Raw genomic sequence first — 57,671 nt, 5'->3', positions numbered from 1 at the left:
CCCGAGACGGCCTATGTTGATCTGACCTATAAACAGACACTGGCGCTGTCGACGGCTTATCAGGGTGGCGTTGTCGCCTGGGTCGCTTTCTGGGCGTTCTTTGGTCAGGGTTTTGCTGCACCCAACATTGCTGCTGTCACTGCCTTTGGTGCAAGCTACATGCTGGTCATTCTGATCGAGCCGCTGATTGATCTTGCGGTTCTGGCGACGGCCAAGGCAATGCGCGGACTGGACGGATCGGGCCTGGTAGCGCAACGGCTGTATCACAGAGCGGTTTGACGTTCTTTTCTTCAACCAAATTAGAATGTCACATGGCCTGCCGCATAAATCGACAGGCCATTTTCTGTTGTAGCATCCGGCAAATGTGAAATTGTTATTAGCCGCTATACACCGAAATATGTTGCTGCGCCGTATTCGCCCAGCTATAGCGCGCGGCCAATTCAGGGCCGTTGGTGGCCAGCCGTTCGGCGGTGTGCGGTTCATCCAGCAGGCGGGCCATGCCGGATGCCAGCGAGTCCACATCCGCTGTTCTGGTCAGAATGGCATCCTGATCATGCCTCAGAAAATCGTGGAACACATCGATATCTGACGCCACGACCGGCAAGGAGGCACTGGCCGCCTCCAGAATGACCAGCCCCCAGCCTTCGTTGACCGACGGGAACACAAAGCCATCGGCGGCTGCGAACCACTGCGGAAACTCATCGTCATCGATGGTGCCCAGCAGGACCACATCCTTGTCCAGTTCCAACCCCAGATCGGGCAGTGAGCCCAGCACATCCTCGCGGTAGGCGCGGTAATCCTGGAAAGAATGCCCGCCGATCACCGCCAGAACCGGTGCGTCGTCGCGCTCGGCCTTCAGTTTGGCCAGCGCGTCGATCAGATGGCGGCTGCCTTTGCGCGGCTCGATCCCGCCGACGGTCAGATACATGAACCGGTCTGCTGACCCGTTCGCCAGACCGGCACGCGATCGCAGGTCCAAGCGTTTCTGCGCGCTGATTTCTTGCGCGAACCGGTCCGCACGGACGCCATTGGTGACAATTTTGGCCTCGACACCATAGTCTTTGCGCAAAATGTCCTGCCACAGCTTGCTGACCACCAGTACTTCGTCCGGTTCAAGGATCGCCTGTATTTGACAATTGATCAGCGCCTCTGTCGTGAAGTCATCGACATGATGCACCGTCCGGATCAGCTTGAACCCGCCCCCCGCATCGCGCACCCGCGCGGCCGCCCGGGCCGAGATACAATCCTGACTGTGGACAATGTCGAACCGGTCGCCCATGGCGGCCAGCCCGGCCTCCATCGCGTCGATCCAGCTGAAGACGCGATCTTCCAGTGCATCACGCCACTCGGGCGTCGGGACAATCTCGTAGTGGACGGACAGGTCGCGAAAGAAGCCTGCGTCAGGCTCGCCCATCGCGATGACCGTTACATCCACCCCGGCCTGCTGCAGGGCTTCTGCCAGTTCCAGTGTATGGACAACCCCGCCACGAGGTTTGATCGAATAGGTCGTCAGAGCGACCCGAGGAAACGACCGTTTCATATCACACCGTTTTCAACATGATTTAGTGCGATGCCCCAAGATTGGCAAAAGCGGCATGATCGGTTGCTGTGGTCTGCAATGGCGTCGAGAGATCTTCAGCCACAATCGATGCATCCCGCTTGACCAACGCACAGGCGGCCAAGGCCGCGCGTGCGGCGGTTTCGGTCACGATACAACCGACATCCTCAAAGGCTTTGCGTTGTTTTTCAAATCCTTGCGGATCGCTTTCAGTACCCAAAACATACGTAATGACCGGCACACCAGAGGCGACGATTTCGCCTGCGACGGGGGCAAGCACACTGGCCGGATCCTCATGTGCGCCGTCTCCGATCACCACATCCAGCAGAACGGCAGCAAGCGAGGGATCACCGATTTGTTGCCGCATGAACTCGATTCGGGCTTCGGTATCGATCATCGGATGCGGGCGGCCATCGGTGTATTCTTCTTCGCCAAGATCCAGGAAGATATGAGCATCCGGTGGTGCCGCTTCCAAGGTCCAGCTTTTGTCCAGCGGGATGTTCGAATGAATTGGCCCGATCCGTCGGGTCGCGATGGTCATGGCTTCGTAACACAGGGTGCCGCCGCTATAGAGGCCAGACAGGCGGGCACGCGTTGGTTCCAGCCCATCAATGATCTTCTCCAAACGGTCAGGCAAGTCGCCAACAATCTCAGGCACTTTGACGCCGTGGAAAGGCAGGGTATCGCGTACCCCCTGTTCAAGCGTGTTACACACCTTGATGTGTAAGGCTGCCGGAATCTTGTCCTGCAGGCCGATATACGCCGCGACCATTGCTTTCTTGGGCAGGTTGACCAGCATTTCCGCCACATCTTTCGATGGCGGCTTGGATACCAGCAGAATGGTTTTGGTCTCGGGGTCTGCATCCAAGGCTTTGATCGCCGATTGCGCCATCAGCCCGCCGACTTCTGGTGACAGATCGCGGCCACCTAGGCCGATCACATGCGAGACGCCAACGCCCCAGCGGTCGAGCAGGCTCATGACCTCTTGCGCGCCGGTGCCTGCCGCCGACAACACCCCAACTGACCCTTTGTTGACACGGTTTGCAAAGGCCAGACCGGTTCCGCCCAGCATAGCTGTACCCGCGCCAGGGCCCATCACCAGCAGACCCAACTCTTGCGCGCGTTTCTTCAGCGCGACTTCGTCTTCGAGTGGCACGTTATCGCTGAACAGCAGAACGTTCAGGCCTGCCGTCAGGGCCTTGTGAGCTTCGAGCGCCGCATAGGCTCCGGGAACAGAAACGATTGCCAAGTTGGATTCGGGCTGCTCTTTCACGGCAGAGGCAAGATCGGGGGCGATCTTTTCTTCTTCGCCATCCGCAGAGCTCGCTGCGTCAAAGAGGACGCCCGACGCGGTTTCAAGCGCCGCTTTTGCCGCGCTCTCATCATCTGCCCGCACGGCCAGAACCAGATCGTTGGCACCCGCGCTGTCCAAACCTTCTGATGCTCCGGCCTGAACCGCAATCTTGATGTTTGCGGGGGTGGCCATGAACGCCCAGCCCCACTGGGACCCTTCGGCACTCAGCAGAGCACGAGTTGCCTCCAGAAGCTTGACGCTGTCTTTATACGCGTTTTGGTGAACGGAAATGAGGCTGGTGGTCATTAGGCGACTTCCTTGTTCGAGCGATCGGTCGATACGGCATCCGCGGTGATGCAGGTCCCGGTTCCGCCATCGACCACACCGCCCGAGGTTTCCGAAAGTGTTCCATAGACAAGCTCGGGCGTGGTGATCGCGGCCAAACGGTCCGGGTTTGATCCGCCGTTTACGAATTTCATTGCGGCCTCCATCTTGGGACCCATGCTGCCGGGCGGGAATTGTCCGTCTTCAAGGTGCTGTTTGGCCTCGGACACCGACAGATGTTCCACCGCGCGCTGCGTCGGTTTGCCGAAATCCAGCATCACCGTGGGCACCCCGGTTACCATCACCAGAGCGTCGGCATTGGCCGCATCGGCAATGCGTTCGGCGGCAAAATCCTTGTCAACAACCGCGTCCACGCCCCTGTACACGCCGTTCTCCTGCATGACGGGAATTCCGCCGCCGCCCGCAGCGACAACAATATTGCCCGCCTCTGTCAGTTGGGCGATGGCGGCGGCCTCCAGCGTGGCCCGGGGCTCGGGCGAGGGGACCACACGGCGGTAACCGCGCCCCGAATCCTGAACCATCGTCCACCCGCGACTTTCCGCGAAGGCCTCGGAGTCGGCTTCGGAAAAGAAAGGTCCGATGGGCTTGGTCGGGTTTTCGAACGCCGGATCATCGGGATCGACAACCACATGTGTAATGACCGAAACGATGCCCGAGCATTCGTCGCCGCAGATCTCATGCAGCGCCAGTGAAATCAGACTGCCCAATGCGCCTTGCGTCATGGCCCCCAGTGCAAAAAGCGGCTGGGCCGGGACCAGCTTGGCCCCTTCCTCATGCTGGATGGCCAGATTTCCGACCTGCGGTCCGTTGCCATGCACGATGATAATCTTCCAGCCCTGCCGCAACAGTGAGCGCACGGATTTGGCCATGGCGATTGCGTTGGCATACTGTTCTTCCTGGGTGCCATCCTGACCTTCCTGAGTCAGGGCATTGCCCCCCAGCGCGACGACTGCTGTTTTGTGCACGACGTTCCTCCCATCGTTTATTCACCTTTTCCGGGCCGAAACTGCACTGACAACTGGCGTCGGTTTTCGGAGTGTAGTAAAGTGAATTAGCCTTTCGGATAATTAACATCGTATCCTATCCGACACAAGACAAATGTGATCCGCCCGGGTCCCGCTCTCGGGTGGCGGATCAAAAACAAGAGGTTCAACCGTATGAACGTTTCCGCAACCGGACACCCAAGGCAATTCTGGGTCGAGTGTGAACAGCAACTGTTTTCCATGTCGGCCATGGACCCTGAGCAATACAAACAAATCGTGACTGCGATCCGGGCCGTGTCGGATGTTCTGGTCGAGTTTGAAACGCCCGAGGCATTGCATGCAGCCTGGCCAGACGCCAAGACGCTTTATGTCAGGGCCGCTCATGTGGCTGGTTTTGATCCGAACTCTCTGCCGCATGCCAAAATATCGGGTGCGGCCTTTGCGATGCGGGAAAGGAAAATTACCGAGGAAAAGCAAGCTTCTAAGTTTGCAGCCGCGATAGCTGAGGCGCGCGAGGCCGGTCAGAATTGGGCCACCCTCAGCGAGACCGGCGATCTGGCGCACGGGTTGCTGGACCCGTATAGCTGCACCGAGATGGACCTTGCCTCGGGCCTGGCCATCGTGACAATCACCCAACCTGAACCATCCGGTGCGGGCATCTTGTATGCGCTTTCCGTTGTCCGGCTGGATCGCGACACCGGCCAGTTGGAGGATGCCGAACCCGGGTTTGCGGACTGGAAGGATTACTCCACGGTCCAGGAACTGATTGCGGCGCGGGATGCCTTGCGGACACAAATACGCGAGCACGGGGAGTGATGCGCGATTGTTTACTATTGTAGACGGAACAGCCGCGCTGTGATATGGTCGCAACACGGGTCAGGGCGGTACCGTCCGTCGTGACCCGGGCAGCCACGATTGTATGGGGTGATCCCTCGTGTCTGCGGGAATCAAATGAAAGGTGGCCAGCATGCAAGAGGAACAGATTCCGGTATGGGCCGCCCAACGGGGCGACGATCTGGCTGCCCATTATGCGATCCGTCATCGTGTGTTTGTGGTTGAACAAGGGGTTCTGACCCTGACCGATGTCGATGAAAACGACGACAATCCCCAAGTGGTCCATGCCCTCGCCGCGCGCCATGGCGAATGCGCGGGGGCGGTGCGGCTGTATCCGCTGGATGACGCGGGCCGTTGGAAAGGCGATCGTCTGGCGGTGCGCAAACGCCACCGCATGCGGGTCGGCGGTCATCTCGTCCGCTTTGCAACCGCCACCGCCGCCGCGCGCGGCGGGCTGGTGATGGAGGCAAGCGTTCAGGTGCCCAACGTCAATTTCTTTCTGCGGCTGGGCTGGACCTGCGACGGGGCCGAGACGCTGTCATACGGAATCCCGCATCAGCCCATGCTGTTCGACCTGACGACTGCCCCGCCGCTGGAGTGGCCCGGGCGCCCGGGGGAGCTGGCGATGGAATGGGTGGCACAGCAGCAGCAGACCCCGCTGTGCCCTGCGGTCTAGGGGTTAATCCCACAAGCCGGTGATGCTTTCACGGCTCAGATCGAACAGGGTCAGGCTTTTGTCGGGCGTGTTCAGAACAATCTGCGGGCTGGCTGTGGTGTCACCCACATGGGCGCAGGCCAGGTCATGGGCTTCGAACAGATCGACGCATTCCGCGATCCGGTCATGCTCGACCGCCAGCCAGAACGCATAGGTCGGAAAAGAGATCAGCCAGCGCGCCGGGTCTACCCCGTCGGGCATCGGATGTTTTGTCATATCCAGCTCTGCGCCGCAGCGCGAATATTCCAGCAGCATCGCCAGCGACCCCAGCGACCCGGCCATCGACACATCTTTGGCCGCCAGCGCCGCACCCGATGCTGCAACCTGCGCCAGCAGGCGCACATCCCGCGCCAACGTCGGACCCTGCGTGTCCAGCGACGTGAAGAACGGAAAATCCTCGCGCATATGCCCGTTCAGGCAGCCCACAAACAACAGCGCCATACCAGGCTGCACATGCGCCATCGACAGGACCTTTTCAGCATGCCCCATGGCAAAAGCCGACAACGCATAGGTGTCGGCATTCTGCGTCAGGTGCCCTCCGATAATGGGCACATCATACATGTCCGCCGCATCCTGAAGACCCTGCATGGCGATATCCGTAGTCTCTTTCGGGCCAACGACCGTATTGACGATGCCTTTGGGAACGCCGCCCATGGCGGCAACATCGTTCACATTGGCCAGAACGGCCGCCACGCCTGCGCCATAGGGGTCCATCTGGTAAAAGGCGGGCAGGATGGCCTCGCCGCAGCCAATGACATGCTTGCCGTCGATATCGACCACGGCCCCGTCATCGCCGGGGCCATGAATCGGATCATCCGACCGGACAAAGCGACTGGCCCCGTTGATCGCCTTTTTTCCCGTGACCCCGGCATAGGCCCGAACGGTCTCGGCAATGGCGTCCAGTTGGTCGATTGGGCTTTTGGTTTCATGTGTCATGCTGTATCTCGGAAACTGAGGGTTATGTTACGTATAGTGATCGGTGCGGCGATCAGGGCTGGAACGTGGGTATCGCGTGTGGTCCGCGGTCCGGACCGGCTGAAAAGAATTGACCGAATTCGGAGATTTGGGTGCAGAAAAACAAAAAGAACGGGGCGAGCGACAAGGCGCGCCCAGCCACGAATACAAACGATGTGGAAAAGATCGTAAGCCGCGTGGGTCAGAAACTGCTGGCCCTGCGCAGCGAGCAGGGCATGTCGCTGCAACAGCTTTCGGCCAAAAGCGATGTGTCCGGACCCGCCATCCACAAGATCGAGCGCAGCGACATGGTTCCGACCATCACCACGTTGCTCAAGCTCAGCAATGCGTTGGGCGTTTCGGTGAATTATTTTATCGAAGACAGCGACGATCTGCCGGAACCGGTTCTGTGCACCAAGGGCGATGACCGCAGCATCGTGTTCACCCCGCATAAAGGGCTTCATCTCGAGGGGATTACCGGCCCCTATCAGCAGTTTCGCGCGGCTGCAGCGGTTGCGGTGATGAAACCCGAGGCCAACAGCGGCCGCAAGCTTCTGCGCCACTCGGGCGAAGAGCTTGTGCATGTGCTGTCGGGCGAGGTCGAGTTTCAGGTGGGCAAGACCGAATACCGTCTGTCCGCAGGGGATTCCCTGCATTTCAGCGGTGAGCTTCCGCACAAATGGAAGAACATCAGTGACACCGATGCCGAGCTGGTGTGGGTGGCGTTGCGCGGCGAATAGGGTCTGGGCCGAGCCGGGCGTCATAGAAAGGCCGAGGTCAAAGCCGGAGATTCCGTCAGCGCATGGGCAGCAAAGCCCAGTGCGGCCTCTATCTGTCCGCGCGTTGCGGGGCCGCCCAGACACATTCTGACAGCTTCGGGCGCGGCGCGATCCACCACAAACGCATCACTGGCCACGACCCCGATATTCTTTGACCGCATATGTTCGACAAAGGCGGTCCGCGTCCAGGGCTGCGGCAGTTCAAGCCAAATGCTGAAACACAGCGGGTCGCTGCGGAACGTGCCCTCGGGCAGGATCGCTTTGGCCAGCTTGTTGCGTTCGATGGTCTCGTTCCGGATGGCGCGCAGCATACTGGTGGCGGTTCCGTCCTCGATCCATCTGGTTGCCATGGCGACGGTCAGCGGCGATGCCATGACGGTCGAGGCGCGGATGGCTGACAGGAACGGCCAGGCTTTGCGCACGTCGGGGGCCAGGACATAAGCTGCCCGCAACCCGGCACCAATGCACTTTGACAGGCCGGCGATATGCCAGGTCATCTCCGGCGCGATCGAGGCAATCGGGGCGGGCTGCTGGCCCCGTGCCGGAATGAATCCATAGGCGTCATCCTCAAGAATCGGCACGTTATAGTGCCGCGCTATGGCGGCCAGCTCGCGGCGTCGTTCAAGTGGGATGGTCAGTGTGGTGGGGTTCTGCAGCGTCGGGTTCAGATACAAGGCTTTTGGCGCAAGGGTTTCGCAGGCATCCTGAAACGCCTGCGGATCGATCCCGTCCCGATCCATCTTCAACCCGGTCAGGTTCAGGCGATGCTGCGCCGCCAGCGACCGGATGCCGGGATAGGTGATCTCTTCGCACAAAATAGTCTCGCCGGGTTTGGTCAGCACCCGCAGGATACCGTCCAGAGCGGCCTGCGCGCCGGGCACGATCAAAAGACGATCCTGCTTGGGCGACATCGACCTGCGGCTGAGCCATGTCAGAGCGGCCTGTTTGTCGGCCTCGCCCCCGCCGACGCCCTGATATCGCAGCAAAGATACAACATCGGCCACCACATGTTCCGCGCCCAGACGCATCTTGCGCGACAGATCCTGATCCAGCGGCTCAGGCGGCAGGTTCATCGACAGATCGGCGGGCCGGTCGGGAAAAATGTGATCCTCGCCCCGGGTTTGCTTGCTGACGAAAGTCCCCCGTCCGACCTTCGATTCGATCAGACCTCTGGCGTTGGCCTCGACATAGCCGCGCGCCACGGTCGTAAAGTGCAATGACAGCCGCTCGGCAAGTTCGCGCTGCGGCGGAAGCCGCTCGCCGATCGAAAGACGCCCGGTACGCACATCCTCGGCGATGGCATCCGCCAGAGCCATATAGCGCGGAATTCCATTGTCGCTCAGCGTCGGGACCCAGTTTTCCATATATGCGTCATTCCATCAGTTGTTTGCAAATTGACTGTAGATTGTATCGCGCTTTGACGTCAATGCACTGCGGTCAAGTTTTTTAGTTTTCGGCTACAATTTCACACTATCGCTCAATTATTTAGCAAATAAACTGATATCTATCCGAAATATATTTAACGATGATAGTCAATTGACAGGTCTAATTGATTGGTCTAGCGTCCGTGCAAGCAGCGGCCAATGGCCGCAATCAATGTGGCGGCGGGGCGAAGAACCCCGCGAGCTGCCAAGGGTGGATACAGTTGATCTTAGTAGGTGTTTTGAGCGCCTGTGACGGATTGACGACGTGCTCGGTCTGCCCTGTGTCGAAGCGGGAGGAACCAAGAATGAGCGTCGCACCAAGCTATGATCAATCACAGGTGGCAGCGCCAGCAAGGCCATTGTCCGGCGAAGAGCTGATCAATGAGCTGCAGTCAAACGGCGTGCGCCTTGTCGATCCCCAAAACAGCGGTGAAAGCCGCCGGGGCGGGGCAGGGCCCTCGGATCACACGGCGCTGACGATCAACAACAAGACGGTCATGATCCCCGTTCACACCGCTCCGGCCTTCAGCAGCCCCTATGTGATCGGTGCGCCGGATGCACAAGGCAACAGCCGGGTGCGCCGCGACGGGATCGATGTGGGCCGGGTCCAGTTCCCGTTCCGCCCGAAATTCTATGACCTCAGCACGGAAGACGGCATTCCCTATTCCCACATTGCCGCTCTGCACAGCAGGGACGTTCTGGCCACCACTGTTCTGCAAACCTGCATCCGCTACCAAAGCCGCACCAAGACCTGCAAATTCTGCTCGATCGGTCAGTCGCTTGCCGCAGGCCGGACCATCGAACGCAAGACCCCGGAACAGCTGGGTGAGGTGGCAAAAGCCGCTGTTGAACTGGATGGCGTGACCCAGATGATCCTGACCACAGGCACCCCGCCGACAAAGGACCGGGGCGCCAGCATTCTGTGCGAAAGCGCCGAAGGGATCAAAGCCCGCGTCGACTTGCCGATTCAAGGCCAGTGCGAACCACCGGACACGGACGCCTGGTTCCAGCGCATGAAAGACGCGGGCATCGACTCGTTGGGGATGCATCTGGAAGCCGTCAGCGAAGAGGTGCGCGCCGAGGTTATGCCGGGCAAGGCGCAAGTGTCGCTGGAACGCTATTTTGATGCCTTTGAAGCGGCAGTCGAGGTCTTTGGAAGGGGCGAAGTCTCAACCTATATTCTGGCCGGTCTGGGGGACACTCAGGACCAGATCATCGACATGAGCGAACGCCTGATCAAGATCGGCGTGTATCCCTTTGTGGTGCCTTTTATTCCGATCTCGGGCACACCGATGGAAAGTCATCCATCCCCGTCCGCCGGATTCATGCACGAGATTCTGATGCCCATCGGTCGCATGCTGCGCGAAAGCGGCATTCGGTCCGAAGATATGGCCGCAGGCTGCGCCAAATGCGGCGCCTGTTCCGCCCTGTCTCTGTATGAAAAGCTCAAGGTCTCGAAGGCGGGATAACACAAGACGGGGATGTGTCAGGATGCTTGCAAGTCACGACAGTTTCGCCGCCGGGATGCCGCATCTTGACATGTTTGGCCTGTCCGAGCATTTCTGCCTGACCCATGCGGGAAATCTGCACTGGAACTGGATTGCGACACTGACGGCCAAGCGCCCCTCGGAATGGGTTTCGGCCCAGGGGCATCGCATCTACGCCAGTTTCATTTATACAGCCCTGACCTATAACAGGGAAATTTCTGTTTCCGAGGATGACGAGATTTCCGTTGTCTGTCATCCATGCGCATTAAAGCCGCCCTTTTTCATTACCGAAACCACCTATTCCAAAGCCGGCTCCGGGCTGGTTGCCACTGCCCGGATGATGTCGACCCTCTCCACGGTTCTGGGGCGCAGCAACGCACGGTTCGGAAAGACGTCGATGACGTTCCAATCCAAACCTTTTGGCGAGGCACAGCTTGAAGATACGCGGTCGCGGTTTCGCCAGTTGCGCGCCCATGATGACCGTGATCTGATCAGCACTCACCGGCATCTGGTGAATCCGGCGGTCGACTTCAACGCGGCCAGATTTTTGTATTTCGCCAATTTCTCGCAGTTGTTCAGGCGGTACGAATATCCCGAAGTCACGGCAAATATCCCACTCGCCAGCCGCGAGATCGCCTATTTCGGGAATGTCGATCCTTTCGAGTGGACCTGTATCGCATCCGGTCGGAACGCAGGAACGGTGACTTCGGCAATGACGCGGTCAAGCGACCAAAAGTGCATTGCCCGCAGTCTCAGCACCATGTCAAACCAGCACAAGGCCGCGCCTGTGCAGCGCGCCCTTGCTCAAGCGGATACCCCGGGCGTGATTTGACGATTCCGATTGTCGATCGGAAACCGCGTTAGGCCGATGCCAGTGCGTCGGCTTTGGCCGCGGCACGGTCAGCCCCGCTGGCATCGCCCAGACCTTTCAGGGCCCGTGCCACCGCACGCCAATTCTGGACCGAAGTGGGTTTCAATCCGGTACGCTCGTTGGCCAGACCCAACGCTAGGTCATAGCGTTTTGAGCGCAACGCGGCCTCAAGCAGAGTCCAGCCGATGATGTCCCGCTGGGCGAAGCTTCCACCCAGACGATGGGTCATATAACGCACCGGCAGCAGACGCTCGACGCATGTGTCATAGTCTTCGCGCTTGAAATCCTGGATCGCCATGCAGAACGGCATCCCGATCTCGCGGCTCATCGCGGCGTTCGCGTCGGATGCACTTTCCAGATACCGCTTGTTCGCGTTGATCAGCAGTTTTTGCGCGTCCACCCGATCATCCGACGCAAAGGTCATCATCGCATGCACATCGTTGAACGCGTACAGAGTATCCTGCGCTGCTGGTTCCCATTTGTTTGCCAGATGCACCCAGCGGTCGCCGGATTCCTGGCCTGCAAGATTCATCCTCCACAGCAGAGCCGCTGCGTCGAGTTCTTCGTATTTGTTGCCATCCTTGCGTCGCGAATCCAGATGGTTGTCGAAGATGTCATAAACCGCGTCATATTGCTCAAGATCGAGGTGGTAGAGCGAGGTGTGCCACCAAAGATGGTTGGCGAAGTTTGACGTACCCCACACACCTGCGCGGTCTTTCATAAAGCGGATGCCCGCGTCTTGCTGCCCACGCATTTCCATCACGTGACTGACTGCATGAACCGCGTAAGGGTTGTCAGGGCGTATTTCCAATGCCTGCCGTGCCATATCTTCGGCCCGGGAAAAATCCCGGTTTTCCTCCAGGCCAAAAGAGTAGAACCCTAAAACAAACTCGTACCCGGGAATGTCGTCGGTCCACAGATTAAAGACCCGCGCAACCACATCACGCTGTCCCGGGACGTCGCCCAGCAAAACCATGGTGTAGTGAATCAGGCCAAGGGCAAACAGATCTTTGGGATACTGGGTCAGAACGTCCTCCCAAATCTGAACTGCACCAAAGAAATCGCCGGCGGCCCAGGCTTTGACAGCTGACAAATGACCCTTTTCGCGGGAATTGGCCTTACCAGACAAACGCTCGGCCCGGGTGATGGCTTCGATGAATTGAGGGTAGATACGGGTTTCCATCGATTGGGTTAGCCAGCCTGCCTTAAACAGCCAGCCCATTATGAAATTAGGGTGTTCGGCAAGCACATCATCAATGGTTTTGATCGGATCGCCGCGAAAGGACAAAGATAACTCGATTGCCTTTTCCAGACCCTCTGCAGCCGCAGCATCCGGGTATGAAACCGGGACACCACGGATGTCTTTCATGAAAAACGATGCGCCTTTCGAGTGATCTAGAGCCATGACTTATCCTTGTCTGCTAGCTTTGCCGTTCATTTTCAATTCGACCGACGATGGGATGTAGTATTCACTGGCATGACAACCGGTCACATCCAGTGCACCCACACCCCGCGTTATGAGTGCCCGTACGCTCGATTTAGGTCTGTATGCCATAGGCTGAACGTCGCTGAGTACAGTCTTTTCCAAAACGTGAACGAACGTGTTAGATGACTGCTCATTTTCTGTATTTTGCACGGCAAATATTACAATTTTCGGGCGAAAACCCCATTCGCCTGTGCGTATCAAACATGTATATTTGAATCCGAAATATTGCTGTAAAAGTACGGGCTTGAAGATCACTGTAGTAAATCGGGTCTTGTGCTGAGTACGCGTCTCCGTTCAGATTCGTATAATTAACTCAGCCAATATTGAGCCGGGTTAACACTAGCGCAGGAAGATGAATGGTAGATCACCCCGAGTTGTTCGTATTGCGCCACGGCGAAACTGTGTGGAATCGCGAAGGCCGCTTGCAAGGCCGCAAGGATTCCCCGCTAACCGAAAAGGGGAAGGAGCAGGCCAGGAACCAGAGAAAACTCCTGACCGGGTTCAGTCACCTGCCGGAAGACGTTTTCGTCAGCCCACTTGGGCGTGCATTACAAACTGCTGGGCTGGTCGTTGAATTTGAAGACAGGCTCATCGTGGATGACCGGTTACAAGAAATTAGTTTCGGATCCTGGGAAGGGTGCACCAAAGAAGAAATACGCGAGCAATTATGTGGCCAATCTGATGAAGACACGCTTAGCTTTGGAAGCCCAGATGGCGAGACGTTCGATATGATCCGACAGAGAGTATCAAGCTTTTTGAATGACCTTGATCGCCCTGCGATAGTGATCACGCATGGCGCAACTTCAAGTGTTATGCGTGGTCTTTGCCTGGGTCTGGACCGCAAAGAGATTGTGAACCTGTCGCGAGAACAAGGGTGTGTTTTCCATCTGCTCCGCGGAAGAGAAAAAATAATTCGACCTTCGGGATAGAATGTGACCTGCGCACCTCTGCGACAGGGACTTTCGCATGCCAACAGTCTTCAATCGTACGGCGTTTTTCAGGTTCTGTTGCGAAGTTTCAATTTGAAAAAGAGAACGCGCTGTAGCAGCAGATTTGAGAGGCAAGTTCCGCGAACTGGCGAAACGGACAGAGTCCGAGCGTGAATTGGCATTTGGGGATCATGTGCGCGACCGGACAGATAGGGGCGAAGTCCGCGACTGAACCGTTCACCTGTCTGCCGACTTGCAGGCTCGCCGTTCTGACGCCTATGATCCGGCTGAAATAACTCCAAACCTTTGCCGCGATGCCTTTGCTGGGCAGAGCAATTCGTTTCGACAGAACATCAGAAAAAGGCGGATTATGACTGACATTACATCTGACATGATTGCGGCAGCCGAGGCGCTGCTGGGGGTCGAATACACCTCGGACGAGCGGGCGCAGATGCTCGACAATTTCGAAGGCCAGATCCTTTCGGCGCTGGAGCGGCGCAAGACGCCTTTGCCGAACAGCCTGCCGATGGCCAGCCGGTTCGACCCGCGCCTGCCCGGGTTTGTCCCACCGCGCCAACCGGCCAGCGGGCCTTGGGCACTGCCCGATGCGGGGCCGTTGCCGGACAGTGACGAGGATATCGCCTTTGCCCCGGTCACCCAACAGGCCGAGTGGATCAGGCAGGGTCATCTGACAAGCCGCAGGCTGACCGACATCTATCTTGACCGCATCGAACGGCTGGGCCCGAAACTGGAATGTTTCGTCACCGTCACGCCCGAGCTTGCGCGGGCCGAGGCAGACGCGGCGGACGCGCAGCTTGGAGCAGGTGTCTGGCTCGGGCCGTTGCACGGTATTCCCTATGGTTTGAAGGACCTCTTCGATACCAAAGACATCCGCACAAGCTGGGGGGCCACGCCTTATAAGGATCAGGTGCCGGACAGGAATGCCCGGATCGTGCAAATGTTGCGTGCCGCGGGCGCGGTGCTGTTGGGCAAGACAACGCTGGGGGCGCTGGCCTATGGCGACATCTGGTTTAACGGCAAAACCCGCAACCCTTTCAACACCGAAGAGGGCTCCAGCGGATCAAGCGCCGGGTCGGCCTCGGCAACGGGGGCGGGGCTGTGCGGCTTTTCCATCGGGACCGAGACGCTGGGGTCGATCACGTCCCCGTCGCAACGCTGCGGCACCACCGGCCTGCGCCCCACCTTCGGGCGGGTCAGCCGCGCAGGCGGCATGGCTTTGTGCTGGTCGCTGGACAAGATCGGGCCGATTTGCCGGTCGGTCGAGGATTGCGCGCTGGTGCTGGCCGCACTCAACGGTGGCGACCCGGAGGACCGCAGCAGCATCGACGTGCCGTTCGGCTTTGACCCCACCGCCACAATCGAAGGCATGCGCGTAGGCTATTTACCCGCCGCGTTCGAAGATGAAGGCGCGACCGAGGTGGATCATTCCGCCCTTGAGGCGATGCGCAGTCTGGGTGTTGAAGTGGTCCCTCTGACCCTGCCGGATCTGCCTTACGGATCGCTGATGTCCGTCCTCTTCGCCGAAGCCGCCGCTGCGTTTGAGGAGCTGACCCTGACCGACCGTGATGATGAGCTTGTTTGGCAGGACGCGGGCGCATGGCCTAACACCTTCCGCAAGGCGCGGTTTCTGTCTGCCGTGGATCACGTGCAATTGGACCGGCTGCGGTTTAAGGTGATGCAGGTGTTTGACGATGTCTTCGGGCAGGTCGATGCGATGATCGGGCCGTTCATGACCGGTCCGATGCTGGTGGCAACCAATTTCACCGGTCATCCCTGCCTGCACCTGCGCGCGGGCTTCCTGCAGACCGAAACCAGATCGGACCCTTCGTTGGCCCACGGCAAGCTTGTTGTGGAAGAGAAAGGCGCCGCGCCGCAAACCTATCACGTACCGCAGGGGATATCGCTGTGGGGTGGGCTGTTTGATGAGGCGCGGCTGATCACCCTTGGCCGCGCGCTTGAGGCAAAGCTAGGCGTCGCCGCCGAACGTCCAACCCTCTAGCCGGGTGCGCGCACGTGGCAGGCGACGCTGTGGCTGTCGTCTGTCCTCACCAGCGCCGGAGGCGTTTGCGCGCAGATGGGCTGGGCCAGCGGGCAGCGGGAGTGAAAGGCGCATCCGGCGGGTGGGTTCACAGGGCTGGGCACATCGCCGCTCAGGATCTGGCGCTTGCCTTTCGCGCTCGGGCGCGGAACCGGCACGGCGGCCAACAGCGCCTCGGTATAGGGGTGCTGCGGGGCCGAGAACAGCTTGCGCTTGTCCGCGATCTCGACGATCCGGCCCAGATACATGACCGCGACGTGATGCGCGATATGTTCGACCACGGCCAGATCGTGCGAGATGAACAGATAGGCTAGCCCCATATCGCGCTGTAAATCCATCATCAGGTTCAAAACCTGCGCCTGAACCGAGACATCCAGCGCCGAGACCGGCTCATCCGCGACGATCACCGACGGTTCCAGCACGAGGGCCCGCGCCAGCCCTAGGCGCTGACGTTGTCCACCGGACAGTTGGTGCGGGTAACGGTCGGCCTGCTCGGCCCGCAGGCCGACTTTCGCGAAGGCGTCGAGGACCATCGCTTTGCGGTTGGATGCGGTGCCGATCCCGTGAATCTCAAGCGGCTCCCGCACGATGCGGCCATTCCTAAGACGCGGGTTCAGCGAGGAAAACGGATCCTGAAACACCATCTGAATGTTGCGGCGCTGAGGGCGCAAACCGGCCTCATCCAGATGGGTGATGTCGTTGCCCTGCAAGGTGATCCGCCCCGCATCCGGCCGCAACAGCCGCATGATCGTCTTGCCAAGCGTGGTCTTTCCGCAGCCGCTTTCGCCAACAATGCCAAGGGTTTCGCCCGCCCGGACCGACAGGCTGACACCAGCAACGGCGCGCACAACGCCGCCACCGCCGCCGAGCAAGCCCTGATTGACCGGGAAGGTTTTGACCAGCCCGTCGACCTCCAGCACAGGTTCGGATGTGCGTCCAGTATCAAGCATGGGCCATCTCGGGGGCGATAGCGTTCCAGCAGGCGACCTCATGCCCGGTTCCGGCCGCTTGCAGAGCGGGAGCGTCGCGCAGGCAGATATCGGTGGCCTGACTGCAGCGCGGGGCAAATGGGCATCCGGTAAGCTCTTCGCGCATGGAGGGAACGGTGCCGCTGATTTCCTGCAGACGCGGCGCGGTTTCGAGTTCAAGCGACGAATAGAGTCGGGGGACCGATCCTAGCAGACCCTGCGTGTAGGGATGCAGCGGCCGATCAAAAAGCACCCCCACAGGCGCACGTTCGACAACCGATCCGGCATACATCACCGCCACACGGTCGGCCATGTCGGCGACCACACCAAGATCATGCGTGATCAGGATGATCGCCGCGCCAATACGATCCTGCAATTCCTCCATGAGGTTCAGTATCTGCGCCTGAATCGTCACGTCCAGCGCCGTGGTGGGTTCATCTGCGATCAGGATTTTCGGATGGCACGACATGGCCATCGCGATCATCACGCGTTGACGCAAACCGCCTGAGAGCTGAAATGGATACTGCCGTGCGCGTTTGGCAGGTTCGGGAACACGCACCAGATCGAGCGCCTCAATCGCGGCGGCCATCGCGCCTTTGCGGTTCAACCCCTGATGCACCCTGATCGCCTCGGCGATCTGACGGCCCACGGTCATCACCGGATCAAGCGAGGTCATCGGCTCCTGAAATATCATCGCGATGTCATCGCCGCGAATGTCGCGCATCTGCGCTTCGGGTAGCTGTAACAGGTCACGGTTGCCAAACATTGCCGAGCCGGACTCAATCTCGGCAATGCGCTGGGGCAACAGCCGCATCAGCGCCAGAGAGGTCACGGATTTGCCGCTGCCGGATTCCCCCACGATGGCCAGCGTCTCGCCCGGCAGAACGTCGAAGGACACCCCGTTGACCGCCCGCACGATCCCGGCATTCGTGCGAAAGCGCACCCGCAGGTCGCGCACGCTGAGCAAGGGGTCCAACGTCTTCTCTTTGCGTATTTTCTCCGCCAAATGCACAGTTCCTTCCCGGGCACAGCTCCGCAGGTTCCTAGGGTGGGGAAATCACTTTGACATATCTTATCGGCTCTTTACGCTGGGGCAAGTTCATTCAAATGCGAAGTTCCACGCACACGCGGCCGCTGGTTTTGGGGAGGGTCGCTTTGACAGGAGGTCGACCATGAAACGCAGGGATTTTCTAAGAACAACAAGTGTTTTGGCCGGTGCATCGGCGTTCGGAGCAGGTATTTCTGTCTTTCCGGGCACCGCCCGGGCCGAGCCCAAATCGGGTGGTACGCTGATCTGGGGCCACTCGGAAACGACGCAGAATCTGGACATGCACCAGACCGGCACGGCGTCAACCGGACGGCTGATGCAAAACGTGCATGACGCCATCGTCACGATAGATGAAAACTTTCAGGTTATCCCCAGTCTGGCCGAACGGTTCGAGCAATCGGATGACGGGCTGATCTACACCTTCCATCTGCGGCAAGGCGTGAAATTCCACGACGGGTCCGACATGACATCTGCAGATGTGAAGTATTCCTTCGATCGCTGCCGCAATCCGGACACCGGTGCGGTGAATTTCGAGGTCTTCAATGATGTTGAAAGCATCGAGACGCCCGACGACTACACCGTTGTTGTGACCATGAAACAGGTGAACGCGCCCTTCCTGTCACGGCTGGCTGAAAACGGCGCAGGCGTGGTGATGCCCGAAGGATCGGGCGAGGTGCAGGGCACGCAACCCGTCGGATGCGGCCCGTTCAAGTTTGTCCGTCGCGAGTTCGGCAATGAGGTCGAACTGGTGCGTTTTGACGACTATTGGGACGGTGCCCCTTATCTGGACGGGGTCCTGTCTCGGGAAGTGACCGAACCTACCGTGCGCCTGACCGGCCTGGAAACAGGCGAATTCCATCTGATCAACGACATCCCGCTGGATCGTGTTGAGGTGTTGAAAGGCAACTCTGACCTGCAGATTCTGACGTGGTTCCCGCTCAGCTGGGCGTTCCTGAACATGAACCATGACAAACCGCCTTTCGACAATCCGAAGGTGCGGCAGGCACTGGACTACATGATCGACAAGGAAACGCTGGTCGAGGGCGCGCTGTGGGGGCAGGGGGTTGTGACCGGCTCGCCCAGTTTCCCGTCATCGCCCACCCATAACGCTGACCTCAAGGCGCGCCCGCAGGACTTTGAGAAAGCCAAGGCGCTTTTGGCCGAGGCCGGGTTTGCGCCGGGCGAGCTGGAATTCGTCTTCAAGGTCACCACGAACTATCCGTGGCACGTTGAGGCCACGCAGATCCTTGTGGAATGGTTCCGCATGGGTGGCGCGAATGCGACGATTGAACAGCTCAGCTGGTCCGACTGGCTCAGCCAGTGCTGGGTGGATCGGGATTACGAGGTGACGATGATGAACTTCTTCACCCTGTGGGAGCCTGATTTCCTTTATTACTCGCTGTGGAATTCCGAAGGCGCGTTCAACTATCGCCAGATCAGCGACCCCAAACTGGATGAGATGACAGCCGCCGCGCGCCGCGTCGTCGATCCGAATGAGCGGGCGCAGATTTACAAGGACATCCAGCAACGCGTGCAGGACGAAACCCATGACGTTGTACTGTGGTTCCGCAACGGCACGGTTGGTGCGCGTCAGGGTGTCGGTGGGCTGGACAAGTTGGTGCACCCCAACGGATCGAACCTGCAGTTCAAGAATATCTGGCTGGAAGGGTGATCCGGCCAGACCCAAACCAGTGACGGCAATCCGTAGATGAACTATCTCGTCCGACGCGTGGCGCTTTTGATCCTGACGCTGTTCCTGATCTCGATCGCCACGTTTGTCATCACCAACATCCTTCCCGGGGATGTTGCCACCATGATTATGGGCACCCAGTCCAACCCCGAAGCCCTTGCCGGGCTTCGGGAGTCGCTGGGGCTGAATGATCCCTTGATCGTGCAATATGGGCGCTGGATCGGGGGCATCTTGCAGGGGGATTGGGGCGTATCGTTGCGCTATAAAGAGCCAATAGGCCCCCTGATCGGACAAAAGATCGTCGCCAGTTCGCTGATCGTTGTGATGTCTTTGTCTATCGCCATCATCTGCGCGATCCCTCTGGGCGTCTGGAGCGCTATCAACCGCGACCGCTGGCAGGACGCGACCGGGTCCGGCCTTGCGCTGGCGGGCATATCGCTGCCCGACTTCTTCTGGGGCATCGTGCTGATCCTAGTCTTTGCCAAATGGCTGGGCTGGTTGCCCTCATCGGGCTATGCCTCCCCGGCCGAGGATTTCTGGCTGGCCGTTCAACACGCGCTTTTGCCATCAATCGCGCTCGGCCTGTCGCTGATGGCGCAACTGACCCGCATGACACGCTCGACGATGCTTGAGGTGCTTAGTCAGGATTTCATCCGCGTCTGCCGCGCCAAGGGACTGGCCGAGGGTTCGGTGATCTTTCGCCATGCCTTGCGCAATTCAATTGCACCGGTGCTGACGGTCGCGGGCCTGCAATTGGGTTATCTGTTCGGGTCTATCATCGTGATCGAGACACTGTTCAATTTCACCGGCATGGGCTGGCTGACCTATCAGGCGCTGGTCAATCGGGACATCCCGCTGATCCAGTCCAGCGTCTTTGTCATTGCCGCCGTCGTGATGCTGACCAATCTTGTGGTCGATATCCTCTACAAGGTCCTCGATCCAAGGGTGGAGCTGAGCTGAATGCGCGCGCTATTGACCCTGAAAGGCATGATTGGCCTGACCCTTGTCGGGATTTTCGTTCTGATGGCGATCCTGTCGCCGGTCTTTATCCCCGAGGAATTGACCACCGGCATCAATGTGCGCGCACGATTGAAACCCCCGTCACCCGAGCACCTGCTGGGCACCGATCAGTTGGGGCGAGAGCTGTTGTGGCGCGTGCTTCTCGGGGCCTCTACCTCGCTGCTGATCGCCGTGACGTCGGTCGGGTTGTCGATTCTGGTCGGTCTGCCTTTGGGCATTATCTCGGGCTATTATGGTGGCTGGACCGACAATATCCTGATGCGGATTGTCGATACGTTCCTGAGTTTTCCTGCCCTTCTGCTGGCCCTGACCATCGCCGCTGTTCTGGGCCCGAACCTGCAGAACACCATTCTGGCCATCGGGATCGCGTTTACCCCCTATCTGGCGCGGATCGTGCGCGGAGAGGTGCTGCGCGTCTCGGGCCTGCCGTTCATCGAAGCAGCGCGCAGTCAGGGGGCGACCAACTGGCGGATCATCCGCTTGCATGTCCTGCCCAACATCCTGCCGCCGGTGATCGTGCAGGCCACGATCTCAATCGCCTTTGCGATCCTGGCCGAGGCCGGTCTGTCTTTTCTGGGTCTTGGCACCCAACCGCCAACGCCGTCATGGGGGCTGATGATCCAGGCCTCGCGCGATTATCTGGATCTGGCCCCCTGGACCGCTTTGGTGCCCGGGTTGGCCATCGCATTGACCGTTCTGGGGTTGAACATGCTGGGGGACGTGCTGCGCGACGTTCTGGATCCTACGACGGTTTCCGAGACATAGGAGAATGGGAGGTCAATCATCGACGTTTAACTGCTCGATATTGTGACTTAGGTCTGCCCACGATCGATAATGCTCCGTGCTTTTTTATTTGACGGTAGTTGCTTAAACGGTTTTTCGGTTTCCGCTGCACAAGATTTGACGCGTGTCCGGTACACAAACCTGATCTGGTAAACTTACCTTTCGTCCCAATGACGGCAAATGATTCTGGGAAGTGATAAAAGACAAAGGGATATGCGCCTGCAAACCCTGCTATAAGCAACGCAATACGCCGGTCAAATTCAACAAGCGCACATATAAACGCGAAAGCCGGATCGAGATTGTTTTAGGCAGTCTCAAGGACTGAAGGCCCGTCGCCGAGTTTCCTATATGTTTGGAGATTGTGATTTTGAGCAGGAGAAAAACATGTCGGAACAGCTAACGGTCGTCGCGCATATCCGGGCCATTGACGGTCAGATTGAAGAAACCAGATCCATCCTGATGGGTCTGTTAGAACCGACCCGTCAGGAACCGGGGTGTATTGAATATTGGCTGCATCAGGACAACGAGGATCCGGCCGAGTTTATGTATTATGAAAACTGGGCAAACCGCGCGGAGTGGGAAAAGCACAACGCTTCGCCGCATCTTGAGGCGCTGTCCGATGCCAGAGACACCGTATTCGAGCTTCGCAAACTGCACCTCATGTCGATGATCTCAACCGCCGACTCCGCCAGATGATCTGCTAATCCGGCGCTTTGATTGTGTCTGGAAGGATCGCAGAAACTCGTATTGAAACCTTTCAATTAATATTGAAACGTTTTAAAATGCGATTCTCTTAGGGAAGGGACTGATGAAGAATCCGACGATTGTCGATATTGCGCGCCATGCCTCTGTTTCGGTTGGCACAGCCTCGAACGTGTTGAACCGGCGCCCGGTGGTTTCACAGACGCTTGTTGAACGGGTCGAAGCCGCTGCAGCCGAACTTGGCTATAACCGCAATACGCTGGCCGCCAGCCTGCGCAGCAGCCGAACCGGCGTTATTGCCTTTGTGGTGCCCAACATCGAAAACGCGTTCTTTTCCGAAGTGCTGCAGGAAATCGAAAACCTTGCATTGGACAGCGAGAAAAGCGTCATGTTCATGACCACCGGCGAAGACGAAGCGCGCGCACGGCGGCATCTGCAGGCGATCATTTCGCGGCGTGTGGACGGGTTGATTATCGTACCGGCCTTCGACTATCAGCCTGCCCTGACCGAGCTTGAGCGTTATGGCATTCCCATCGTCGTTGCGGACCGGATTTCACAGAAAAACCCGTTCCCGTCCGTTTCGGTTGATCACTATGGCGCCGGTTATCTTGCCGGTCGGCATCTCTTGGACATCGGCGCGCAGGATATTGTCTATTTCGGACATGCGCGTCCTGATTTCTGGATCCTGAACCAGCGCGAGGAAGGTTTCCATGCTGCTCTAGCCGATCAGTCCGCGACTGTGACGGTCAGAACGTTCAATCTCTCGCTGGATGTGTCCGAAGGAAAAGAGCAGGCGCTGGCCGCGTTGAACACGCTGGCGCAACCGCCGCAAGCGATTTTTGCGGCCTCGAACCTTGCTTCTAAAAGTGTGCTGCCAACGCTGCAAACAAAGGGTTGGACAATACCGGATGATCTTCGCTTTTTGGCGATGGATGACTTCGAGGCTCTGACGATGATGCAGCCCAGTATTTCGGTCGTCAGTCAGCCTGCGGCACAGATTGCAGGTCAGGCCTGGCAAAAGCTCATGTCAATGATCGACGGAGAGGATGCAGGCGAAAACGCGCTCTTGCCGCCGAAACTGATTGTACGAGGATCTACGCCTGCCATCGAGGCGGACGCACGGAAATGACCGCTCTGACACAACACCTGCCCGAGAGCCTACGCCCCAGCACGCGGCAACTGATTGTCGCCGGGCTGGTTCTGGCCGTTTTTGTCGCGTTGACGTTTCTGTCTCCGAACTTCTTATCCAAAAACAACCTTCTGAACATCCTGAGCCAAACCGCTATCCTGTCTTGCCTTGCGGCAGGCATGGCCGTGGTACTGATCGGCGGCGGGATTGACCTTTCCCTGCCTTTCAACGCGGCGCTCAGCGCGGTGCTCGGGGCGATGTATATGCGCGCGACCGGTGATCCGATCGGTGGCATGGCGATCATGATCCTCAGCGGTATAGGAATTGGTGCCTTCAACGGTCTGGCTGTCGGCGTGCTGGGTATGATCCCGTTCGTGGTCACTTTGGCGATGATGACCGTCACAAACGGCGTTGCGGTCTGGCTGACCAATTCGCTGAGCATTTCGCAAATTCCGGATGCATTCGTTGACCCGTTCTTTACCCGGTATGCGGGGTTGCCGCTGAATGTGCATATCGCAATCGTCGTATCGCTGGTCGCCGCCTTTGTGATCGGGCGCACGATCTTTGGCAGTCGTCTCTATGCGGTTGGCATCAATACCGATGCGGCGCGGGTGGCGGGGATCAATGTAGGCCGTGTCCTGATGCTCAGCTACGTGATGGCGGGTGTCCTGGCGGGCATCGCGGCGATCATGATGACAGGGCGGCTGGCCTCGGCCTCGGCAAATCTGGCCAGCCCGATCTTGGTGCTGGATGTCATCAGCGCCTGTATCGTCGGCGGCATCAGTATCTATGGCGGGCAGGGCCGTGTCCTGGGGGCCGTCTTCGGCGCGTTTTTCATGACGCTTCTGAACAATGTTCTGAACGCCTTGGAGGTGTCGCTGTTTGTGAACCAAATTGCGCGCGGAGGCATCATCGTAGCCTTCATCGCATTCGATCAGATGGCGGCGAGGGCCAGGGCATGACCGGGACAACACCCACACTTGCAGTGCACGGCATCGGCAAGCGTTTTCCCGGCGTCATCGCGCTGGATCATGTGGATTTTCACGTCAATCAGGGGGAATGCGTCGCCTTGATGGGGGCAAACGGCGCGGGAAAATCAACGCTGATGAACATCCTTGGTGGGGTATTCGCACCCACAGATGGGCAAATCCTGCTGGACGGCCGGCAGGTTCAATTCGCGTCGCCTGCGGCCTCAATCCAGCACGGCATTGCCTTTGTCTCGCAAGAGTTGAACTCGCTGCCCACGATGAGCGTGGCCGAGAACATCTTTGCCGACGGGATGCCTTTGAAGACCTTCGGTCTGGTGGATTTCGCGGCGGCCGAGGCGCAGGCGGCAAAACTGCTGGCACCTCTGGGCTTTACCGGTGATCCGCGCACGCCGATGTCCCGGCTCAGCACCGGCGACCGGCAATTGGTCGAGATCGCCCGCGCCTTGCATCGAAACCCCCGTGTGTTGATCTTTGACGAACCCACGTCCTCGCTGTCGCGCAGCGAGCGGGAACGGCTGTTCGATGTGGTTCAGACGATCCGCAAAGACGGGGTCGCCGTGATCTACATCACGCATTTCATGGAAGAGATTTTTCGTGTCTGCGACCGGGTCTGCGTGTTGCGAAACGGGCGTACGGTTTACGAATCTGCCATCGCTGACACCAATCAGGCCGAAATCGTCCTGCAGATGATGGGCGAAGTGGGCAACGAGGATCGCATCACCCCGTTTGACCGGGCGTTTTCCGCCCCCCGGCTGACCGTTCGGGCGCTCGGACGGGGTCATGTCCTGAATGACATCCGCTTTGAGTTGAAAGCCGGTGAGATTCTGGGGCTTTGGGGCCTGCTCGGGTCGGGCCGGACCGAAGTGCTACGCGGCATGACCGGGCTGGACAGTTGGGACATGGCAGACATGCAGTGGCACAATGAGGATGGCAGCGTCGATGACATATCGCCCACCGGCCTGCGCCGCCGCGTCGGCTTTGTGACCGAGGACCGCCGGGGCGAAGGCCTGTTGCTGCCCCGCGATGTGGCGGACAACGTGGCTTTACCGAACCTTCCTTCCATCAGCACGTCAACGGGCATCGTCAGCCGGGCCCGCCGCAATGCGCTGGCCCGCATGATGGTGGACCGGCTGAGCATTGTGGTGAACGGCATTTCACAACGCGTCGGGACGCTGAGCGGGGGCAATCAGCAGAAGGTGGTCTTTGCCCGCTGGCTGGCGCAAAACCCTGCGGTTTTTCTGCTGGATGAACCGACGCGCGGGCTGGACGTCAACGCGAAGACCGAAATCCTGCACCTGATTTACGAGCTGTCCGAGAAGGGCACGTCGGTTCTGATCGTCAGCTCGGAATTGGAAGAGCTGATGCGCGTCTGTGACCGGTACCTTGTGATATCACAGGGCCGTATCACCCATGAATTGCCGGGAACAACGAATCGGGCAACCTTGCTTGAAGCCGTGTCCGACACCCACGAGCCAGCGGAGGCGCGTCATGTCGTCAATGGCTGATCCCGTATCGCAGTCCTCCCTGAGCCGGGTCGTCCGCAATCAGGGCTTCGTGCTGGTTCTGATCGCCATCTATTGTGGCTTCTCGATCATGGCCCCCAGCTTTTTCGGGCTGTCGAACTTCGCCGGGATCCTGAACGCCATCGCGCCCAACCTGATTATTGCCGCTGGCATGGCCTTTGTCGTGATCGGCGGACAGCTGGATATCTCGGTCGGGTCCACCGCTTATGTCGCGTCCGCCATCGTTGCGATCACCACCAGCCAGTACGGGCTGTCTCTGACCGCCGGAGTGCTGCTGGCGGTTGGGGCAGGTGTGTGTCTTGGCATCGTGAATGCGCTGATCGTCGTGGGGCTGAGGGTCAATGCGCTGGTGGCCACTCTGGGCACCATGATTTCATTCCGCGGCATTGGCCTGCTGATGACAGATGGCGGACTGGTCAACCTGACGGCCCAGACGCGCGAGGTCGGTCAGGCCAGCATCTCGCTGCCGGTGCCCGGCGCGCCGGATGGGGTTCTGATTTACCTCACGACGCTGCTGGCCATCGTCGTTCTGGTTCTGGTGCACCTGCTGCATCAGCGAACAAATTTCGGGCGGCAGATCACCGCAATCGGCAACAGCGATGAAACCGCGCGCCGCTTGGGTATTCCCGTCGCAAAACGCCTGTTCGCCGCGTTTGTTCTGTCCGGCTTTCTCGGTGCGCTGGGGGGTGTCGTGTTTACGATGAAGGTCGGCGTCAATACCGCAAAGATCGGTGAAGGGATGGAGTTCATTGCCATCGCCATCATCGTCATCGGCGGCGTCAGCCTGTTTGGCGGGCGCGGCCATATCCTGCGCGCCGTGTTTCTTGGGGCCCTTGCGTTTCAGATGATCCGCAGCGGGCTGCAACATTCCGATGCCTCACCTTATTCGTTCCGCCTGGTCGAAGGGGTCATCATCTTTTTGGCCATGTATGTGGACGCTTTGAAGCGAAACGACTGATCTGCAGGAATTAAACAGCAACTGTAAACTAAAGTGGAGGAAAAAATGAAACGTTTCAAACTAGCATCACTGGTTGGGGTTCTGGCCGCTGTTGGTCTGGCTGCGCCGCTGGCGGCCGAGTCCTACACCATCGGTTTGTCTTGGGATGCCCGCGAAAGCGCGCTGAACCAGGCGTGGGAGGACTATATGAAGGCCGAAACGGCCCGTATCAGCGAAACCGAAGGTGTCGAGTTCGAGTGGGTGGTCAACATGGCCAACAATGACAGCTCGCGTCAGGCCGCCAACATCGAGGACCTCATCAACCGCGATGTCGACATCATCATCTCGCGCGCCTTGGATGCCGCTGCCATCGGCAGTTCAATCCGTCGGGCCGAGGCGGCCGGAACGCCCTTTGTCACCTTTGACCGCGCATCCTCGGGCCGTCAACCGACAGCCCATGCGGGCGGCGACAGCGGGTATCAGGCGCGCGTTGCGGCAGCCGAGCTGATTAGAATATTCGAAGAAAAAGACGTGCATGGCAAATGCATCGAAGTTCTGGGCTCGCTTGCCGATATCAACGCCATCAACCGCAGAGACGAATTCGCAGCCGCAGCGGCTGGCAGCGACCGGCTGGAAATCGTGGCGCAAATCCCGTCGGAATGGGACCCGAACAAGGTACTTGCGGGTTTGAATGACGCTCTGCCCGCACATCCCGAAGCGAACTGTCTGCTGCTGGCAAGTGACTGGGCGATCACCTCGGTTCAGGCCGCTTTGGAAGCCGTGGACAAATGGTACCCGACCGGCCACGAGAAACACATGTGGATCGCGTCGAATGACCTGCTGACGGCTGCGGTTGGTGCCATGGAAGAAGGCTATATCGACGCTGCTGTCACCTGGGATGCCGAAGCCCATGCCAAAGAGGCTGTGCGCGTGATGATGGCTATTCTGCGCGATCAGGATCCCGGTTGTAGTGAATCCGGCTGCCTTGCCAAGGGCACGCTGGCGACACCTGAAAATGTGGCTGACATGCAGGACTACTGGGCCAGGAACTACTAAATTAAGACCTTTCCGGGCGGTCATAAGTCCGCCCGGTTCGCAATTTTATCGGAGAGTTCAATGCAGCATTTGGCAGGAAAAGTTGCCCTTATCACCGGGGCAAGCTCGGGGATCGGTCGCGAAATCGCACGCCACCTGGCCAGTTTGGGATGCCGGCTGGTTTTGTCCGGCAGGGACCTGACCCGGCTCGAGGCGATCAGGGACGAGGTTCAGACCGATGCCGTGATCGCCACTGCTGATCTGCAGGATTCGAAGGATGTACAGACCCTTGGCACCCGGGCTACCGAAGCCTTTGGCCAGCTGGACATCCTGATCGCCAATGCCGGGATATTCGACAACCGGCCCTTCGTCGAGATGTCGGCAGAAGAAATCACACGGATGGTGACGGTCAACCTGAGTTCGATCATGGTACTGACCGGTTCGGTTCTGCCGCATATGCAGGCGCGCAAAACCGGCGAAATTCTGATGATCGGCTCGATCGCAGGGTCGGCCGACATGCGGGATGAGGCGGTCTATTCAGCAACAAAGCATGGGCTGCGCGCATTTACGGGCTCGCTCCGGCGGCAAGTGGCCGGGGACGGTATTCGCGTCCAATCCGTATCTCCCGGAACGGTTGCGACCGAGTTGTGGGGAACACCTGACCCGGACCGCATCGCCCAACAGGTGGCCCAAGGCGAAACGCTGACACCGCAGGACATCGCCAATCTGGTCGGATTTTCGTTGCGGCAACCTGCGAATGTCTCGGTGCGCGAGATGATCGTACTGCCGCATGCGCAGGATATCTGAGCATCCGGGCGGACCATCAAGCCGCCCCGAAACAGCGCTTTGAAGGAGAATTTGGCCATGGCCAGCCCCCAAAATCCGAATTTTGCAACTTATCCCAGCCTTGCCGGCAAAACCGTCTTTGTAACCGGCGGCGCCTCGGGCATCGGCGCCGAGATCGTCGCCGGGTTCGCGGCACAAGACTGCCGGGTCGGCTTTGTCGATATGGACGAACAGGCCAGCGTCGATGTGGTCAGGACCATTGGCGGCGAGGTCCAGTATGAAACCTGCGATCTGCGCGACATTGACGCCCTGCGTGACCGTTTTGTCAAGCTGGCCGGCAAGATCGGCCCCGCGCAGGTTCTGGTGAACAACGCTGCCCGCGACGACCGGCACGACTGGACCGATGTTACCCCCGACTATTGGGATGACCGCACGAACACCAACCTGCGCCATATGTTTTTCGCCATTCAGGCGGTCGCCCCTGGCATGATCGAGGCAGGCGGTGGCGCGATTATCAATATGGGGTCAAATTCCTGGTGGGAAGCTGGCGGAGGTTTTCCGGCCTACGCAACTGCCAAAGCCGCCGTACACGGTCTGACCCGAACAATGGCTCGCGATCTGGGTCAGCACCGCATTCGCGTCAACACAGTGGTTCCGGGCTGGATCATGACCGAACGGCAAAAGACGCTATGGGCAACGCCGGATGCGCTGGAAAGCCACCGGACGCGCCAGTGCCTGCCCGATCTGATCGATCCGGTCTATGTGGCGCGCATGGTGGTGTTTCTTGCGTCCGATGATGCAGCAATGTGCTCAGCCAACAATTACATGGTCGAGGCCGGGTCTATCTGAACAATATGGGATGAAAATCATGTCACTTTCCAAGATATCACTCCCCGAATTTACGGGCGCGGGGATTCTGATTACGGGCGCGTCCACCGGCATCGGTGCCCAGCTGGCGCGAGCATTCGCGCAGCAAGGTGCAAAGGTCGGGCTGCACTACAATTCTTCGAAAGACGCCGCCGAAGCTCTGGCCGCCGAAATCCGCGCGGCGGGCGGCACGGTGGAGCTGGTGCGGGCCGATGCCAGCAACCCGCAAGCGCTGGGTGCCGCAGTCACGGATGTGGCCGAGCGGTTGGGCGGGCTGCGCGGTCTTATCAACAACGCAGGCGGAATGGTGCGCCGTATCCCCTACGAAGAGGTCACGGACAAGGACTATGACGAGATTATGGATCTGAATGCCCGCTCGATCCTTATTGCGTCCAAAGCCGCGCTGCCGTTTCTCAGGAAAAGTGGTGGTTTCGTCATCAACACCACATCCATCGCCGCGCGAAACGGGGCGAGCGGCGGCGCAGGTCTGTATGGCTCGTCCAAATCCTTTGTGTCGAACGTGACGCGCGGAATGGCGAAGGAATGGATCGGTTACGGAATCCGCGTGAACGCGGTTGCACCCGGCGTGATCACGACCCCTTTCCACGAGCGATATTCAACACAGGCGCAATTGGATGCCATGCTGGCGACAATCCCCCAAGGTCGGCTTGGCGTAGCCTCGGATTGCGTCGGGGCCTATCTGTTTCTCGCCTCGGATGTGCTTGCCGGATACGTCATCGGGCAAACGATCGAAGTGAATGGCGGCCAGCTTATGCCGTAAGGGTGTGCTTCGATGTGACAGGCTCGGCCGCTATATGACCGCACCGGCTGGCTCGGGGACGAATTCAAAATCGCCAACCCCAGCTCTTCGGATTTGCTGGGGCGACCCGAGGCAATATCGATGACATGGCGAAAATCTCCTGGCCTTGGGCCTCATAAAGGGTGTTGGAGGCCTAAATCGCTGAGAACAAACGCCGGAATCGGCAGGATCGCCGAGCCAGACCTAAAAGTTTGCGACATGTGTAGACGCCCAAACGCAAGAGGTAATCTTGACCGTATCTGCATCGGTTCGGGTGATGACATGTGTTTGGCCTGTTGTGCGGCCTTTGTACAAGCCGCGGGCCCGTATGGTTTTAGCCGATCCGGTCCAATTCAAAACCACGTGCTCGCAGCAATGTTTCGCAAGCTGGTTTTCCCGATCCGGTCTTACAATCCTGATGCCATACCGTCCATTGTCCTCTTCCGTTTCCTCTGTCTCGCGGCAGCAGACGTATTACGCGTTGCGGACCGGCACCTGCCGTTACCGCCAATCTCACCCGTGCCATCCGGCCTGCCTCGCTTGCGCTACGCAGAGGCGCCGCTCAGCAGGCCCAAACCGCAACCTGATTACGATAAAGAAACAGGAGCGCATTGCACATCCAAACGGTCCAGATAAAGGAACCGGGCCGATCTTAATCACTACGTAGGTGGATCAATAGAACCCTCGCAAATACGCTTTTTAACTATCTTGGAAATAAAAGCGTCAAGACGATCCGTGCTGCCCAGCCTTCGGGACCAGCTTCAGGCCCGTCTGCCCAATAGCGGACACCACCCCCCACGCTGACAAGCTGGTCGCCAAAATTTGTAACTTTCGTCGCAACGGCGTTGAAAGGAACCGACCATTGCTCTGCCTCCCAGTCGTAGGTTGATTCACTGTTCAGTGTGAAGGTCCATGCATTCGAAGTCGTGTAGGACAGGAATGGCTGCAGAAAAGTCTGGTTGATATCGGTATCGCCACCTATGTCCCAGATGTGGTTGGTCAATCCGCCATATGTCCACGGGCCGTTCTGAGTGAGGGCCACCGCTGTCAGACCCGTGCCCCATTCCCCTGCGCCCAGCCGATCATCTGTCGATGTCGGCAGCAGGAATACAGGGCCTGCCCCCCAGATCCATCCCCCTGCGGTCGGCTGCTTTGGCGAGATAAAGAAGCTCTGGACGGTATCGCCCAAACCAGTTTCACGGCTTGCACCAGAGGGAATGCCATCGGAGGACACAACGGGCAGAATTGTGCGAGAGATCAGATTCAGATCATCGGTCAGGTCAAACGGGATCACGGGCTGAATGTTCAATATCCAGCGGGACCCGTTGTCGTCCGATCCGAGATCCTCATCGTAATTCAATTGAAACGGGACACTTATCAAGGCTGCTACCGGATTCGCCAATTGCTTTGCAAGGTCTTCGTCAGACTGTGCCAGCGCTGCACGCACCCCGAAGATGAGCAGACAAACCGAAAATCCCAGTGTTAGTTTGCGAAACAAATCTGGTCCTCCTACAGGGGAACTTGATTAAAAGGGTCAATCGGTTGACCGCGGTTCTTACGGTCTTGAAAACCGGTCACTGATATCGCCCCGCCTTCGGGGTTGGTATGCTTGATTTAGCGTTTATGCCGCGACGCGTTGACGCCTGAGACTTCGCCAGTACGGGTTTGAGTGTTCGGGAAAAGGCGGCCTCAAAACCCGCATCGCGTTGTATCAGGTCCCTTGCATATCTGGCTGTTATCCTTCGTGTCTCGGAGGGTCCGTGCAAGCGCTGCATAACCAGGGCAAGAGCAATTGCGTCGCGCGACTTTTCACTCAAACGGGCGTCGGTTGAAATCGCCCTGTCCAGCGCCGCCAACCCCTGCGCGCTGTCCCTTTCAAGGATTGCAGTCACGTAGGCACCGATTATCTTGTCCTGACGTCGGGCGAGCGCGCGTTTCAGGTTCTGATAAAGATACCGGCGCGCCTCTTCGTCCCCGCTCAGCCCAAGGAGCAGGACGCTGATGGCCTCAAGCCCATAGGCGCCGGGATGCGCGATATCCGCGATCAATTTCGCGGTATCAGGTTGAACGTCAAGGGATTGCAGAACGGCATAGGGGGCCTGGTCAAGCTCGCTCAGGGCAAGGGTTCGGACCCACCGGTCATCATGGACAAGCAGCGAGGCGAAGTACCCGAACCGATCTGCGTTGTGGTTTTCCCAATGGTTCAGATTCTTGAAGATTTCGTCAAAAACCTCGGCTCTTGCGTCGTCGATATAAGAGAGTTTGGACCACTGGCCCGTCGTCTTCTCCAGTGCGAACAAAACTCTGTCGCTGGTGTTAAGCGCAAGTTTCCGGCGCGTCGAACTATCGATCAAAAAGGGAATGGCCACGCCACCATCATCCCCTCGAATTGTATCAATCGGGCGATACCGGAATGGGTCGTCGGGATCGGCAATGGCCAGCACGACGGCTTTGCTTTCTACAAGCGCTGATACCACACTGCTGCGAGGCTCGACCCTGTGAAAACCGCAAGCATTCGCAAGAACGGGGCAAAAGACGATGGCTGCGGAGACCAATATGCAGATTTTTCGAGCGCGTATCATTTCATCCCTCCTTTTATCTCTTTCGCAAAGACCCCATGCGTATTTTCCCGCAGTCGGAACAGCCGAAAATACCGGCTGGGTTGAGCTGCGAATACCGGGCTTGCTGGCTATGATAACACGGCCTGAACGCAGTTTGGTGAGACGGAAACCCGTTCGGTTTCTGCGTCATGTGTATCAGAAAGACATGATCCTTTCGACAAACCAGAAGGTTGCAACTGAACCGATACCGTAACTGATGCCGGTGGCGGTAATATTTCGGGGTGTGCGCCATTGCGCAGCCCAACGTGGGAGAGCAAAACGCAGGCAGAGCGCAATCAGCAGAACCACGCCGACAAAGGCAAGCTGCCCGGCTTCGACACCCAGATTGAAGGCCAGAAGCGCGGTGATCAGGTCCTGTTCCGGCAACCCGATCTCGCGCAGGGCACCGGCAAAGCCCAACCCGTGCAGCAGACCAAAGGCAAAGGCAATCAGCCAGGGAAAGCGTTCAGACAGGCGTTCGGTGCCTTCATGCGTTTTCAGCGCTTCGACAGCCAGGAACACGATGGACAGAGCGATGATTGCCTCAACCGGCGGGCCGGGGACCGAGATATGCCCCAGAGCCGCCAGCGCCAACGTGATGGAATGCGCCACTGTAAACGCGGTGATCGCGCCGACCAGACGCCAGACATCCCGGATCAGCACCAGCAGCGCGAACACAAAAAGCAGGTGATCCCAGCCTTCGAGGATATGTTCGAAACCCAAGCCCAGATAGCCGCTGAAGATGCCCAAAGTGCTGGCTTGCGCAGGCACCAGGTGCCCGGGTTGATCGGGTGTCAGCCGGGTCGTTTCGGTCTGCCCTGACAATCTCTGGATGCGCAACAGGACATCCGTGCGCTGAGCAGACAGGCCATCCGCGACCACCCGCCCACCCGCCAGACCTTCGGGACAGCTCGAGACCCAGGCGGATATCCAGGCGGACCCGTCAAAGGCGGGCTCTGGCCCGGTCATGGGCGTGCAGTTTGACGGGAGTTGCAACTCGATTGCCATCGGACGGCCCACGACATCGGGCTTGCGCCAGAACACCTGCCATGTGTCTGGCGTCAACTGGCGGATATCGGCGAAACCGGGCTCTAGCGCGTGTGTCAGGGCGGGGCTGCCTGGTAGGATCAGCAAGAGGACCAGCAGGAGGCGCTTCATTGTTGCTCCAGCCTTTCGGCAATTTCTTCGGCTGAGGGTGTGATGATGTCGTATTCGGCCTTCAGCGCGTCAAACTGTGCCTCGGACAGGTCGGATGTCAGGCTGCGCCGCCAGTCGAACAGAACCTCTTCGCGGATATCCTCATACGCGGGCAGCAAAGCGGGTTCGCGCGCCTCGATCCGGACAAGGTGAAAGCCGAAACCCGAAGGGATGGGGCCAAACCACTCGCCCTCGGGCAAATTATTCAACCGGGCATAAAACCCACGTCCCAACTGCGCGTCGACCTGTTGTTCGGTGCTGAGCGGCAGGGCCGTCGGCAACAAGCGGGTGGCGGCGAATTGTGCCGGGTCTGCGCCGCCTTTCACAGCCGCAAGTATATCGGCGGTTTTTGCGGGTTCCTGTTCGGGGCCCAGTCCGATCTGCTGAAAAGCAACGCGCCCGGGTTGCATGAACCGGTCGCTGTGTTCATTCAGATATCCTTGCAGGATGGCGTCATCCGGCTCTGCCGCCTGCGCCAGAGACAGGGTCAGGAACTCCATTTTCTGGGCCAGCCGGTTGCGCACGATGCTGTCGCCGCGATCCAGCCCGAGGGCGCGGGCCTCACGAACCAGAACCTCTTGCCGCAGGAGCGCGTCTTGCAGGGCGGTCAGTTCTTCCTGCGTGGGCAGGCGCTGCCATGTGGAGCGGAACTGGCCGATCAGCCGGTCGATATCCTGCGCGTCGATAATGATCTGGTCGTCGCGTTCCGGCGCAACCGACGACGGGTTCAGGTAGCTGAACCAGCCAAATATCGCCAGACCCAGAAGGAAGAAGTGAAACAGGGGTTCTTTGAAAAGGGACATGCCAGACCACGCTGTAAGTGAAATCGCGGGCGGATATGCAGGTGTCCGCCCGGTGACGGGTTAACCCGGTGTGTACCAGATCGGCGAGGTATAGGCGCGATCCTGTACAGAAACCGGAATGTCGGGCGGCACCTCGACGCCAAACACCTTTGCGTCAATTGTGGTCCAGCGCGGTGTCGGGATTTCGATCACCCGCACATAGTAGAACGCGCTTTGGTCCGGGTCGAAATCCGGGTTTGTCCAATGCGCCTCCAGAACCGGTGCGCCGATTGAGTTGGCATAAGTGGCGGTGTCCGGATCGACCGTATTTCCTATCTCGGCATCGCAGCGATGGACGGTTGTTACGCCGCGATCACCGGCGCAGGCTAAGTCAAAGATCGCCTCGCGCGCCCCGGTTATCGCCTTTTCCATGCGCAGCGGGTCGTTGGTGGGCTCCAGCGCCGAGACCTTGCCGAAGAAGTTGTCTTCGGACGCTGTAGACAGGCCGGTGTGACTGTCGGTCGACCCCAGCATGCCGAATTTGAACGGGTTTTCTCCCAGTTCGCGCTCATATCCCAAACCGCGTTTCAGGGCCTCGCGCGCATATTCGAGGGGCAGCATCTCGGGCGTCTTGAGCTGGGTGCCGAAACTGCCTTTGTCCCAGGTTTCGAAATCGGCAAATTCATCGTCGGGCGACAACAGCGGATGCGCCTCGCCATCGCCTTTGATCTGAGTGACTTCGTAGATCGGCTCCCACCTTTGGCGGCGTAGGGCATAATCAGCGCTGAGCGGGTCGCCTGATAAGGTGACATCGTCGAACATCAGGCCGTTGGACAGGTTGCCGTTATGCGCCAGCGCCAGAACCTGCCCGCCGGTCAAATCCTCATAGGCCTGCAGCCAATCCCACAGCTTTTCAGGGTCTTCGGTGTCATAAGCGGACAGCGGTACCACCTGATCGGCCTTGTCCTTGCCGTCTCGGAAAATGACGTTGCGGTGCAGGTTGTTGCCGGTGGGGGAACTGGTCCATTCAAAACCGATGAAAGTGGTGAACGCGCCGGGCTGATAATGACGCTCGGCAGCTTCGGTTGTTTTGGCCCAATAGTTTTCGACCAGACCGGTATCGGCCATGAGGTCCGGCGCGCCGGGCTCGTTCACTTGGTTGAACCAGATGCCATAGGCTTCGCGCAGCGCATCGATTGTACCGGGCGCGAAGGCTTCGGCGATGGAGCGACTCCATTCGTTGGCTTGCATCACCGGATCGCCCGAGGTCAGCGCCACCGGCAGGCCCAGATTCTCGGCGTGATCTGTGACCACCAGCCAGTCGAGCGGCCTTTGCAGTCGCGCCGGTATTCCAAGCGACGATGTCACGGCCTGCCCTTTGGCAAAGCGATAGGCGTCATCAGGTGACAGGGTGGCAAGAACAAGCCCGGCATCCGCCGAATAGGCAGTGTGCAGGTGGGTGTCGCCGAACAGAACCTGGTTGGGAAAGTCCAGTTCCAGATAGGGCGAATACCCGGCGCTTTCGGGCGGAACCTGCACGGCATGTTGCGCTGCCGCGGATGACGCCACGAGGACAAGCAGGGCAGTATTCAGGGCATACAGGGGACGCATGACAATCTCCGCAATTGACGGTTGGTTTAAGTAAAAGGCTGGCAGTTTTTCAGATGCGTTAACATATCATAATGCATAAAGGTTTAAGCAGACCACATCTGGCGGTAACAATATGTCTGATTGTAGCAAGCCCCCGAAATAATGTGGGTCTGGAATTTTGAAACGGCATGTCCTGCGCCAGTTGCCAGGTCTTTCTGAAGCAGCATTGAAACAGATATTCGGACGCGGTGTCTCATTGCTCCATACAAAGTTCGGTTGATAACATATCATTATATTCGAATTATCGACTTTTCTTTGAACATCACTGAGAGGGCAGATCATTGCGTATCCTGACCGCACTCTTCGTCACCGCGTCGGTTTTTGCCGTAGCGTCTTCCGTTCAGGCTCAGATACTTGACATCAACCCGTCCTCTGACGATCTGACCGCACTGGCTCCCGACTATTCGCCCTATGTGGAGCGAAACGCGCGCGGCGGCGGGTTTGCGGAAAACCTGCTGTGGGGCGATACGCACCTTCACACCAGCCTGTCTGCGGATGCAGGATTGTTCGGCACAACGATTGGCCCGGATGACGCTTATCGCTTTGCGCGCGGCGAGGTCGTGACCACGTCAACCGGCCAAAAAGTCCGGGCGATCCGGCCGCTGGATTTTCGTGTGGTGGCCGATCATGCCGAAAACCTTGGCATTGCCCCCATGCTGGCCGAGGGGAACCGGGCCTTGCTGGAAACCGAATACGGACGGCGGCTGTATGATCTGCTGCAAGACGGCCGCACCCTGGACGCCTATGCGCTGTGGGGTGAGGACGGGGTGGCCGAAGACGTCGATATCATCGGCGACCCCACTATCGACCGCACCGCATGGGACCGGCAGATCGCCTATGCCGAGCAATATTACGATCCGGGCACCTTCATCGCCCTGATCGGGTTTGAATGGACACAAATCGGCACGTTTGATGATCCCGGCAACATCCACCGGGTGGTGATCTTTCGCGACGGCGCGGACGAGGTAAAGCAGGTTTTGCCGTTTTCAGCCTTCAACAGCCCCGATGTCGAGGATCTGTGGGCCTATATGCAGGATTACGAGGATACAACCGGCGGCAATGTGTTGGCCATTCCGCATAACGGCAACCTTTCGAACGGTCACATGTTCTCGCTGACGCGTCAGAACGGTGAGCCCATCGATGCCGACTACGCCGAGGTGCGTATGCGGTGGGAGCCGCTGATCAAAACAACGCAGATCAAGGGAGATAGCGAAGCGCATCCGATGTTGTCTCCGGATGACGAGTACGCCGATTACGGCACTTGGGACAAGGCCGACATCGCCGGGGTCGAGCCCAAGACGCCGGATATGCTGCCCTTTGAATACACTCGGTCGGCCTTGCAGATCGGGTTGCAGCAGGAACAGGAACTCGGCGTGAATCCGTTCCGCATGGGCCAGATCGGTGCCTCGGACAGCCACACATCGGTCGCGACCACGCGGGATGAGAACTATTTCGGCAAGACCGCCGCAGGTGAGCCTAGTATCGACCGCTGGATGCACTATGTCGTTCGGGCGTGTGGCGAGGATGACTCTCTGTCGACCTTTGAGTATGAAACCCTCGCCTCGGGCCTTGCTGGTGTGTGGGCGCGGGAAAACACGCGCGAGGCGATCTTTGACGCGATGGAGGCCAAAGAGGTTTATGCCACCACCGGCACCCGCATCACCGTGCGTTTCCTTGGCGGCTGGGACTATGCTTCCAATGAGGTGTTCCGCCTTGACGCGGTCGAGATCGGATACAGGAAAGGCGTTCCGATGGGCGGTGATCTGCCTGCAACCCCCGATGGCGCGCAGGCCCCAGTCTTTATGGTAGGTGCCTTGAAAGACGCGTGGTCGGGCAATCTGGACCGTATTCAGATCATCAAGGGCTGGGTCGATGCCAATGGTGAGCGGCAGGAAAGGATATATGACGTTGCAGTCTCGGATGATCGCGAGATCGGCGCGGATGGTCGCACCCGCGAACCGGTGGGAAATACGGTGGATGAGGACAGAGCCACCTGGACCAACACAATCGGCGCGCCGGAACTGCCGGCCGTGTGGATTGATCCCGATTTCGACCCCGCTTTGCCCGCGGTTTATTACGCCCGCGTTCTTGAAATCCCGACCCCGACCTGGCAAGCCTATGACGAGGCGCGGTTCGGCTTTGAGATGACAGCGCCGGGTATTCCGCGCAGCCATCAGGAACGGGCCTATACCTCACCCATCTGGTACACACCCGAATAGCAGGCAGAACGCGGCCCCGGCCCCCGGGCTGTATCCCGGACGACCAGCCAAAAGCCGACGCGGCAAAACTCTGCCGAAGGTGGCGGAAACACCGCGGACCCGTTAAAAGGCAAGTGTCGGTCGGATAAATGCGCCGGTTCAGGCAAGGAGGCGTTGTCGCCAAGGGTATCATTGTCGTCGACGTCATCACGCCAGTCATCCACTTTATCACCATGGCTTTCGGGTTGCACGCTGAAAGCAGGCGTCTTGTGCACGAGCCAATACGCAACGCTGGCCAAAAGGAGGAGCGCAGCCAGTCCGAACAAATCCAGTGAATTGGTCCAGGATGATGACTTTGCGCGCCACAGCCATAAGTGCCGTTGCAACCACGATTTTCACATCGATAACGTCTTTCTGCAGGTAGACCGCGCTATTTATGAAATTCTCGATGGCGATCAAAACTGCCATGAACGCGCCGAATGTGGTCAGAATGTCTGAGATGGTCATAACGAACCTTGGCTCATCAATCCTGCGCCGATAGAGCGTCCAGGCGGCATCGACGACGCTCATGAGGATCACAACAACCATCATTATCGCCAACAACCGAACAGCCCAGTATATGATCTGTTGTAGGACTATGATTTAACGGCCTTTATCCGGTCCATGGTCGTGCCGGATCGCTTCGCCTTTCCATTGATCCGCCAGCAGTCAGGGTCGAGCCGGTATTGCTTCGCCATGTTCGGAAGTGGATCCTGAGTAAATCACTGTCGCTGGACATTGACGAGCGAGTTGTTGCGCTGGTCGAAGAAGGCTTTTCATGCCATCAAGCCGCGCGGTGCTTGCGGATATCGGCTTCGAACGCGGCGCGGATCGTACACCGTAAGAAACGAACTGGCGGGGTGATGGCGGCCCCGCATGGGCGCCCTCGACGCAGCAAGCTCGACAGCGTTCAGGTTGGCTCAGGTCGCGCATCGAGGCGGAACCGGACGTCACCATGCCGGAGTTGGCAGAGGCGCTGAAGGCGGAACACGGTCTTGTCGCGCGCGCCGACATGTTTTCAGCGGCCTTCCGAGATAGATTGTCATCGACAAAAGCGAAGCTAACGCGTCTGGTATCAAGGCATAATCAAGATGTTGAAAGGCTTTGGTTGCCCAGTTCCAATTGAAATGGGCAGGCGGAAATACTTGAACAACATTGTGCAACAAGACCACCGTTTCATCAAAAGACGATCCGTCCGATGCTGGGGTTCAAAGCCTTCGCATCAGCAGCGGCAACGTTGGACGGAATTGAAGTGGCGCACATGATCCGCAAAGGTCAATTCACGCCCGGACTCTGTCCGTTTCGCCAGTTCGCGGAACTTGCCTCTTAAATCTGCTGCTACAGCGCTTTCTCTTCTTCAAACTGAAACTTCGCAACAGAACCCCATCCAGGCAGCCTTCGAAGAAATTCGCAACACAGCCCTTTGACGCCGCCATATTCCAGTGATTGCGCAAACCTTGCGAAACGTAATGCGTGAATTCCGCAGCGCTCAGCAATCGCGTTCACCGAATGCACTGCGATTTCATTGGGGTTCTGGGTAAGATAGATTTGCCGATGCGACTTGCTCATGCGGTCAAAACGTGCGTGGATCAATCGGACAAGTGTCTCGAAATCCGTGGGCGCGGAGCGCGTAGATGACTGCCAAGTTTCGGCTTTTCGGGACATCGATTGCTCTCAAAGCATAAGGCGTCTTGTTGCTGGGTTGTACATGCGGACCATGTCGGGCGTGGGACGACGGGGCCTGGGTTTCAAGTCAATAGGTTGCGGAGCGCCGGATTGGGCGGACGCTTCGATCGCCCGCAATATGGCAACGTCAGCCAAACCTTCTTCTCCGTCTGACTCCGGTGCCATGTTTTCGAGAATACAGTCCGAGAAATATGCCGTTTGACCTGCAAACTGATCCGTCTGGGGAAACCGGTGTTCGGTCACTTCACCCGCGCGTGCAAGGCGTACAGTGGTTGGCGTTTGGAAATCGAAGGCGTTTTCCACAGCGATCTCACCTTCAGTGCCCGCGACCCGGAACATATCGAGTGGCTCAGAGGCGAAGTTGGCAATGAACTGTCCCATGCGACCCTTTGGAAACATGAGCGTGACGCCAATACTTTCTTCGACCTGGCTAAACCGGGGATCGTCCACGGCGTTTCTGATCGCCGAAACCTGCGTCGGTTCACATTCGAAGACATGGCGCACGGCGTTCAAGCAGTAAACTCCTATGTCTTGAAGAGGGCCGCCCCAATGCGACGCCAGAAGTCGATGGTTGTCTGGGCCGACCATGATCGAAAACAGCGAACTAAAGGCGCGCGGGTCACCAATGGCACCGTCCTTAATCAGCTTGAGAGCGTGCAGGTTCCCAGGTTCATTGTGCAGCCGGTACGCCGTCATGAGGAAGACACCGGCATCCTGCGCGGCTGAAACCATGGCTTCACATTCTGCGACGCTTACTGCCAACGGTTTCTCGACCAGAATGTGTTTTCCTGCCCGGGCGGCTCGGATGGTATAGTTGGCATGCATCGAATTTGGCAGCGCAATGTAAACGGCGTCGGCAACATTATCCGAAAGCATTTGGTCGTATTGCTCATAGCTGTAGATGTGTTTTATTCCATAGAAGTCAGCCAGCCTTCTGGCGCCTTCCGGGTTTCCTGTAACCAGGGCCGTCACCTCGGAGTTCTCGGCCTGAGCGGTGCCAGGCAGAAAGGCGATTTGCGATATCCAGCCGGCCCCTACAACCGCGTACCGAACAGTCATACCAGGTCTCCTTCCGCTTTCCGTGTTCCGCCGTGCAGCGGCAGGTGAATATCTTTGATCTGTAATTCCCAAAACCTGCGCCCCTCAGGTAGATTTCCGGCGATCATGGCTCGGACCGAGGCGATTGGTCTAATTCACTTGTTTTGATCGTTCGGCCTTCTGCGATCGACATCAGGCACGCGTCCGCCAACAAAAGCGCCAGGCGTCCGTCTTCGAAGCCGACAGGAACAGGGGTTCCGTTTTCAATCGCATCGACAAAGAAGCCAATCTCGGCGTTAAACGCTTCGCCATACCGTTCGATGAAGAAGTGCTGAAGGGGTGCGGATATTCCAGTTGCGTCCGCCACATGCTTTGTCATCAGGTTTTCTCGGCGATTTTCCGAGATGACCATCCCCTTCGAGCCGAATAGCTCGACCCGCTGGTCGTAGCCGTAAACAGCTTCACGAGAATTGGTTATGATGGCTTGCTTGCCCGAGGCCGTTTTCAACGTGACGACAACCGTGTCGTAGTCATCGCATTTCTGCATGAGCGCCGGGTTTACCAGTCGAGAACCTGTCGCCTGCACTTCGGTCACGTCCTCGCCCAGCATAAACCTGGCCAGATCAAGGTCATGAATCGTCATATCGCGGAAGATGCCACCGGAGGTTTCGATGTATCCATCCGGTGCCATGCCCGGATCGCGCGAGGTGATGATGACTTGATGAAGCTCTCCGATTTCGCCGTTCACTGCTGCCATTTGGGCTGCCGCGTGGCCGGGATCAAAGCGGCGAACAAAGCCCAACATGATCGGAATATCTGTGCCAGCGATTCGGGTTTTCAACGCGTCGACTCTGGCCAAAGACAAGTCGATTGGCTTCTCGCAAAGGACGGGCTTCCCGGCCTTCACGCAAGCTTCCAGCAGATCGACATGTGTCGCTGTCGGTGTCGCAATCAAGACCGCGTCAACCCCGTCAGAGACGATGGATTCTTCGGCGGACCCAAAGTTCTGGACACCGTGTTTTTGAGCGACCTCTTCCGCAGACGGTCCATGAACATCGAACACGCCCGCCAAATCGGCACGGGTATGAGCAGCGATATTGTCGGCATGCATACGTCCAATTCGACCGCAGCCAAGGACGGATATTTTCGGCAATTTGTCCTCCCAGAATTCTCTTGCAATGATCGTTGCATGACTGTTTCACTGTCAACAATCGCTTCAAAGTGCCGCGACTAGTACTTGGGAGGACAACATGGCAGTCAAAACGTGCGCCTCTTGGAGACGCGGCCGATGGAGCGATGCCTTTATGCGCAGTTCGGCGAAAACACCGAAGGATTTCGCGCACGTGGCCAGGATTGCAACGGTTCCAGCAAACAAACAATGGCAATGGCTTGGGTGTGAACGCCTGATACGAAAAATGTTATTGGCATCGCCGCTGACATCTGCATTTGGAGCCCGATTAGGGTGGACACTTTTCCCACTATGCACGCGGCTGGGAATGAAGTGATGGCAGCATGAACCGGATCGACGGGAAAATCGCGGTTGTCACAGGCGGCACGCAGGGCTTGGGGGCTGCCATTGCCCGTCTTTTTGCCGAAGCAGGCGCTGAAGGGATCGGAATTGTCGGACGTGACGTAGAAAAAGGTGGTGCCAAAGCTGCCGAAATCGCAAACGCTACCGGTGTGCCGGTCAAAATGATTGCGGCGGACCTTGGCAGAATTGAAGATGTCCTCAGGATCATCCCAGCGGCAGTAGCCAGGTTCGGTACGCTCGACATTTTGGTGAACGCTGCGGGCCTGACAGACCGGGGCAATCTTTTGAACACCTCTCCCGAACTCTTCGATCAGATGTTCGCGGTGAATACGCGCGCCCCGTTCTTCCTGATGCAGGAGACGGTCAAACAGCTTGAAAAGGACGGAAAAGGCGGGCGGATCGTCAACATTGGCTCGACGTCGTCACGGGCCGGGCAGCCGTTCATCGCGCCGTATTGCGCGTCGAAGGCCGCTTTGTCGACCTTGACCAGAAATGCGGGTTACGCGTTGATGCGCAACCGTATTCACGTCAATCAACTCGACATTGGCTGGATGGCTTCCGATCACGAAAGACAGTTGCAGCTTGAGGAATCCGGCGACCCGGATTGGGAAGTGAAAGCGAATGCCGGTCTTCCCTTTGGCCGCCTTCTTGACCCGGCAGAAGTCGCGCGCGCAGTGCTGTTCCTTGCGTCAGATGATGCAGGAATGATGACCGGCTCGGTCGTTCACTACGATCAATCGGTCTGGGGCGGTTATGACGGTCAAGCGCCGGGACCGGCAGAGAAGTTGACGCCGTAATGGGCGTTCGGGTGGGCATTATTGGCGCAGGTGTCATGGGGGCGGATCACGCCCGGATCATAGCTGAGGATGTGCCAGGCGCAGAACTGCGCGTTATCTGTGATGCCAGCAAAGACCGTGCCCGCGCGATTGGTGAAGCTTGCGGAGCAGGTGACATCATGACCGACCCGATGGCGACAATCGTCCGGTCGGATGTGGATGCCGTGCTGATCGCCAGCCCTGACGAGACACATTGCGACCTGACACTCGCGGCGATTGAGGCGGGCAAGCCTGTGCTATGCGAGAAACCGTTGGCACCATCGTCCAAGGACTGTCTGCGGATCATCGAGGCCGAGACCAGGCTTGGAAAACAGCTCACCCAGACCGGTTTCATGCGCCGTTTCGATTCGGCATACCGAGAGATGAAGGTGGCATATGATAGCGGGACGCTCGGGCGCGCAGTGATGATGCATAATTTTCATCGCAACGTTGAAGCGCCCGAGTGGTTTACCGGTCAGATGGCCATTTCCAATTCTGCCCCGCATGAGTTCGATATCGCCCGGTTCGTCCTTGGGGCCGAATACGCCGCCATCTCGGCTTTTCAGGGGGCAAGTGACGATTCAATTGCACCGGTTTTCATGGTGCTTGAGACAACAACCGGGCAGCTTGTGAATATCGAGGTCAACAACAATGCGGCCTATGGCTATGACGTTCGGGGCGAACTGGTCGGGGAAAAAGGCTCGGTAGACCTCGGCACGCCTGTTTTCGCAAAAAACAATCTTGGCCTTCAATCCGCTGAGCGCTTTGCAGAAGACTGGCGCCCGCGCTTTGCAGACGCGTATCGGCGCCAGAACAAGGCCTGGATACAAAGCATCAAAGCCGAAGAACCGGACCCCAATGCGGCAAACGCATGGGATGGCTACTGTGCAACGATCGCAGCCGAAGCAGGCGTACTTGCGTTAACTTCAGGGGTGCGTGCTAAGGTCGACACAGCCGAGAGGCCGGCGCTCTATACTTGCCAAGGTGCCGAAACGACGTGGGAGGGGGCAGCGAAATGAGCCTTTTGGAGCTCAAAAACATCACCAAAAGCTTTGGTGCGATCCATGCATTGCAAGGCGTGGATCTTGCAATCTCGCCCGGTGAAGCCGTCGGTTTGATGGGGGACAATGGCGCCGGAAAGTCAACGTTGATGAAGATCATCGCAGGGAACTTCCCACCGACATCCGGGTCCATCAATATCGAAGGCCGAGGTGTTGAATTCACAAAGCCCATCGACGCGCGGGAAGCCGGCATTGAAATCGTCTATCAGGACCTGGCGCTATGCGACAATCTCACGGCTGCCGCGAATGTGTTTCTGGGCCGCGAATTGAGGAAGAAAGTCGGCCCTTTTTCCATGCTCGACTATGCGTCGATGTACCGAAAGGCAGGCGAGTTGTTCGGCGAATTAAAGTCCGAAACGCGGCCACGCGATCTGGTACGGCAGATGTCCGGCGGGCAAAGGCAGGCCGTTGCCATCGCACGGACGCGGTTGAGCGACCCGAAACTTGTTCTGATGGATGAACCGACAGCCGCAATCTCGGTTCGTCAGGTGAAAGAAGTGCTGGCCCTTATTCATCGGCTCAAAGAGACGGGGCACGCCGTGATACTCGTCTCGCATCGCATGCCGGACGTATTCGAGGTTTGCGATCGCGTTGCGGTTTTGCGCCGTGGGTCGAAGGTTGCGGACAAATCCATCAGCGAAACCACTCCGGAAGAAGTCACCGGGCTTATCATCGGGGCGATTGAAGCAGCATGACCGACACAACAGAAAAGCAGACAGATCACGCCGCCATTGATGAAAGTATCACGCTGCGCCAGGAGGTTTCGGGTTTTGGCGCGATCATTCGGACCCAGCCGTTCTGGGTGTTGCTCGCTCTGATCGCGTTGGCCGGTGTCATGACCTTTGTCTCGGATGCCTTCATGACCGAGCGGAATATCTTCAACATTACCAGAAACATGGCCTTTTTCGGCATCATGGCACTGGGTATGTCGGCTGTGATCTGTACCGCCGGAATTGATCTCAGCGTCGGCTCGCTTGTGGGCCTGTCCGGAATTGTGACAGGGCTGATCATGCAGGCCGGGTATGGGATCGGGCTTGGGTTTCTGGGCTGTATGGCAGTCGCCGCGCTTGTTGGTCTGGTCAACGGTATCTTTGTGGCTTACCTGCGGATGCCGCCCTTCGTCGTCACTTTGGGTATGTTGTCGATTGTCGTCTCGCTGGCGCGTGTTGTCTCAAACAACCAGATGATCTGGGACTTCGGACCAGACCAGGATCTGTTCGAATGGATCGGTGGCGGAAGTATTCTTGGCATCCCAAATGTCGTCTGGGTTCTTGTTGTTCTGACGGCTGTGTTCTGGTGGGTCTGGCGCTATTCGACATGGGGCCGCTGGGTCATCGCCATTGGCGGCAACGCCCATGCCGCAAAGCTCGCTGGTATTCCGGTCGAGCGGATGCTGGTTTCGGTCTATGTCGTGTGTTCTCTGACGGCGGGCCTCTCGGCGTTCCTGTTTGTCGGCTACACGGGTTCTGTGACCAATGCCATGGGCTTTACCTGGGAACTGACGGTGATCGCAGCGACGGTGATTGGCGGTGCCAATCTGATGGGGGGCGTCGTATTCGCACTTGGCGCACCCATCGGCGCAGCTTTGATTGAGCTGATCCGCAACTCGCTGATCCTCGCGGGTATCCCCGCGCTCTGGCAGCAGTTTTTCGTGGGCCTGTTCCTTATACTCGCAGTGCTTCTTGAGCAGATACGAAATCGAGGAGGCAAATAAGAACCTTCAACTTTTACTCTTCACAAACCATTGGGAGGAAAACCATGAAGAGAATTCTGATCGCTACGGCTGTGACAGCCATCCTGGCCCCGTTTGCCGTGATGGCGGACGGCCATGCCAAAACCTTCGCGTTGGTCCCGAAGGCGATGAACAACCCGTTCTTTGACCTGGCCCGTGACGGATGCTTCAAGGCGCAGGAAGAGTTGGACGGCGTGACCTGCGAATATATCGGACCGGGTGAGCACACTGAGCTTGAGCAAATTCAGATCGTTCAGGACTTGATCACCAAAGGCGTGGACGGGATCGCCGTGGCGCCGTCGAACGCACCGGCAATGGGCAAGGTTCTGAAAGACGCGGAAGCTGCGGGTATTCCGGTTATCACCTGGGACTCGGACCTGCTGCCTGAAGACGCTGGCCTTCGAACAACCTATGTCGGAACCAATAACTACGACATCGGCGTCAACCTTGCGAAACTGGTGCAGGCCCGTCACCCCGATGGCGGCACAATCTGCCTGCAGACGGGTGGTGCGGCTGCGGCTAACCATAACGAGCGCCTGAAAGGGGCACGCGACACGCTGGCCGGTGCAGATACCGGGACACCTCCGGGCACCGCGCTGTCAGGTGAAGGCGGCTGGACAGAGGTTTCCGGCTGCCCGCTTATCACCAACGACGATGGCAATGTCGCCGTACAGGGTATGTCGGATGTTCTGGCCGCCAACAGCGACCTGACCGCCTTCCTGTCGACAGGTGCCTTCACCCAGTGGTTCGATAACGCCTATCGTTCGGCGACTGAGCCTTACAAAGCGAAAATGGATGCTGGTGATCTGACAATCGTGGTCGCCGACACTCTGCCGATGCAGCTTGAGCAGACCAAAGACGGTCTGGGCAATGGTCTTGTCGGCCAGCGTCCTTTCGAGATGGGCTACAAGTCTATGTTCATCCTGAAGGATATCGTTGAAGGCAAGTCGGTCGAAGACCCGATCTACACAGGTCTGGACGTTTGCGACAATACCAACGTGGACACCTGCGTGAACTAAGTAAACGCATCCATAACAACCAGCGGCGCGAGGTCCCTTGCGCCGCTCATTCTTTTCCGGGGTATTAAAATGCAGCATGAAGCATTGGGTGACGGCGCGGTCGCCGTAATTACCGGCGCAGCATCGGGAATTGGGTTGGCGACCGCCCAAGCCTTGTCAAAACGTGGGATGCGAATTGCTCTGGTCGATCTTGATAGCCAGCGGCTTGAGGCAGCGGCGGCGACGCTCGAAGGCCCGTCGCTATGTCAGGCTATGGATGTCTCGGATACGGACGCCATGAGGGCGCTTTCCGATCGCTGCTTTGATGAACTTGGCCGGGTCGATCTGCTGATGAACAACGCAGCAGATCGGGTGGCAGGGGGTGGCGAGGACACTCTGGAGGCCTGGCATCGCACGATGGAGATCAACTTTTGGGCGTCCGTTTATGCCGAACGCGCGTTTTTGCCCCGAATGTTGGAACAAGGACGTCCCGGCATCATCCTGAATACCGGTTCAAAGCAGGGCATCACCAACCCACCGGGCAACGTCATCTACAACGTGACAAAGTCAGCTCTGAAAACATACACCGAACAGCTTGAGCACAGCTTGCGCAACACAGAAGGCTGTCAGATTTCAGCCCATCTGCTCGTACCGGGTTTCACCATCACCGGGCCTCATAAGCCAAACCCGGGCGGGTGGAGCCCCGAGCAGCTAGTCGACTACATGTTACCCCGCCTGGACAAAGGCGATTTCTATATCGTTTGCCCGGACAATGAAGTCACCGAGGAGATGGACGCCATGCGTATGGCCTGGGCCGCTGGCGACATTATCGAAAACCGGCCCCCACTTTCGCGTTGGCATCCCGAGTGGTCAGAGAAATTCAAGACACAGTAGAAATTGGACTCACATCCGGAATCTATCCCTTTCGTCAATTTACAGAACTGATGGCATAAGCTGCGGGGTCGGTAACAATTCTTCGTTCAGTAAGAAACTGCGCAACAGATCCCCGTAAAAAACACGACGGTAAACTCAAAAGAAGGTCTCGAGCAGAGTAACGCTGCTTGGATACCATGCGCCCCTGAACAAAATCCCGACCAGGTTTTCGACCACGAAATACGGAGAGAGTCGTCGACTCTCTCCATCCATATGCGACAATGGCAGAATCGCGGCGAATGCGCCGCTCGCTACTGGCCCATCGCAATTCCGTCCCGGCGCGGGTCGGCTCCTCCAAAGAGTTTCTGATCCCGGATCGAAATCGCGGCGAGCCCGCTCCGCAGCGCTCTGGCGCGCGCACAATTGTGGTTCAGGTCGCCTTCCAGCCCAGCCAGCAGGTCGGCCAGGGCTGTGTCGTCCTCGATTTCGGCGCGGGGTTGGGCGATGCCTTCATCATTGCACTGGCTGGTAATCCCCTGACCCGAGATATTGGGGCGGTTGATTGCCTCCTGTGCGTTCAGGTCATCCAGAACAACGCCCAGAATCACCTTCAGAGTGTAATCCGGGATCGGGCCGCCCCCCGCCGCTCCAACGACAAGTTTCAACGCACCATTCTCATCCAGTACGATTGTGGGCGTGATCGAGGTGCGCGGCTTTTTCCCCGGCTCCATCTGGTTTACGAGCTGACCCGCCGAGATCGACTTTGGCCGGCTGAAATTTGAAACCACGTTGTTTAGGCTGATCCCACGGGCCACCATCTGCGACCCGAACGTTGTGTTGTTCGTTGTCGTCATGGACACGGCATTGCCATACTGATCTACAATTGCGACGTGGCTGGTGAAATCCTCGGCCGGTGTGGCCTCGAACCCGGGCACAATCGTCGTATTGGCCTCGGTCGGGGAATAGTCCTTGAAGCGGGTGTCAAGATACTCATCCGTCAACAATCTGGCCGCCGCCTGTTCGACGCCGGGGTTGAAATCCGGATCACCAATGTTTTCGCGCCGGTCGAATTGCGTCAGGCGGCTGGCCTCAAGCATCAGGTGGGTGTAGTCGAGATCGCCGAAGGTCATCTGTTCGATGCCACCGCGCGAAATCAAGCCTATCATTTCGTGCAGGGCGACACCGCCGAAAGAGGGCGGCGCAGCGGAACAGATCGTGTGTCCGAACGCTTCCTTGCAGATCGGTGTGCGTTCCACCGACTGGTAGTTGGCGAAATCGGCGCCGGTCAGACGGCTGGAGATAATCGCCGACCCTTCGTCCGTGTGTTCGGGGCGGCAGATATCCGAAGTGACGCGGTCCAAGATGGCCGGGGCGATGGTTCCGTCGGGATCGTAGAACGCCTCGACACCTCCGGCTGCGACTTCTCGCATCACCTCAGCGATTTCAGGGTTCGTGATGGTGGTGCCTGCGGGGATCGGTGCCCCGTCAACGCAATACCGGGCGGCCAGATCGGGATAGTCGCACCGGGACAGGCCCCGTGTTTTCTCTCCCAATGTCGTATTCATGTAGGCGGGCATGGCAAAGCCGTTTTCGGCCAGTTCGATGCCACTCTCAAACAGGTCGGCCCAAGGGGTCTTGCCATAGATCTGATGCACCTGATCCAGCACTTTCAGCGCCCCGGGCACCCCAAAGGCCCGCCCGGTCACTTCAACGTGCGAGTTGAACTCATCCGTGCCGCACTGCGCTATCTCATCGTCAAATGGGGTGCGCAGCCCTGCGGTCGCGGCTTCGGCACCTTTTGAAAGACCCTCGAAATATCGCACCGTCCCGGAGCTTTTGTCGAAATACATCACAATGGCCCCGCCCGCGATGCCAGAACCCTGGGGCTCGACCACCGACAAGGCCGCCTGCACCGCCACTGCGGCATCAATCGCCGTGCCGCCGTTTTTCAATACATCGCACCCGGCCTGCACCGCCGCCGGGCTGGCAGCGGCGACCATGAAATCCTGACCTTCGACTGACGCGGCACGGGTTGGGTCAGAGTTGTTCACACAGGCGCTGGCACTGGCAGCGCCCGCACCGATCACGGCGCAGAAGGCACCTGTGGCAAAAGTTGTTTTACAGGACGGCATTACTCTGTTCCTTCCTTTTGGTACAATGAAATTAGACGACGGTTCCTTCCCAGCACGACAGCGGACACAGAGCTGTTTCTTTCGGTCACGGTGATGTCGGGCGTGGTGGTCCATTCATTAGAAATTTGAGTTCAGACGCACGGACCGAATAAGCCTCCTTTGCGAATCTGATACCCATAGAACTAAATATCCTTCGGTCGGTTCGAAATCTTATTTTGATACCAGAGCTCACTATAAGTTCGCCTTATGATCCATGCTTTGCGCTGCCGCAGTGTCAGGCGACAGGGCCCGCAAGAGATCGGCTCGGCGACCTGCAGAGGAGATGATTGCACTGACCAGCAGCGCCCGGAAACACGACTGTCCGGTCTGGTTCTCGCGACAAGTCCTTACCGAGGTGGTTCGGCAACGCTGCTTCGTGTCACGATCCTATGATCCAGAAACACCGGGCCAGCGGGCGGGGGGCTTTTGTCCAAAAGCTCCAACAGGATACCCATCGCGCGTTGGCCTATCAGGTTTCGCGCCTGATGCACCGTTGTTAAATCGGGCTGGAAAATGCGAGAAAACGGTACGTCGTCAAAACCCATGACGGATATCTGTTCAGGGACTGAGTATCCCTGTTTTTGAAGGCCCCGGATAACGCCCATGGCGGATTCATCGTTTGCGCAGAACGCAGCGGTGGTATCCGGATACTGTGCGACCAGGTGATCCGCTGCTCGCTCTCCATCGCCGTAGGTAAAGCCGCCGGGACTGAAGCGGATGTGATCCGTCAGACCGGCTTCTGTCATCGCCTGAACATACCCGGCGCGCCGGTCATTGGTCAGCGCGTTGCCTTCGGGTCCGGTGACATGCGCGATCCTACGATGCCCTTGCGCAAGTAGATATTGCGTTGCATCGAACGCCGCTTTCCGGTTGTCGGTCCCGACATGCGCGTAACCTGCGTCCTCCAGACGTTCCGAGATTGAGACGACCGGAGTATCCTCTGGCAGCATCCCTTCCGGGGGGGCGGTTCCGTTCAGGATCAAGGCCCCGTCCGCGCGCCCGTTGCGCAGGTTTTCCAAGATCTTCGCATAGCGTGCGTCGTTCCCGTTGGTGTTGCCGATCAGGATCGTCAGATTGGCGCGGGTTGCAACTTCTTCGATGCCGGACAGGATTTTGGAAAAGAAAGGGTTGGAAATATCCGGCAGGATGACCAGCACCGTACCCGACCGGTTGCGCCGCAGCATCTGCGCGGCGGTATTGACGCTGTAACCAGTTTCCGAGACCGCCGTGAACACCGCGTCGCGCGTCTTTTTGGAAACGATATCAGGCGATTGCAGCGCCCGGCTTACTGTGGCGGTTGAGACTCCGGCCACCCTTGCAACGTCCCGAACCGTGGGCCTCTTGTTCGAATTTCTTGTCATGCCGACGACCTATAGCAGCAAAAATCGGAAAATGTAATGGTTTACATGGACAATGAAATCGATTACATAGATTCGTATCGGCAATACTTCAGAACTTCCTGGGAGGGGACATGAAGCTGGGTGTGAACTTGCTCTGCGTCGGTGGGTTGATCGACAAGGCGCAGTTGGAGTTTTGCCAGCTCGCTGTCGAGGCAGGGTATGACGGAGTTGAGATTCCAGTCCTTGAGGGGTCCGCTGATCACTATGCCTGGCTGGGGTCCGAACTGGATAAGCTGGGGCTGGAACGGACCTGCACGGCGATTATCCCCGATCCTGGCGCGGACCCCACCAGCGCCGACCCGGATATCCGGGCGGGTGGTGTTGCCCATCTGGGCTGGATACTGGACTGCGCGACAGCGCTGGGGGCCCAAACCATTGGCGGGCCTTTTCACGCGCCAATCGGGCATTTCACTGGCAGTGGGCCAACCGCTGATGAATGGCAGCGCGGGGCAGAGGCGCATCACCGGATGGCTGAAAATGCGGCGGAGCGGGGAATGCGTCTGGCGCTGGAACCTTTAAACCGGTTTGAAACTCATTTCCTGAATACCACCCAGCAGGCAGCGCAATATTGCGAACTGGTTGATCATCCCGCTTTCGGGATCATGTACGACACATTTCACGCGCATATCGAAGAAAAGGACCAGGCGCAGGCGATTGCCGCGCTCTCAGGCCGGATCAATGTGCTGCACATCTCGGAAAATGACCGCGGCACGCCCGGGACGGGGCAGATCGACTTTGGCACGATCTTTTCCGCCGTGAAGAAAACAGGGTTTGACGGCTGGGTCGTGATGGAGGCCTTTGGTGCGGGCGTTCCCGAACTGGCCGCCGCGACCCGCATCTGGCGCCCGATGTTCGAAGATCACCCGCAGCTATTCCGCGACAGCGCCGAATTCATCCGCAAAACGTGGGCGCAGGCATGAGCAGTGACGTCATCTTTGAGATGAAGGGGATCACCAAGGTTTTTCCGGGGATCAAGGCGCTGGACGCGGTCAGTTTCTCGGCGCGTTCGGGCGAGGTTCATGCGCTGGTCGGGGAAAACGGCGCGGGCAAGTCCACGCTGATGAAAGTACTGTCCGGCGTCTATCAGGCGGAAGAGGGCGACATCTTTCTGCGTGGTCAGAAGGTGCGGTTTCAACACCCGCTGGAGTCGCTCGCCCAAGGGGTAAGCGTGATCTATCAGGAGTTTTCGCTGCTGCCCGACCGAACGGTGGCGCAGAATATCTTTCTGGGTCGTGAACCCACCCGTCAATGGGGGTTGCTGGATACCGACAGAATGCGGTGCGAAACGCAGGACGTGCTGGCGCTGTTCGGGGATCGGCATCGGTTCGGCCCGGACACACAGGTCAGCGATCTGGACGTCGCACAACAGCAGATGGTCGAGATCGCCAAGGCGCTGTCACTGAACGCGCAGGTCATCGTCATGGATGAACCGACAGCTGCTCTGAACGACACGGAATGTGACCTGCTGTTCCAACTGGTCGATGATCTGCGTGGGCAGGGGCGCTCGATTGTTTATATCACCCACCGGATGCGCGAAATCCGTCGTTTGGCCGACCGGGTCACCGTCATCAAGGACGGCAAGGTCGCAGCGGCGTTCGACCACGTCCCCGAAACCGGCCAGATCGTCGAGGCGATGGTCGGGCGTGACATCGGCCATTTCTACCCTGAACCCGCGACAACGGATGACGTTGGCGAGGCTGTTCTGACCGTGCGTGGCGGCGGCAATGATCGCCTGTTCGACATTGATCTGGACCTGCGCGCCGGTCAGATCACCGGGTTTGCCGGAGTACAGGGTGCGGGCCGCACGGCGCTGGCGCTGGCTCTGTTCGGTGCGGAACCATTTGAAACGGGCGCGGTGACGGTTGAGGGCAAACCGGTCACCCTGACCAATCCGCGCAACGCGGCCAAGGCCGGGATCGCAATGCTGCCCGGTGACCGCAAGGCCGAGGGGCTGATGCTGATGCAATCGGTGCGCGACAACGGCATGATCTCGGCGCGGGCGTTTTCCGGTGCGTTGGGTGCGCCGAACAAAACGCCGATTGCGTCGCTGGAACAGATGGATGAGTTGTTCGATGCCTTCGATCTGCGCGCTGCCAATTATGAGGTCGAGATTCAGTCTCTGTCCGGGGGGAACCAGCAAAAGGCCATCGTTGCGCGCTGGCTGTCGCTGGCCCCGAAGGTGCTGATTTTTGTCGAACCCACCCGCGGCATCGACGTCAATACCAAGGCCGGGATCTACGCTCAGATGCGCAAACTGGCGCAAGAGGGAGCGGCGGTGATGGCGATCTCGTCCGATCTGCCCGAGGTGCTGGGAATCTCGGACCGGGTGCTGGTGATGAGCGACGGCAAGATCGTTGCCGAATTCGGCCATGGTGCCAGCGAGGCCGAGGTGATGCACGCCGCCACCGAAGCTCACCTTGAGTTGGAGGGCGCATGAGACGGCCCCGTAACTTTGCTGCGCTGGCCCCGTTCCTGCTGCTGCTTGCGGCACTGGCGGTATATGTGGGTATCGCTGTTACAACCGGACAGACTCAGTATTTGACCGCAGAAAACCTGCTCAGCCTGTTGGGGCGGTCCATCGCGTTGGGGATCACGGCGATCGGGCAGACCTTCGCCATTCTCATCGCCTCGATTGACCTGAGCGTGGCCAACCTGATTTCGGTCTCGGCGGTGCTGGCTTCGTCGATCATGTCGGGCGATCCAGCGATGATGCTGCCTGCGGTTGCCGCCGTTCTGGCGGTGGGTGTTGTGGTTGGCCTGATCAACGGGCTGGTGATCACCCAGTTCGAGGTCAACCCGCTGATCGCGACCCTTGGTATGGCGCTGATCCTGCAAGGGCTGCTGAGCGCCACGTTCAACAATTTCGCCGGAGAGGTGCCCGAGGAGTTTCAGGTCTTTGCCTATGGGCAGGTCGGCGGTGTCTCGATAAGTCTGATTTTCCTAATCGCATTGACCGTGGCTGCTTGGGTGTTCCTGCGGTTCACCCGCGAGGGGTCGAATATTTATTCGGTCGGTGGCAACCCAGATGCGGCCAAGCTGGCCGGAATGCGCACCACTCGCGTGGTCATCATGGCGCATGTGATCTGTTCGGTCTGCGCCACCATTGCGGGTCTGTATCTGGCCAGCCGCTTGCGCTCGGGCGCGCCGTGGATCGGGCGGGACGGGGTTTATGATCTGGAGTCCATCGCTGTGGTGGTCATCGGTGGCACCGCCCTGTCCGGCGGACGCGGAGGGGTCTGGGGCACGCTGATGGGGGTCATGATCTTTTCGCTGATCGACTCGATCTTCAACATCGCGGGCGTCGATGCCTTTGCCAAACAAATCCTGCGCGGGGTCATCATCGTGGCCGCAGTCGCCGTCTACGCCGCCCGCAGCCGGAGGATCGAGGCATGATGGCACGGCTGAAGCAGATCAACCCGGTCTTTCTGGTGCTGGCGCTGCTGTTTGTGGCAATCGCGATCCTGTCTCCCTATTTCCTGCAACCGACCGGGTACATGAACTTTCTCAAGCGCGCCGCGCCGATTGCGATTCTGGCGGTGGGGCAACTTTACGTCATCAACTCGGGCGGGTTCGACCTGTCGGCGGGGGCTTTGGTGACGTTGACGGTGATCGGCAGTTCGATCCTGCTGGATGGCGAAGCCAGCGCGACGTGGTGGGTGATCCTCGTTATGCTTGGCGCTGGCGTGATCGTGGGGACGGTGAACGCGTTGGTGGTGTCGTGGCTCAAGGTGCCGTCGATCATTGCCACGCTGGGGATGATGATCACGCTCAGCGGGATTGCCTTGGCATGGTCGGGCGGAGCGCCGCGTGGATATCTGCCCGAGAACTTCCGGTTCTTCGGACGCTATCTGATCAAGGACCTGCCGCTGATCAAAATCCTGCCCGTTGCGGTGATCGTGATGGTCGTGGTCTGTGCCGCGATGTGGTGGCTGATGCACCGCACCAATTACGGCAAGCGCCTGATCGCCATGGGCGACAATCCCAAAGCCGCATTGCTGGCCGGAGTCCCACTCACGGAAACGCGGATTGTCGCCTTTGTCATGTCGTCGGTCTCGGCCGTCATCGCCGGGATCTTGCTGGGCGGTTTTGCGGGCGTCTCTACCGATGTGGGCGTAGGGCTTGAGCTTCAGGCCATCACAGCCGCCGTCATCGGCGGGGCGCAATTGCTGGGCGGGCGCGGCACCGTGGGGGCCACCATTGCGGGCGCACTGGTGCTTCAGGCGATGTTCACGCTGCTCAACATTCTGGGCTTTCCCAAACCCATCCGCGACGTGGTGCAGGGACTGATTTTGATCTCGGCGGTGGTGATCGCCGGATACCGACGACGCCGATCCGGGGGATAGGCGCCCATTAACTATACAGAGGAGGAAACAAGAATGATGAAGATAATGACAGCAACCGCGCTGACTGCGCTTATGGTCGCTCTGCCCGCACAGGCGCAGAATTTCGATGACCCGGTCGAGTTTGCCAAGCAAAAGGACATGCTGGGCGGAGCCGCCAATGGTGATGCGGCGACCCCGTGGCTGCAGCACTATGGCGACGTGATGGCCGATACCTCGGGCTTCAAGAAAGACGGTCCCCATACGATCTGCTTCTCGAACGCAGGCGTGAATAACCCGTGGCGCGTGGTCGGCTGGAACACCATGCAGGCCGAGGTCGAACAACATGACAGCATCGCCGAGTTCGTGGTGACCGATGCCGAAGGCTCGGACGACAAGCAGATCGCCGATATCGAAGACCTTCTGGCCGGTGGCACCTGTGACGCCCTGATCGTGTCTCCCAACACGACCGCAGCCCTGACCCCCGCTGTGGAAAAGGCCTGTGAGCAACTGCCCGTGATCGTGTTTGACCGGGGCGTGAACACCGATTGCCCGGTTACGTTCATCAAGCCGGTCGGTGGCTATGGCTTTGGCATCCAGTCCGGTGAGTTCATCGCCGCCAATGCGCCCGAAGGCTCGGACGTGCTGATGCTGCGCATCCTGCCCGGCGTGGACGTTCTGGAAACCCGCTACTCGGCCGCCAAGCGTATTCTGGAAGAGGCCGGTCTGAACATCGTCGGTGCTGAATTCACCGATGGCGACCGCGCCAAGACCAAAGCGATTGTCGAGGATTACATTCAGCGCGGCAACCAGCTGGGCGCGGTCTGGATGGACGCAGGCGCAACCTCGGTCGCGGCGATTGAGGCGTTCGAGGATATGGGGCTGGACGTGCCGATTGTCACCGGCGAAGACCAGCAGGATTTTCTGCAGAAATGGCAGGAGATCGGCATGAACACCATCGCGCCGACCTACCCGACCTATCAGTGGCGCACGCCGATTCTGGCGGCTCTGAAAATTCTGGATGGTGAGGCGATCCCCGGACCGGAATGGAACCTGCCGCAGCCGGCGATCACCAACGACAATCTGGCCGATTTCGTGAACCCCTCGATGCCGTCGCTGCACTATGCGGGTTGCGGCTGCGAAGATATGCCGGGTTACCCCGAGCGCTGGGGCGGCAAGTAATCGCCGGAACCCGTCAGGCCCCGGTCGGGGCCTGACAAACTGGATTTTCAAGGGAGGCTGATATGCCGGGTGCGATCAAGGGACCGGGGCTGTTTTTGGCTCAGTTTGCGGATGATGCGGCTCCGTTCAATTCGCTGGGCTCGATTGCGGAATGGGCTGCGGGTCTGGGGTATAAGGCGGTGCAGATCCCGACGTTCGATGGGCGCTTGTTCGATCTGGACAAAGCCGCAGACAGCCAGACCTATTGCGATGAGATCGTGGGCACCTGCCGCGAGGCAGGCGTTGAAGTCAGTGAGCTGTCGACTCATCTGCAAGGCCAGCTGGTCGCCGTTCATCCCGCTTACGATCTGGCCTTTGATGCTTTTGCGCCAGACACCGTCCACGGCAATCCGAAGGCGCGGCAGG

The 57,671-nt window shown here is 58.6% G+C and carries 51 protein-coding genes and 2 pseudogenes (1 of these 53 running past the window's edge); 34 read left to right on the top strand and 19 right to left on the bottom strand.

Annotation, left to right across the window (positions count from 1 at the left end; genetic code table 11):
* A protein-coding gene (locus ACR0K4_RS20025; RefSeq protein WP_480855465.1) for an energy-coupling factor ABC transporter permease crosses the window boundary here: on the top strand, positions 1-279 show its final stretch. The gene continues 402 nt to the left of window position 1, outside the view; only the last 279 of its 681 coding nucleotides appear in the window; the start codon falls outside the window, past its left edge; the stop codon is at positions 277-279.
* Positions 280-376: 97 nt separating this feature from the next.
* On the opposite strand, the gene ACR0K4_RS20020 is transcribed toward ACR0K4_RS20025, so the two are convergent.
* Genes ACR0K4_RS20020 through ACR0K4_RS20010 form a run of 3 tightly spaced genes read right to left on the bottom strand, consistent with a single transcriptional unit; the run spans position 377 to position 4,162 of the window.
* Positions 377-1,540 (bottom strand): MSMEG_0565 family glycosyltransferase, encoded by a 1,164-nt coding sequence (locus ACR0K4_RS20020; RefSeq protein WP_480855451.1) that lies wholly within the window; start codon positions 1,538-1,540, stop codon positions 377-379.
* 22 nt (positions 1,541-1,562) lie between these two features.
* Positions 1,563-3,158, bottom strand: coding sequence for an acyl-CoA synthetase FdrA (locus tag ACR0K4_RS20015; protein WP_480855450.1), 1,596 nt, complete (start codon positions 3,156-3,158; stop codon positions 1,563-1,565).
* Entirely contained in the window at positions 3,158-4,162 is a 1,005-nt protein-coding gene (locus tag ACR0K4_RS20010) for a carbamate kinase (protein ID WP_480855449.1), read from the bottom strand. Before ACR0K4_RS20010 ends, ACR0K4_RS20015 begins: the two co-directional genes overlap by 1 nt.
* Positions 4,163-4,354: 192 nt before the next feature.
* On the opposite strand from ACR0K4_RS20010, the gene ACR0K4_RS20005 reads away from it, so the two are divergent.
* Positions 4,355-4,996: a hypothetical protein gene (locus ACR0K4_RS20005; protein WP_480855447.1), complete on the top strand. Its 642-nt coding sequence runs from the start codon at positions 4,355-4,357 to the stop codon at positions 4,994-4,996.
* Positions 4,997-5,147: 151 nt separating this feature from the next.
* Positions 5,148-5,690: an MSMEG_0567/Sll0786 family nitrogen starvation N-acetyltransferase gene (locus ACR0K4_RS20000; RefSeq protein ID WP_480855446.1), complete on the top strand. Its 543-nt coding sequence runs from the start codon at positions 5,148-5,150 to the stop codon at positions 5,688-5,690.
* 3 nt (positions 5,691-5,693) lie between these two features.
* Here ACR0K4_RS20000 and ACR0K4_RS19995 read toward each other — a convergent pair whose 3' ends face one another.
* Positions 5,694-6,665: an AIR synthase related protein gene (locus ACR0K4_RS19995; protein ID WP_480855445.1), complete on the bottom strand. Its 972-nt coding sequence runs from the start codon at positions 6,663-6,665 to the stop codon at positions 5,694-5,696.
* A gap of 131 nt (positions 6,666-6,796) precedes the next feature.
* Here ACR0K4_RS19995 and ACR0K4_RS19990 point away from each other — a divergent pair, with 131 nt between their 5' ends.
* On the top strand, positions 6,797-7,423 hold the full coding sequence (locus ACR0K4_RS19990; protein WP_480520896.1) for a helix-turn-helix domain-containing protein: 627 nt from the start codon (positions 6,797-6,799) through the stop codon (positions 7,421-7,423).
* 20 nt (positions 7,424-7,443) lie between these two features.
* On the opposite strand, the gene ACR0K4_RS19985 is transcribed toward ACR0K4_RS19990, so the two are convergent.
* Entirely contained in the window at positions 7,444-8,826 is a 1,383-nt protein-coding gene (locus tag ACR0K4_RS19985) for an aminotransferase-like domain-containing protein (protein ID WP_480520894.1), read from the bottom strand.
* Positions 8,827-9,191: 365 nt separating this feature from the next.
* Here ACR0K4_RS19985 and ACR0K4_RS19980 point away from each other — a divergent pair, with 365 nt between their 5' ends.
* Positions 9,192-10,355 (top strand): MSMEG_0568 family radical SAM protein, encoded by a 1,164-nt coding sequence (locus tag ACR0K4_RS19980; RefSeq protein WP_480855444.1) that lies wholly within the window; start codon positions 9,192-9,194, stop codon positions 10,353-10,355.
* Between the two features lie 22 nt (positions 10,356-10,377).
* A complete protein-coding gene (locus tag ACR0K4_RS19975; protein WP_480855443.1) occupies positions 10,378-11,205 on the top strand; it encodes an LnmK family bifunctional acyltransferase/decarboxylase in 828 nt (275 codons plus the stop codon).
* A gap of 28 nt (positions 11,206-11,233) precedes the next feature.
* Here the strand turns inward: ACR0K4_RS19975 and ACR0K4_RS19970 are convergent, their stop codons facing one another.
* Positions 11,234-12,649, bottom strand: coding sequence for a tetratricopeptide repeat protein (locus ACR0K4_RS19970; RefSeq protein ID WP_480520888.1), 1,416 nt, complete (start codon positions 12,647-12,649; stop codon positions 11,234-11,236).
* A 437-nt stretch (positions 12,650-13,086) separates the two neighbouring features.
* Between ACR0K4_RS19970 and ACR0K4_RS19965 the strand changes: the two genes are divergently transcribed.
* Positions 13,087-13,659 carry a histidine phosphatase family protein gene (locus ACR0K4_RS19965; RefSeq protein WP_480855441.1) on the top strand — a complete coding sequence of 191 codons (573 nt, stop codon included), beginning with the start codon at positions 13,087-13,089 and terminating at the stop codon, positions 13,657-13,659.
* Positions 13,660-14,029: 370 nt separating this feature from the next.
* A complete protein-coding gene (locus ACR0K4_RS19960; protein ID WP_480855440.1) occupies positions 14,030-15,679 on the top strand; it encodes an amidase in 1,650 nt (549 codons plus the stop codon).
* Here ACR0K4_RS19960 and ACR0K4_RS19955 read toward each other — a convergent pair.
* Entirely contained in the window at positions 15,676-16,668 is a 993-nt protein-coding gene (locus tag ACR0K4_RS19955; protein ID WP_480520882.1) for an ABC transporter ATP-binding protein, read from the bottom strand. The two genes, ACR0K4_RS19960 and ACR0K4_RS19955, sit on opposite strands and share 4 nt — an antisense overlap.
* Complete coding sequence (locus ACR0K4_RS19950; protein ID WP_480855439.1) at positions 16,661-17,692, bottom strand: ABC transporter ATP-binding protein; 1,032 nt, start codon at positions 17,690-17,692, stop codon at positions 16,661-16,663. The genes ACR0K4_RS19955 and ACR0K4_RS19950 overlap by 8 nt, the downstream gene beginning before the upstream one ends.
* 166 nt (positions 17,693-17,858) lie before the next feature.
* Between ACR0K4_RS19950 and ACR0K4_RS19945 the strand changes: the two genes are divergently transcribed.
* The 12 genes from ACR0K4_RS19945 to ACR0K4_RS19890 all read left to right on the top strand — a co-directional run bounded on the left by ACR0K4_RS19945 (position 17,859) and on the right by ACR0K4_RS19890 (position 29,976).
* Entirely contained in the window at positions 17,859-19,406 is a 1,548-nt protein-coding gene (locus ACR0K4_RS19945; RefSeq protein WP_480520878.1) for an ABC transporter substrate-binding protein, read from the top strand.
* Between the two features lie 36 nt (positions 19,407-19,442).
* Complete coding sequence (locus ACR0K4_RS19940; protein WP_480855438.1) at positions 19,443-20,384, top strand: ABC transporter permease; 942 nt, start codon at positions 19,443-19,445, stop codon at positions 20,382-20,384.
* The gene (locus ACR0K4_RS19935; protein ID WP_480855437.1) at positions 20,385-21,209 is read left to right on the top strand and encodes an ABC transporter permease; all 825 of its coding nucleotides are present in this window, start codon (positions 20,385-20,387) and stop codon (positions 21,207-21,209) included. It begins immediately after the preceding gene.
* 402 nt (positions 21,210-21,611) lie between these two features.
* Complete coding sequence (locus ACR0K4_RS19930) at positions 21,612-21,923, top strand: putative quinol monooxygenase (protein ID WP_480520873.1); 312 nt, start codon at positions 21,612-21,614, stop codon at positions 21,921-21,923.
* Positions 21,924-22,035: 112 nt separating this feature from the next.
* Entirely contained in the window at positions 22,036-23,058 is a 1,023-nt protein-coding gene (locus tag ACR0K4_RS19925; protein ID WP_480855436.1) for a LacI family DNA-binding transcriptional regulator, read from the top strand.
* Positions 23,055-24,020 (top strand): ABC transporter permease, encoded by a 966-nt coding sequence (locus ACR0K4_RS19920; protein ID WP_480855435.1) that lies wholly within the window; start codon positions 23,055-23,057, stop codon positions 24,018-24,020. Before ACR0K4_RS19925 ends, ACR0K4_RS19920 begins: the two co-directional genes overlap by 4 nt.
* The gene (locus tag ACR0K4_RS19915) at positions 24,017-25,552 is read left to right on the top strand and encodes a sugar ABC transporter ATP-binding protein (protein WP_480855434.1); all 1,536 of its coding nucleotides are present in this window, start codon (positions 24,017-24,019) and stop codon (positions 25,550-25,552) included. The genes ACR0K4_RS19920 and ACR0K4_RS19915 overlap by 4 nt, the downstream gene beginning before the upstream one ends.
* Positions 25,536-26,528 carry an ABC transporter permease gene (locus tag ACR0K4_RS19910; protein ID WP_480855433.1) on the top strand — a complete coding sequence of 331 codons (993 nt, stop codon included), beginning with the start codon at positions 25,536-25,538 and terminating at the stop codon, positions 26,526-26,528. Before ACR0K4_RS19915 ends, ACR0K4_RS19910 begins: the two co-directional genes overlap by 17 nt.
* Before the next feature lie 45 nt (positions 26,529-26,573).
* Positions 26,574-27,563 (top strand): sugar ABC transporter substrate-binding protein, encoded by a 990-nt coding sequence (locus ACR0K4_RS19905; protein WP_480520863.1) that lies wholly within the window; start codon positions 26,574-26,576, stop codon positions 27,561-27,563.
* Between the two features lie 60 nt (positions 27,564-27,623).
* A complete protein-coding gene (locus tag ACR0K4_RS19900) occupies positions 27,624-28,349 on the top strand; it encodes an SDR family oxidoreductase (RefSeq protein ID WP_480855432.1) in 726 nt (241 codons plus the stop codon).
* Between the two features lie 57 nt (positions 28,350-28,406).
* Positions 28,407-29,177, top strand: a complete 771-nt coding sequence (locus ACR0K4_RS19895) for an SDR family NAD(P)-dependent oxidoreductase (protein ID WP_480520859.1) — start codon at positions 28,407-28,409, stop codon at positions 29,175-29,177.
* A gap of 19 nt (positions 29,178-29,196) precedes the next feature.
* Positions 29,197-29,976 (top strand): SDR family NAD(P)-dependent oxidoreductase, encoded by a 780-nt coding sequence (locus ACR0K4_RS19890; RefSeq protein WP_480855431.1) that lies wholly within the window; start codon positions 29,197-29,199, stop codon positions 29,974-29,976.
* A gap of 721 nt (positions 29,977-30,697) precedes the next feature.
* Here the strand turns inward: ACR0K4_RS19890 and ACR0K4_RS19885 are convergent.
* The 5 genes from ACR0K4_RS19885 to ACR0K4_RS19865 form a co-directional block, all read right to left on the bottom strand.
* Positions 30,698-31,492 carry a transporter gene (locus tag ACR0K4_RS19885; RefSeq protein ID WP_480855430.1) on the bottom strand — a complete coding sequence of 265 codons (795 nt, stop codon included), beginning with the start codon at positions 31,490-31,492 and terminating at the stop codon, positions 30,698-30,700.
* Between the two features lie 76 nt (positions 31,493-31,568).
* Positions 31,569-32,576: a hypothetical protein gene (locus ACR0K4_RS19880; RefSeq protein WP_480855429.1), complete on the bottom strand. Its 1,008-nt coding sequence runs from the start codon at positions 32,574-32,576 to the stop codon at positions 31,569-31,571.
* 174 nt (positions 32,577-32,750) lie between these two features.
* Positions 32,751-33,752 carry a HupE/UreJ family protein gene (locus ACR0K4_RS19875; protein ID WP_480855428.1) on the bottom strand — a complete coding sequence of 334 codons (1,002 nt, stop codon included), beginning with the start codon at positions 33,750-33,752 and terminating at the stop codon, positions 32,751-32,753.
* Positions 33,749-34,594: a peptidyl-prolyl cis-trans isomerase gene (locus tag ACR0K4_RS19870; protein ID WP_480855427.1), complete on the bottom strand. Its 846-nt coding sequence runs from the start codon at positions 34,592-34,594 to the stop codon at positions 33,749-33,751. Before ACR0K4_RS19870 ends, ACR0K4_RS19875 begins: the two co-directional genes overlap by 4 nt.
* Before the next feature lie 60 nt (positions 34,595-34,654).
* A complete protein-coding gene (locus tag ACR0K4_RS19865) occupies positions 34,655-36,184 on the bottom strand; it encodes a DUF3604 domain-containing protein (protein WP_480855426.1) in 1,530 nt (509 codons plus the stop codon).
* A 320-nt stretch (positions 36,185-36,504) separates the two neighbouring features.
* Here ACR0K4_RS19865 and ACR0K4_RS19860 point away from each other — a divergent pair, with 320 nt between their 5' ends.
* Positions 36,505-38,442 (top strand): DUF3604 domain-containing protein, encoded by a 1,938-nt coding sequence (locus ACR0K4_RS19860; RefSeq protein ID WP_480855425.1) that lies wholly within the window; start codon positions 36,505-36,507, stop codon positions 38,440-38,442.
* 207 nt (positions 38,443-38,649) lie between these two features.
* On the opposite strand, the gene ACR0K4_RS19855 is transcribed toward ACR0K4_RS19860, so the two are convergent.
* Entirely contained in the window at positions 38,650-39,024 is a 375-nt protein-coding gene (locus ACR0K4_RS19855; RefSeq protein ID WP_480855424.1) for a phosphate-starvation-inducible PsiE family protein, read from the bottom strand.
* A gap of 572 nt (positions 39,025-39,596) precedes the next feature.
* Here ACR0K4_RS19855 and ACR0K4_RS19850 point away from each other — a divergent pair.
* Positions 39,597-39,790: pseudogene (locus ACR0K4_RS19850) on the top strand (DDE-type integrase/transposase/recombinase); the annotation flags it as partial.
* A gap of 8 nt (positions 39,791-39,798) precedes the next feature.
* Here ACR0K4_RS19850 and ACR0K4_RS19845 read toward each other — a convergent pair.
* From ACR0K4_RS19845 to iolG, 3 genes are all read right to left on the bottom strand, one after another.
* The gene (locus tag ACR0K4_RS19845) at positions 39,799-40,125 is read right to left on the bottom strand and encodes a hypothetical protein (protein ID WP_480855422.1); all 327 of its coding nucleotides are present in this window, start codon (positions 40,123-40,125) and stop codon (positions 39,799-39,801) included.
* Between the two features lie 9 nt (positions 40,126-40,134).
* Complete coding sequence (locus tag ACR0K4_RS19840) at positions 40,135-41,205, bottom strand: Gfo/Idh/MocA family protein (protein ID WP_480855464.1); 1,071 nt, start codon at positions 41,203-41,205, stop codon at positions 40,135-40,137.
* Positions 41,206-41,308: 103 nt separating this feature from the next.
* Positions 41,309-42,337 (bottom strand): inositol 2-dehydrogenase, encoded by a 1,029-nt coding sequence (iolG, locus tag ACR0K4_RS19835; RefSeq protein ID WP_480520837.1) that lies wholly within the window; start codon positions 42,335-42,337, stop codon positions 41,309-41,311.
* 359 nt (positions 42,338-42,696) lie between these two features.
* Here iolG and ACR0K4_RS19830 point away from each other — a divergent pair, with 359 nt between their 5' ends.
* The 6 genes from ACR0K4_RS19830 to ACR0K4_RS19805 all read left to right on the top strand — a co-directional run bounded on the left by ACR0K4_RS19830 (position 42,697) and on the right by ACR0K4_RS19805 (position 48,215).
* Positions 42,697-43,512, top strand: a complete 816-nt coding sequence (locus ACR0K4_RS19830) for an SDR family oxidoreductase (RefSeq protein ID WP_480855420.1) — start codon at positions 42,697-42,699, stop codon at positions 43,510-43,512.
* Positions 43,512-44,549 carry a Gfo/Idh/MocA family protein gene (locus ACR0K4_RS19825; protein ID WP_480855418.1) on the top strand — a complete coding sequence of 346 codons (1,038 nt, stop codon included), beginning with the start codon at positions 43,512-43,514 and terminating at the stop codon, positions 44,547-44,549. Before ACR0K4_RS19830 ends, ACR0K4_RS19825 begins: the two co-directional genes overlap by 1 nt.
* Complete coding sequence (locus ACR0K4_RS19820; protein WP_480855417.1) at positions 44,546-45,286, top strand: ATP-binding cassette domain-containing protein; 741 nt, start codon at positions 44,546-44,548, stop codon at positions 45,284-45,286. Before ACR0K4_RS19825 ends, ACR0K4_RS19820 begins: the two co-directional genes overlap by 4 nt.
* The gene (locus tag ACR0K4_RS19815; RefSeq protein ID WP_480855415.1) at positions 45,283-46,305 is read left to right on the top strand and encodes an ABC transporter permease; all 1,023 of its coding nucleotides are present in this window, start codon (positions 45,283-45,285) and stop codon (positions 46,303-46,305) included. The genes ACR0K4_RS19820 and ACR0K4_RS19815 overlap by 4 nt, the downstream gene beginning before the upstream one ends.
* Positions 46,306-46,349: 44 nt before the next feature.
* Positions 46,350-47,342, top strand: a complete 993-nt coding sequence (locus ACR0K4_RS19810; RefSeq protein WP_480855414.1) for a sugar-binding protein — start codon at positions 46,350-46,352, stop codon at positions 47,340-47,342.
* A gap of 69 nt (positions 47,343-47,411) precedes the next feature.
* Positions 47,412-48,215, top strand: coding sequence for an SDR family NAD(P)-dependent oxidoreductase (locus tag ACR0K4_RS19805; protein WP_480855412.1), 804 nt, complete (start codon positions 47,412-47,414; stop codon positions 48,213-48,215).
* Between the two features lie 290 nt (positions 48,216-48,505).
* Here ACR0K4_RS19805 and ACR0K4_RS19800 read toward each other — a convergent pair whose 3' ends face one another.
* Complete coding sequence (locus ACR0K4_RS19800) at positions 48,506-50,326, bottom strand: gamma-glutamyltransferase family protein (RefSeq protein WP_480855411.1); 1,821 nt, start codon at positions 50,324-50,326, stop codon at positions 48,506-48,508.
* A 386-nt stretch (positions 50,327-50,712) separates the two neighbouring features.
* Positions 50,713-51,726 carry a LacI family DNA-binding transcriptional regulator gene (locus ACR0K4_RS19795; RefSeq protein WP_480855410.1) on the bottom strand — a complete coding sequence of 338 codons (1,014 nt, stop codon included), beginning with the start codon at positions 51,724-51,726 and terminating at the stop codon, positions 50,713-50,715.
* Positions 51,727-51,836: 110 nt separating this feature from the next.
* On the opposite strand from ACR0K4_RS19795, the gene ACR0K4_RS19790 reads away from it, so the two are divergent.
* From ACR0K4_RS19790 to ACR0K4_RS19765, 6 genes and pseudogenes are all read left to right on the top strand, one after another.
* A complete protein-coding gene (locus tag ACR0K4_RS19790) occupies positions 51,837-52,685 on the top strand; it encodes a sugar phosphate isomerase/epimerase family protein (RefSeq protein ID WP_480855409.1) in 849 nt (282 codons plus the stop codon).
* Positions 52,682-54,202: a sugar ABC transporter ATP-binding protein gene (locus tag ACR0K4_RS19785; protein WP_480855408.1), complete on the top strand. Its 1,521-nt coding sequence runs from the start codon at positions 52,682-52,684 to the stop codon at positions 54,200-54,202. Before ACR0K4_RS19790 ends, ACR0K4_RS19785 begins: the two co-directional genes overlap by 4 nt.
* Positions 54,199-55,158: an ABC transporter permease gene (locus tag ACR0K4_RS19780; RefSeq protein ID WP_480520816.1), complete on the top strand. Its 960-nt coding sequence runs from the start codon at positions 54,199-54,201 to the stop codon at positions 55,156-55,158. The genes ACR0K4_RS19785 and ACR0K4_RS19780 overlap by 4 nt, the downstream gene beginning before the upstream one ends.
* A complete protein-coding gene (locus ACR0K4_RS19775; protein WP_480520814.1) occupies positions 55,155-56,108 on the top strand; it encodes an ABC transporter permease in 954 nt (317 codons plus the stop codon). Before ACR0K4_RS19780 ends, ACR0K4_RS19775 begins: the two co-directional genes overlap by 4 nt.
* A gap of 33 nt (positions 56,109-56,141) precedes the next feature.
* Positions 56,142-57,266, top strand: a complete 1,125-nt coding sequence (locus tag ACR0K4_RS19770; protein WP_480855407.1) for a substrate-binding domain-containing protein — start codon at positions 56,142-56,144, stop codon at positions 57,264-57,266.
* A gap of 62 nt (positions 57,267-57,328) precedes the next feature.
* Positions 57,329-57,671 (top strand): annotated as a pseudogene (locus tag ACR0K4_RS19765) (sugar phosphate isomerase/epimerase); the annotation flags it as partial.

The organism is Ruegeria sp. K11, assembly GCF_056531905.1.
Note: the sequence above shows the minus strand (reverse complement) of the source record. Positions and strands in the feature narration are given on the sequence as shown.

Bases quoted from the DNA above. Each gene is read 5' to 3' on its own strand.
- ACR0K4_RS20020 (WP_480855451.1), bottom strand. From the start codon at position 1,540: ATGAAACGGTCGTTTCCTCGGGTCGCTCTGACGACCTATTCGATCAAA.
- ACR0K4_RS20015 (WP_480855450.1), bottom strand. From the start codon at position 3,158: ATGACCACCAGCCTCATTTCCGTTCACCAAAACGCGTATAAAGACAGC.
- ACR0K4_RS20005 (WP_480855447.1), top strand. From the start codon at position 4,355: ATGAACGTTTCCGCAACCGGACACCCAAGGCAATTCTGGGTCGAGTGT.
- ACR0K4_RS20000 (WP_480855446.1), top strand. From the start codon at position 5,148: ATGCAAGAGGAACAGATTCCGGTATGGGCCGCCCAACGGGGCGACGAT.
- ACR0K4_RS19995 (WP_480855445.1), bottom strand. From the start codon at position 6,665: ATGACACATGAAACCAAAAGCCCAATCGACCAACTGGACGCCATTGCC.
- ACR0K4_RS19985 (WP_480520894.1), bottom strand. From the start codon at position 8,826: ATGGAAAACTGGGTCCCGACGCTGAGCGACAATGGAATTCCGCGCTAT.
- ACR0K4_RS19980 (WP_480855444.1), top strand. From the start codon at position 9,192: ATGAGCGTCGCACCAAGCTATGATCAATCACAGGTGGCAGCGCCAGCA.
- ACR0K4_RS19975 (WP_480855443.1), top strand. From the start codon at position 10,378: ATGCTTGCAAGTCACGACAGTTTCGCCGCCGGGATGCCGCATCTTGAC.
- ACR0K4_RS19970 (WP_480520888.1), bottom strand. From the start codon at position 12,649: ATGGCTCTAGATCACTCGAAAGGCGCATCGTTTTTCATGAAAGACATC.
- ACR0K4_RS19965 (WP_480855441.1), top strand. From the start codon at position 13,087: ATGGTAGATCACCCCGAGTTGTTCGTATTGCGCCACGGCGAAACTGTG.
- ACR0K4_RS19960 (WP_480855440.1), top strand. From the start codon at position 14,030: ATGACTGACATTACATCTGACATGATTGCGGCAGCCGAGGCGCTGCTG.
- ACR0K4_RS19955 (WP_480520882.1), bottom strand. From the start codon at position 16,668: ATGCTTGATACTGGACGCACATCCGAACCTGTGCTGGAGGTCGACGGG.
- ACR0K4_RS19945 (WP_480520878.1), top strand. From the start codon at position 17,859: ATGAAACGCAGGGATTTTCTAAGAACAACAAGTGTTTTGGCCGGTGCA.
- ACR0K4_RS19940 (WP_480855438.1), top strand. From the start codon at position 19,443: ATGAACTATCTCGTCCGACGCGTGGCGCTTTTGATCCTGACGCTGTTC.
- ACR0K4_RS19935 (WP_480855437.1), top strand. From the start codon at position 20,385: ATGCGCGCGCTATTGACCCTGAAAGGCATGATTGGCCTGACCCTTGTC.
- ACR0K4_RS19930 (WP_480520873.1), top strand. From the start codon at position 21,612: ATGTCGGAACAGCTAACGGTCGTCGCGCATATCCGGGCCATTGACGGT.
- ACR0K4_RS19925 (WP_480855436.1), top strand. From the start codon at position 22,036: ATGAAGAATCCGACGATTGTCGATATTGCGCGCCATGCCTCTGTTTCG.
- ACR0K4_RS19920 (WP_480855435.1), top strand. From the start codon at position 23,055: ATGACCGCTCTGACACAACACCTGCCCGAGAGCCTACGCCCCAGCACG.
- ACR0K4_RS19915 (WP_480855434.1), top strand. From the start codon at position 24,017: ATGACCGGGACAACACCCACACTTGCAGTGCACGGCATCGGCAAGCGT.
- ACR0K4_RS19910 (WP_480855433.1), top strand. From the start codon at position 25,536: ATGTCGTCAATGGCTGATCCCGTATCGCAGTCCTCCCTGAGCCGGGTC.
- ACR0K4_RS19905 (WP_480520863.1), top strand. From the start codon at position 26,574: ATGAAACGTTTCAAACTAGCATCACTGGTTGGGGTTCTGGCCGCTGTT.
- ACR0K4_RS19900 (WP_480855432.1), top strand. From the start codon at position 27,624: ATGCAGCATTTGGCAGGAAAAGTTGCCCTTATCACCGGGGCAAGCTCG.
- ACR0K4_RS19895 (WP_480520859.1), top strand. From the start codon at position 28,407: ATGGCCAGCCCCCAAAATCCGAATTTTGCAACTTATCCCAGCCTTGCC.
- ACR0K4_RS19890 (WP_480855431.1), top strand. From the start codon at position 29,197: ATGTCACTTTCCAAGATATCACTCCCCGAATTTACGGGCGCGGGGATT.
- ACR0K4_RS19880 (WP_480855429.1), bottom strand. From the start codon at position 32,576: ATGATACGCGCTCGAAAAATCTGCATATTGGTCTCCGCAGCCATCGTC.
- ACR0K4_RS19875 (WP_480855428.1), bottom strand. From the start codon at position 33,752: ATGAAGCGCCTCCTGCTGGTCCTCTTGCTGATCCTACCAGGCAGCCCC.
- ACR0K4_RS19870 (WP_480855427.1), bottom strand. From the start codon at position 34,594: ATGTCCCTTTTCAAAGAACCCCTGTTTCACTTCTTCCTTCTGGGTCTG.
- ACR0K4_RS19865 (WP_480855426.1), bottom strand. From the start codon at position 36,184: ATGCGTCCCCTGTATGCCCTGAATACTGCCCTGCTTGTCCTCGTGGCG.
- ACR0K4_RS19845 (WP_480855422.1), bottom strand. From the start codon at position 40,125: ATGTCCCGAAAAGCCGAAACTTGGCAGTCATCTACGCGCTCCGCGCCC.
- ACR0K4_RS19840 (WP_480855464.1), bottom strand. From the start codon at position 41,205: ATGACTGTTCGGTACGCGGTTGTAGGGGCCGGCTGGATATCGCAAATC.
- ACR0K4_RS19830 (WP_480855420.1), top strand. From the start codon at position 42,697: ATGAACCGGATCGACGGGAAAATCGCGGTTGTCACAGGCGGCACGCAG.
- ACR0K4_RS19825 (WP_480855418.1), top strand. From the start codon at position 43,512: ATGGGCGTTCGGGTGGGCATTATTGGCGCAGGTGTCATGGGGGCGGAT.
- ACR0K4_RS19820 (WP_480855417.1), top strand. From the start codon at position 44,546: ATGAGCCTTTTGGAGCTCAAAAACATCACCAAAAGCTTTGGTGCGATC.
- ACR0K4_RS19815 (WP_480855415.1), top strand. From the start codon at position 45,283: ATGACCGACACAACAGAAAAGCAGACAGATCACGCCGCCATTGATGAA.
- ACR0K4_RS19810 (WP_480855414.1), top strand. From the start codon at position 46,350: ATGAAGAGAATTCTGATCGCTACGGCTGTGACAGCCATCCTGGCCCCG.
- ACR0K4_RS19805 (WP_480855412.1), top strand. From the start codon at position 47,412: ATGCAGCATGAAGCATTGGGTGACGGCGCGGTCGCCGTAATTACCGGC.
- ACR0K4_RS19800 (WP_480855411.1), bottom strand. From the start codon at position 50,326: ATGCCGTCCTGTAAAACAACTTTTGCCACAGGTGCCTTCTGCGCCGTG.
- ACR0K4_RS19795 (WP_480855410.1), bottom strand. From the start codon at position 51,726: ATGACAAGAAATTCGAACAAGAGGCCCACGGTTCGGGACGTTGCAAGG.
- ACR0K4_RS19790 (WP_480855409.1), top strand. From the start codon at position 51,837: ATGAAGCTGGGTGTGAACTTGCTCTGCGTCGGTGGGTTGATCGACAAG.
- ACR0K4_RS19785 (WP_480855408.1), top strand. From the start codon at position 52,682: ATGAGCAGTGACGTCATCTTTGAGATGAAGGGGATCACCAAGGTTTTT.
- ACR0K4_RS19780 (WP_480520816.1), top strand. From the start codon at position 54,199: ATGAGACGGCCCCGTAACTTTGCTGCGCTGGCCCCGTTCCTGCTGCTG.
- ACR0K4_RS19775 (WP_480520814.1), top strand. From the start codon at position 55,155: ATGATGGCACGGCTGAAGCAGATCAACCCGGTCTTTCTGGTGCTGGCG.
- ACR0K4_RS19770 (WP_480855407.1), top strand. From the start codon at position 56,142: ATGATGAAGATAATGACAGCAACCGCGCTGACTGCGCTTATGGTCGCT.